This window comes from Solibacillus sp. FSL W8-0474, assembly GCF_038004065.1.
Taxonomy (GTDB): Bacteria; Bacillota; Bacilli; order Bacillales_A; family Planococcaceae; genus Solibacillus; species Solibacillus faecavium.
Genome location: NZ_JBBOQJ010000001.1, coordinates 3,569,083 through 3,626,753, shown reverse-complemented (window position 1 = coordinate 3,626,753; position 57,671 = coordinate 3,569,083). Strand labels below are relative to the sequence as shown.

Here is a 57,671-nt window from a genome sequence, read left to right as displayed (position 1 = left end):
GTTGAAGATGGACAAGTTGTGACGAAATTACCGCTACAATTATCTGGTGCTGTGTATGATGGCGCAGTGGAAGACTTGATTCCGCTTGAGCTTGCATTAAAAAGCGCATTAAAAAAACGCGGTTATAGTCATTCAGATGCGATTTATACGTTACTATTTTTACAATCAACGCATTTACCATATATTCGAATTACAACGCGTGGCATTTTTGATGTCATGAAAAATACGGTCATGTTACCAGCTGTGATGAGATAGATAAAATGAGGGGAGTTTGCAGGATGAAGCGCAGTATATTGATATTAGCGATGTTAAGTATGACCGTGATTACAGGGTGTTCCAATAAAGAACAGGCGGAGGAAGAACCGGTAGTTGAAATAGAAGAGCAGCAGGTGGAGGAAAAGGAAGATATTATTGTGGCCGGTGCAGAAGTACTGCCTTTTGTAACACCATTTACGGGTGAGAGAGTAGCGGAAGAAGTGACAATGCGCCCCATTCTTGCAACGATTAATAACCATCCGCAGGCACGTCCACAATCAGGCTTAGCGCAGGCAGATGTTGTGTACGAGATGTTGGCAGAAGGGGATGTGACACGTTTTTTAGCGCTTTATCAATCCGAAATCCCTGAATCGATCGGACCAATCCGTAGTGCCCGTTCGTACTTCATTGATATTGCCAATGGATTAGATGCCTTTTATATTGCGCATGGTTACAGTCCAGAAGCAAAATCAATGCTTGAACGTAAGGTTGTAGAAAATATTAACGGAATGCATTATGATGGGACTTATTTTAAACGTTCTTCTGCACGCAAAGCACCTCACAACTCTTATATATCCGGTGAAAACGTTCGTGCAGGAGCAGAAAAAGTAGGCGCTTCATTACTTTATCAGAAAAAAGTATCATATCCATTCTATGAAGCTGAAGATAATGTTAAAATAGGAACAACGGCTAATGAAGTATGGATGAAGTATAATAATAGTGGTTCATTTAATAGTCAGTATGTATATAATGCAGACTCAAATCGGTATACGAGATATTCAGCAAATACGGAAACAATCGATTATGAAACAAATGAATCTATCGAATTAGCTAATATATTATTTTTTGAAATGCCGCACCGCATTATTGATAATGCAGGAAGACGTGATATTACAATTACTGGTGGAGGCAACGCGTACGTAGCCCAAGCGGGAGTGGTACGGGAAGTTAAGTGGAAAAACGCAGATGGTTTGTTAATCGCTATTGAGGAAGATGGCTCTGAAGTAAAGTTAGTACAAGGGAAGACATGGGTACATTTCGTACCATCATCTCCAGGATTAGCAACATCTGTTATATATTCAGAGTAGAAAGGAAATGATGGGCTAAATGCAAATTGAAAAAATTCGCGGTCATCAAACAGAACAGCTATTTAAAGCGGTCCTGGAATTAAAAGATATCGAGGAATGCTATAAGTTTTTTGATGATTTATGCACGATCAGTGAAATCCAATCATTAGCACAGCGTTTCGAGGTTGCGCATTTATTACGTTTAAAGAAGACGTATGAAACAATTAAAAAGGAAACAGGTGCTTCGACAGCAACGATTTCCCGTGTACGCCGTTGCTTTGATTATGGAAATGACACTTATGATGAGATGTTGGGACGTCTTTATCCTGATGAAAAACCATTTACACCAAAGTGATTATGCGATTATGCTAAGATGAATGTTTAAATATGAGTAGCTTAAAGACTGAGTAGATTTTCTCACTCAGTCTTTTATTATTTTTTATACATTCGTTATACTATTAGATAGTCGTAAATAATAAGAACTGACTTAAAATATAAATTATAAGAAATTAAAAGAATAGGTGGAAGCGAGAATGGATTACTTAAATTGGCGTCACGTATTTAAATTAGACCCTGCGAAGGAAATTTCAGATGAGGCGTTAGAGCTAATTTGCGAATCAGGTACAGATGTAATTTTGGTAGGCGGTACAGATGGGGTGACCCTTGATGGAGTACTGGACTTATTAGTACGGGTCCGTCGTTTTTCCGTGCCGATTGCGCTTGAAATTTCAAATGTTGATAGTATTAGTCCGGGCTATGACTATTATTTCATCCCGTCTGTTTTAAATAGTCGTGATACAAAATGGGTGAAGGATTTACATCATGAAGCTATTAAAGAATACGGCGATGTTTTAATTTGGGAAGAGCTTGTTGCAGAGGGCTATTGTGTATTAAATCCGGATTGTAAAGTAGCACAAGTGACAAATGCCAAAACGGATTTAACGGTAGAAGATGTAGTGGCTTATGCAAGAATGGCCGAAAACTACTTTAAATTACCTATTTTCTATTTAGAATATAGTGGCGCATATGGCGATATTGAAATGGTAAAAGCTACAGCAGAAGTATTAGATAAAACAAAGCTATTTTATGGCGGTGGTATTACCTCTGTCGAGCAGGCAAAGGAAATGGCTGCACATGCACATACAGTAATTGTAGGCAACATTATTTATGACGACTTAAAAGCTGCATTAAAAACTGTACAAGCAGTGAAAAGCATCGTGAAGTAATATATAATAGGAACAAACGTTCTTTAGATAGGAAGGTGCAAACATGGAGCACATAGCAAAAAATTTAATTGCCGGTATGAATCCGCAGCAAGCAGAAGCGGTCAAAACAACAGAAGGTCCACTCCTTATTATGGCAGGAGCAGGATCAGGAAAAACACGTGTCCTAACACATCGTATCGCGTATTTAGTCGTAGAGCGTGAAGTATATCCGTCAAAAATTTTGGCCATTACATTTACGAATAAAGCAGCCCGTGAAATGCGTGATCGAATCGATGGGATTTTAGGGACAGGTACGACAGAAAGTATGTGGGTATCAACATTCCACTCAATGTGTGTGCGTATTTTGCGTCGTAATATCGACCGTATTGGCTATTCAAAAAGTTTCTCTATTTTAGATAGCTCTGATCAGCTGACAGTAATAAAAAATATATTGAAGCAAGATAATATCGACCCGAAAAAGTACGATCCGCGTGCAATATTAAATACGATTAGTTCGGCAAAAAACGAATGTATTACAGTAGATGGTTTTGAAGCGAATATGAATCCGCATAATCCATTTGAAAAGATTGCTGCACAAGTGTACAAAGGCTATCAAAAACGCTTAAAACAAAATCAAAGCCTCGACTTTGATGATTTAATCATGCTTACGATTCGTTTATTTAAAGAAGCGCCGGATGTACTGGAATTCTATCAAAATAAATTCCAGTACATTCACGTGGATGAGTATCAGGATACCAACAAATCGCAATATTTGTTGGTTCAAATGTTGGCTAAGAAGTTCCGTAACATTTGTGTTGTAGGGGATTCGGATCAATCGATTTATCGCTGGCGCGGTGCGGATATTACAAATATTCTTTCGTTTGAAAAGGATTATAAAGAAGCTAAAGTAATAATGCTTGAGCAAAATTACCGTTCGACGAAGCATATTTTACAAGCTGCAAACAGCGTTATTGAGAAAAATAAAGACCGCTATAAAAAAGTACTGCGAACAGATAATCCTGAAGGTGAAAAAATTCAGCTGTATAAAGCAGGTAATGAGCAGGATGAGGCTCAATATGTTGTACGAACGATTCAAAAGCTCATGAAAGATGAGAATTATAAGCTGGACGATTTTGCGATTTTATACCGAACAAATGCCCAATCACGTGTTATGGAGGATGTACTCGTAAAATCAAATATGAACTATCAAATTGTTGGCGGTACAAAGTTCTATGATCGAAAAGAAATTAAAGATTTACTGGCATACTTACGTTTAATTGCAAACAATGATGATGACTTATCACTGGCAAGAATTATTAATGAACCAAAACGTGCGATTGGTGCGACTTCATTTGATAAAATGCTTGTCTATGCGATGGAACGCGATCGTTCGATTTTCGATGCGATGGGTGAGCTTGTATTTATGGGGCTTTCAGGGAAGGCAGCCACATCTGCTGAAAATTTCTATAATATGATACGTTCGTTAAGTAAACGTCAACAAGAATTATCGGTAACGGAAATTGTAGAAGAAGTGCTTGAAAAATCAGGTTACCGTCAAATGCTGAAGGCTGAAAAATCAATTGAAGCGGAAAGCCGACTGGAAAATATTGAAGAGTTTTTAACCGTAACACAGGCATTCGAGGCGCGCAGCGAAGATCAGTCATTAGTAGCATTTTTAACGGATCTTGCACTTATTGCTGATATTGATTCTTTAGATGAAGAAGAAAAGGCAAAAGGAACGATTATTTTAATGACGATGCATGCCGCAAAAGGGTTGGAATTTCCCGTTGTCTTTATTATTGGGTTGGAGGAAAATATATTCCCGCACTCTCGCTCATTGGAAAGTGAAGATGAAATGGCCGAGGAAAGACGTTTAATGTATGTTGGAGCGACTCGGGCGGAACAGCGCCTTTACTTATCTTGTGCAGGATCCCGTACGATATTCGGCCGTACAGGCTACAATGCACCGTCACGTTTTTTACGCGAAATTGATGAAAATGTGTTAGAGCAAGTTTCAAAAGCAAATACTACATCATATCGTGATGATTCATTACCGTTTAAATCGAACCGTTATGACCGTATGCCGAAGCGTTCATTAGGAAGTGTGCAGGCACCTGCTTCACAAACATCACGCTTAAATTCTACAGGTGGCGATAAGTTTAATTGGCAAGTTGGAGACAAAGCATCCCACGGTAAATGGGGTGTAGGTATGGTCGTTAGCGTAAAAGGTGAGGGAGACAGCATGGAGCTGGATATTGCGTTCCCGGCACCAACTGGCATAAAGCGTTTACTTGCAAAATTTGCGCCGATTACGAAAGCTTAGGAGGAACATTTGATGAATGAAATAGAACAAAGAATTGCGGAATTGAACACGCTTCTTCATGAGTATGGCTATGCGTATTATGTACTGGATAAACCGGTAGTAGAAGATAGTGTATATGATCAGCTTTTACATGAACTTATCGCCTTAGAAGAAGCAAATCCGGAATTTATTTATCCTGATTCTCCTACTCAGCGTGTTGGCGGCATGGTATTGGAAGGCTTTAAAAAGGTAACCCATGAAACAGCAATGCTTAGTTTATCGAATGCTTTCAATGAAGAAGATTTACGTGATTTCGACCGAAAGATTGAGCAGGCAATCGGTAAAAATTATTCTTATGTATGTGAGCTGAAAATAGATGGTTTGGCCATATCTCTGCGCTATGAAAACGGGGTATTTGTACAAGGCGCTACACGTGGTGACGGGACAGTTGGTGAAGATATTACAGCCAACCTAAAAACAATCCGTGCCATTCCTTTACGTTTAAATGAACCAGTAACATTAGAAGTGCGCGGCGAGGCCTATATGCCGAAAAAATCTTTTGAGAAACTAAATGAACGTCGTGCTGAAAAGGGAGAAGAGCTATTTGCAAACCCTCGGAACGCGGCAGCTGGTTCGTTACGTCAATTAGATCCGAAGATTGCCGCTAGCAGAAATTTATCGACGTTTATATATGCAGTTGGCGGGGACGGAGAAAGCTATGGCATCGACGGACATTGGGAAATGCTCAAGTATTTGGAGGAGCTAGGTTTTCCATCAAATAAAGAGCGGGAGTATTGCGAAACTATTGACGACGTTTTAGCGTTTATAGAAAAGTGGACAGAAGCACGCCCGAATTTATCGTATGAAATTGATGGCATCGTCATCAAAGTAAATCGCTATGCCCACCAAGATGAACTTGGCTTTACGGCAAAATCGCCACGCTGGGCAATTGCCTATAAATTCCCGGCAGAAGAAGTGGTAACAAAATTATTGGATATTGAACTAACGGTAGGTCGCACGGGTGTCATTACTCCAACAGCGATTTTAACACCGGTACTTGTTGCAGGAACTACTGTAAGCCGAGCATCATTGCACAATGAAGACCTGATCCGCGAAAAGGACATTAGAATTGATGATACGGTCATTGTACGAAAAGCAGGAGATATCATTCCGCAAATTGTAGGGGTCGTTTTAGAGCAGCGCCCGGATGACGCTGTACCGTATAAAATGCCTACTCATTGCCCTGCGTGTGATGAAGAAGTTGTACGCATTGATACTGATGTAGCATTGCGCTGCGTGAATCCACAATGTCCGGCACAAATCGCGGAAGGCGTGAAGCATTTCGTTTCCCGTAATGCAATGAATATCGACGGGTTAGGCGAAAAAGTTGTAGAACAGCTGCTTCGTGAAGGTTATATCGAGGATGTTGCTGGTTTATATGAATTGACAGTCGAGCAACTAATTCAGCTAGAGCGTATGGGGCAAAAATCTGCAACGAATTTAGTGGAGGCACTACTGCAGTCGAAGGATAATTCCCTGGAGCGATTACTGTTTGGTCTTGGTATACGTCATGTAGGCGAAAAGGCAGCCAAAATTTTAGCTGCACATTTCGAAACGATGGATGCTTTAATGCATGCCAAAGAAGAGGAATTGAAGGATATTCATGAAATTGGTGATAAAATGGCCGAATCCATCGTAGCCTATTTTGCGAATGAGTCCGTGCAACAGCTAATCGAGCGCTTAAAGGAATTTGGACTCAATATGTCCTTTAAAGGTAAGAAGGTTGTTGTAGAAGCAGGGGCAAATCCTTTTGCAGGGAAAACAATTGTGCTGACAGGAAAACTTCAACAATTGACACGTAACGAAGCAAAGGTGAAAATAGAACAGTTAGGTGGAACGGTTGCAGGGAGTGTAAGTAAAAAAACAGACCTTGTAATCGTTGGTGAAGATGCTGGCTCAAAGCTCGAAAAGGCTCAAAGCTTAGGCATAGAAATTTGGGATGAAGTGCGCCTAATCGAACAATTAATATAGTAAAGGGGACTTGTTCTCATGAAACGATATCGCTGGATACCTGCGATAATTGCAACTGTACTGTTATCAGCGTGTGCGCCAAACCTTACACCTGATACAGAGCTGACACAAGAATCAGACTCGGATCAAGCTGTTGAAACAACGATTATCCCGAATATGCAAATTACCGATAAATTTTATCGTATATTAATTCCTTATAAGGAAAGCGCAAGTCGAGGATTGGTCGTTTCAAATATTTATACGAAATATGATATGAAAGAAGTCGAAACAGGCTTAATGCGTATTTCACAAAATCACTTTGATACGGAAAAATACTATTTTCAAGAAGGACAATACTTAGACGAAACAACGTTGAAATACTGGTTGGCACGACCAAACCAAACGGAGGATAAAGGGCCTGAATACCAAGGGTTAAATCCTTCAAGTATTGATGAAAAAACTGGTGAGGAGATGGATCCTACTGTTAAAGCGACAGAAGCACCAGTGTATTTAGCACATATTATCGAACAGAATTATTTAACAAAAACAGATGACAATAAAGTGAAATTGGGCGGTGTATCGATTGGTTTAGCGCTCAATTCAATTTACTATTATCAAAAGGAACAGTACGGTGAGTATTTCGAGCAGAAGATTCCGGATGATGAGTTGGAAGCAGCAGGTAAAAAGATTGCACAGGAAGTAGTCAATCGTTTGCGTGCACGTACAGAACTAGCCGATGTACCGATTGTGATTGCCTTATTTAAACAGGCAGAGCGAAATGCGATTGTACCAGGCACATACACAGACTATAATTTTGTCGACAAAGGTACAACTGCTCTGGGGGATTGGGAAGGAATCGATGAAAGATATGTAACGTTCCCGATGAGTTCACCAGAGGATATTTACCGTGATCTTAATAAAAAATTCCAAGACTTTAAACAGGATGTCGATAAATACTTCTCTAATTTCACGAGTGTATTTGCAACCGGCTTTTATCAGAACAAAAAAATCCAGAAGCTTGATATCGAAATTCCGATTCAGTTTTACGGCACAGCCGAAATTACTGGTTTTACCCAATATTTATCCGGCCTAATGCTCACTCACTTACCACTTGATCTGTATATTTCTGTAAGTATAACGTCAGTTAATGGTCCAGAAGTGTTAATTATTAAAGAACCGAATAATGATGAGCCATTTATTCATATTTATGAGTAAAATTCAACGAAGAATACCATACTTTTAAAAGTGTGGTATTTTCATTTTTGTATAAAAAATCCACTTTGTTACTTTAATGCGTTAATTTGGCGGAAAATCGTCCAAAGGAATGGATTGTTTGCTCGATTTTTTCGCAAAGCTGTGATTTTTATTAGGAAAAATGGTATCATTATGGGCATGGTTTATGTAGAATCAGCGGGTGTCCGAAACAATCACTGACTCCACATATAGCCCCGGCAGATAATCAAGATTTTTAGTTTTTCGAACGTATTCAAAAACTCTGACACATATGCCGAGGCATATTTGATTCGATACTTTGGAGGTGTAATAAATGGCAAAAATATCAAAAGAAGAAGTAAAACACGTAGCGCACTTAGCTCGCCTTGCAATCACAGAAGAGGAAGCAGAGAAATTTGCTGAACAACTTGGAAAGATCACTGATTTTGCAGAGCAGTTAAATGAATTAGATACAACAAATGTAGAGCCGACTTCACATGTTTTACCTTTAGTGAACGTACTTCGTGAGGACGTAGCAAAAGAAGGCTTACCTCTTGAAAAAGTAATGCTAAACGTAAAAGAACAAGAAGCAGGTCAAATTAAAGTACCATCAATTATGGAGTAATAGGAGGAACCACTCGCATGACAGTATTTGAGCGCACATCAGCACAATTACAAGAAAGCTTAAAGTCGGGTGAACTTACAATTGCGGAATTAACAAAAGAAGCATTTGACCGCATTGAAAAGTTAGACGGCGATGTACAAGCATTCTTAGCATTAAATAAAGAACAAGCAACTGCTAAAGCGGCAGAATTAGATAAAGTTCCTTTTGAGGAGCGCGGACCATTATTCGGTATGCCTATCGGAGTTAAGGATAATATCGTGACAGAAGGTTTAGAGACAACTTGTGCTTCTAAAATCCTGGAAGGTTTTATGCCAATTTACGATGCAACAATCGTGAAAAAATTACGCGATGCCGGTATGGTAACAGTCGGTAAATTAAACATGGACGAATTCGCAATGGGTTCTTCAAACGAAAACTCGGCGTATAAAACAACAAAAAACCCATGGAATCTTTCGCACGTACCAGGTGGTTCTTCAGGTGCATCTGCAGCAGCAGTAGCAGCAGGCGAAGTCCCATTCTCACTTGGTTCTGATACAGGTGGATCAATCCGTCAACCAGCAGCCTACTGTGGTGTTGTAGGAATGAAACCTACATATGGTCGTGTATCACGCTTTGGTTTAGTTGCATTCGCATCTTCATTAGATCAAATCGGACCAATTACACGTAATGTAACAGACAACGCATTATTACTTGAAGCAATCTCAGGTGTAGATGAAATGGATTCTACTTCTGCAGATGTGCCAGTACCGAATTATGCAGCAAGTTTAGATGGTAACATTAAAGGTTTAAAAATCGCTGTACCAAAAGAATTCCTTGGAGAAGGCGTTGGCGAAGCAGCAAAACAATCAGTTCTTGATGCACTGGAAGTATTAAAAGGTCTAGGCGCAACAGTAGAAGAGGTATCTTTACCGCACTCTAAATACGCGTTAGCAGCTTACTACATTCTTTCATCATCTGAAGCTTCTTCTAACCTTTCACGTTTTGATGGTATTCGTTACGGTTACCGTTCAGAAAACGCTAAAAACTTATTAGAGCTATATAAACAATCTCGTGCTGAAGGTTTCGGCGACGAAGTAAAACGTCGTATCATGCTTGGTACGTATTCATTATCAGCAGGTACGTATGATGCATACTACAAAAAAGCACAACAAGCACGTACATTAATTAAAGCAGATTACGACAAAGTATTCGAAAACTATGACGTAATTATTGGACCTACAGCGCCAACACCTGCATTCGCAATCGGTGCTAACATAGATGATCCGATGACAATGTACGCAAACGATATCTTAACAATTCCAATTAACTTAGCGGGTGTACCAGCAATTTCAATCCCATGTGGTTTTGAAAATGACTTACCACTAGGGTTACAAATTATCGGTAAACACTTCGATGAAGAAACACTTTACCGCGTAGCATATGCTTACGAGCAAAATACAGACTTTAACACAAAAACTCCAGCACTATGGGAGGTAAAATAAGATGAACTTTGAAACAGTCATTGGTTTAGAAATTCACGTTGAATTAAAAACGAATTCTAAAATTTTCTCGGCTTCCCCAAACCATTTCGGTGCAGAGCCAAACACAAATACGTCGGTAATTGATCTTGGGTACCCAGGTGTTTTGCCAGTATTAAATAAACAAGTAGTGGACTATGCAATTCGTGCTTCTTTAGCATTAAACATGGAGATCGAACAAGAAACTAAATTCGACCGCAAAAACTACTTCTATCCGGATAATCCGAAAGCTTACCAAATTTCACAATTTGATAAGCCAATCGGTAAAAACGGGTGGGTTGAAATCGAAATTCCTGCTAAAGGCGATACGCCGGGCTACAAAAAGAAAATCGGTATTACACGTCTTCACATGGAAGAAGATGCAGGTAAATTAACACACGCTGATGGTTATTCTTTAGTAGACTTAAATCGTCAAGGAACACCTCTTGTTGAGATTGTTTCTGAGCCAGATATCCGCACTCCGGATGAAGCATATGCATACCTTGAAAAAGTGAAGTCAATTATTCAATATTCAGGTGTATCAGATGTACGTATGGAAGAAGGTTCATTACGTTGTGATGCGAACATTTCGATCCGTCCATATGGTCAGGAAGAGTTCGGTACAAAAACAGAGCTTAAAAACTTAAACTCATTTAACTTCGTACGTCGTGGTTTAGAGCACGAGGAAGTTCGTCAGGCAGAAGTACTAATGGCTGGTGGCATTATTGAACAAGAGACGCGCCGCTTCGATGAAAAGACAGGTAAAACGATTTTAATGCGTGTAAAAGAAGGTACGGATGATTACCGTTACTTCCCGGAACCAGACTTAGTACGTCTTTCTATTTCTGATGAGTGGGTAGAGCGTATCCGTCAGTCAATTCCTGAATTACCGGATGCTCGTAAATCACGTTACGTTTCTGAATTAGGCTTAACAGATTATGATGCAAACGTACTTGTTGTTAATAAAGAGATTTCTGATTTCTTTGATGCAACTGTAACAGCAGGAGCAGATGCAAAATTAGCAGCCAATTGGTTAATGGGTGACGTTTCTGCATACTTAAACTCAGAGCAAAAAGAGCTGAAAGATACTGCTTTAACACCAGAAAACTTAGCTGGTATGGTGAAATTAATTACGGACGGCACAATTTCTTCTAAAATCGCGAAAAAAGTATTCACTGAATTAGTTACTAACGGTGGCGATGCAGCGAAAATCGTAAAGGAAAAAGGCTTAGTTCAAATTTCTGATCCAGAAGTAATTCGAGGCTTCGTAACAACTGTTCTTGATAATGATGCAAAATCCGTAGCTGATTTCTTAGGCGGCAACGAACGTGCGATTAAAGCACTTTTAGGCCAAATTATGAAAGCTTCTAAAGGTCAGGCAAATCCTCAATTAACAAATCAAATTTTAATGGAAGAAATTAATAAACGATAATTTCTTCGTGTGAACGACAGTCTATTATAAATAGACTGTCGTTTTTTTATAGGAATTCACTTGATAAATTATAATCATAAGCTAATAATTGGAAATATAAAAAGTGAGGAAGAGGGAGGGATTTATCATGGAAAAGATCTGGTGTGTTGGACCAATTCAAATTGTACGAGAACATCAAATAGAACTGGAACATTATGCGGTTGTTGAAGGAAGAAAAATTGTCCGGTTTTGTAAAAAAAACGACTTACCTGAACAGATTGAACTTGTGGAAACAAAGGCTACTTATAAATTAATGCCAGGGATGATTGACCAGCATATCCACGGAATGTCCGGTGCAGATGTAATGGACGGAACGAAAAGTAGTCTTAATACGATTAGTAAAGCACTTGCCAAGCATGGTGTGACTAGTTTTTTGGCAACTACAATGACAGCCGCAGTAAATCAAATTGAACATGCTTTACGAACGATTGCCGATACGGGAAGTTCAGTAGAGGGTGCCAAAATCGCAGGAATTCATCTAGAAGGTCCATTTATTAATCCGATTCAAAAGGGAGCACAGTCTGATCAATATATTATAAAGCCCTCTGCTGAAATTTTTGAAAAACTAAATACAACTTCACAAAAACAAATAAAGCTCATAACCTTTGCAGCGGAACTGGATGAAGGGGAAAAGCTAGCATCATACTTGAAAAATAATGACATTGTAGCATCCATCGGACACTCTAATGCGAAGTATGCTGAAACAAAGGTCTTATTGGAGCAACAGCTAATTCAAAATGCTACTCATTTTTGCAATGGAATGAGGCCAATCCATCACCGTGAGCCAGGTCTGCAAGTCGCTTTATTGCAAAGTGACAGTAAGCTAGAGATTATTGCGGACGGAATACATATTGATCCAGATATGATCCGCTTTATTTTTGATACGATTGGTGAAGACCGGATGATATTAATATCAGATAGTATGAGGGCGACTGAATTAGCAGATGGCATTTATGATCTAGGTGGACAGCAAGTTCGTGTAGAGAATGGATTGTGTAAACTCGTCGAAAGTGATGCGCTTGCAGGAAGTACACTTAATTTAAATAAGGCAAGAAAAAACATGAAAGAATGGTTGCAACTATCAGACTTGACGCTGGCTAAACTGACGGCAACAAATAGTGCAAAACTGTTAGGGTTATATGAACATAAAGGTTCAATCGAAATTGGAAAAGATGCTGATTTTTATATAATAAATGAACAAGAGGATGTTGTAATGACGGTTTCAGAAGGAAAAGTAATTTTTGAGAATCTAAAGGGGGAGTCCGAGTGAATTTTATTAAAGGGGATGCTATACGTAATGACTTACAGCTAAAAAGGAGCTTTTTTAATTTGGCTGATGAAACGTTTGGTCTTAAATTTGAACAATGGGATGAGCTTGGTTATTGGAACGATACATATTGTCCCTATGCCTTTGAAGTGGATGGTGAAATAGCTTCAAATGTATCAACAAGTATGGGATTGATGGTTTTAGATGGCAAACAGTATAAAGCTGTTCAAATAGGGACTGTCATGACAAATCCAAAATTCCAAGGGAAGGGATTATCACGGCGGCTAATGGAAAAGGTAATGGAGGATCATGCAAATGCCAATATACTTTACTTATTTGCAAATAAGTCAGTATTAGGTTTTTATCCGAAGTTTGGATTTGAAATGCGTACCCAATCTACTTTTACATTGGATAAAAAAGATCTTGTATCCAATGAAACGGAAATAAAAAAAATTAACATGGATGATAATATCGAAAGAAAGTTATTTTACAATACGACGATGAACCGTGTACCAATTAGCCAAAAAATGAGTATGGTTCAAAATGAAAGTATTGTTATGTTCCATGCGTTGACACAATATCGGGAATATATCTACTATGTTCCAAAGTTCCAGGTATATGTCATTTTAAAAGAATCAGCTCAGCATGTTGAGGTAATTGATGTAATTTCTAAAGAACCTTTTGATTTGTTGGAATTGTTGGAAAGCCTACCGATTAAAACCTCTAAAATTAAACTGTGCTTTACGCCGGATGATTTAAAAATTCCTGTTGTACAGGAATTGTTCATAGATGAGGGAGCCATGTTTGTAAAAAATCAAATTGATGTCGACTATCCGAATAATTTACTGTATCCATATAGTGGTTTAGCATAATAAATGGAGGTTCGGAAATGTTATCCGGACCTCCATTTTGGTGTGCCGGGCATGTTTGTCAACTAGGTGATGAAAGTTCACTGTGGGCGTCAGGATATGCGAACCACTAGCTGAAGACAAGGGTGTCCGTGGCGACGCGGAATCTGAAGGAAGTCGTAGGCAAAATCTTGGTCTGAGGAATACGAATCGCATGAGGTTGATTTTTCTGGATAAGGTTGCCAAACAAACTGAAGTCCCAAATATCCTCGGAAGATGAATCAATAGATGCGGCAGATAGATGAGAGGAAAGTGGGCAGACTTACCCCGGGAGATCTGATGAATACCCGAAGAGGAACCTGTGCAGTGATGTACAACTGAATCGTCAGAAGTCAGCAGAAGCCATAGTACCAGTAATGGGAAGGGCTGAACGAAAGGAGTGAACGTGTATAAGGGTATTACATGCGAATGAAGACACAGAACTGAAAAGTCTATCCTAAGAAAAGGTACGGAATACCCTAAGAATAGGAATAGCGTGGAATTTTGCATGTGCATTCCTTACCCACACGCGAACATATGGAAGGATTAATCAACGTTATAGTAAATAGAGATAATTTAAACAAAGCTTTTGAGAAGGTGCGTAAAAATAAAGGTGCAGCCGGTGTCGATGCGAAAGATATAGAGGCAACCCGCCAATACTTAAAAGAGAACAATACTCAGATTATCGAAATGATTAAAATAGGTAAGTATAAACCGCAACCGGTTAGAAGAGTCGAAATTCCCAAACCAGATGGAGGGAAAAGACTTTTAGGAATTCCTACGGTCACAGACCGTGTCATTCAACAAGCGGTTGTACAAGTGTTAACCCCAATACTAGACCCAATGTTTAGTAATTATAGTTATGGGTTTCGCCCAAATAAAAGTGCTCATCAAGCTATTGAACAAGCAAGAAGTTACATTGAGGACGGTTATAAGTTTGTCGTAGACATAGACTTAGAGAAATTCTTCGATAGAGTTCAGCATGATAAGCTGATGTCACTCATGGCGAAATATATTTTATGTAAACCCACATTAAAGCTAATAAGAAGTTTCTTAAACGCTGGTACCATGATAGATGGAACTTTTATTTACTCTAAAGAAGGTACACCGCAAGGTGGACCCTTAAGTCCATTATTGAGTAACGTTATTCTTCATGAACTTGATAAAGAACTGGAGAAACGTAATCATAAATTCGTTCGTTACGCAGATGACTGCAACATCTATGTCAAAAGCGAAAAAGCAGGAGAACGAGTTAAAGAAGGCGTTACAGCATTTATCGAAAAGAAACTAAAATTAAAAGTGAATGAAGAGAAATCAGCAGTGGGAAAGCCGATAGCACGTGTATTTTTAGGTGTGAGCTTCTATAACGCCAGAGGTGTAATCAGGGTATACGTGCCAAAGAAATCCAAGAAGCGATTCGAAGAAAAGCTTAAGTATATTACAAATCGTAATTATTCAATTGATATGGAATCGCGCATTCAGAAAATCAACTACTTAATTCAAGGATGGGGAAACTATTTCAAAGTTGCCGACATACAGTCCTACGCAAAGGAAATAGATGGCCATATTCGAAGAAGATTAAGGGCATGTCGATGGAAAGAATGGAAAAGAACCATCTCAAAATATAGAAACCTCAAAAGATTAGGAATCAGCCATAATGATGCCTATAAAATGGCCAATACCCGCAAAGGGTACTGGCGCTCCTCGAACAATCCAATCGTCAATCGAGCATTAAACAATAAATATTGGTTAAAACTCAAGTTGAAGAACCTCGCTACAATCATAAATCCAACATAAAACTTTTGAACCGCCGTATACGGAACCGTACGTACGGTGGTGTGAGAGGTCGACTAGCCAATTAATGGCTAGTCTCCTACTCGATCGGTCTATTTAAGAAGTTTAGTCGGGCAAATCGCCAAAATTAGTATGTACGTCTAATAATTTTGCGGTGACGTGTAGAAGGCGCTTTTTTGCTTCATGGGCGATTGGTATATCCTCTAAATCAAATCCATGAATGCAGCCTCTATAAATATCCAGTTGAACTTCTATATGCGCTTCACGTAATTTATCAACAAACTCACAAACTTCCTCATAAAAAAGATCATGGGTACCTATAAAAGTATAGATTGGTGGAAGTCTTTCTACATTGGCATAAAAAGGTGAGGCATATGAGGGAACGGTTTTCATATTGCCTAAATATGCATTCCAACTGTATCTGTTTTTATCATCATTCCAAATAGCAGGTGAAGTAAACTGCTTATGAAACGATCGTTCTTTCGCATCAAGCATCGGATATAATGGCAAAATCGCTGCTATTTGCGGTCCTTTTTCATCTCGTGCCTTTAATGCTACAGCCAATGCTAAGTTACCCCCTGCACTGCCTCCGCTTACTATTATTTTGCCAGGATCTATATTTAGAGCGTTCGCATGTTTACTAATCCATGTTAAAGTTTCATAACCATCCTCCAGAGCAGCAGGATAAGGATGTTCTGGAGCAAGGCGATATTGTGGGATGAATACAACTGCTTGGAAACTATGGACAAATTCGATGACGTAAGGAATACTATCATCCGGATTGCCAAATACCATTCCACCACCATGAAACCAAACGAAACATGGCATATTTTGTAACGCTTGCTTCGGTTTTAAACAAATAACGCGTACATTATTAATCATCATTTCTTCCACTATGCAATTTTCTGTCCGGAAATATTGCTTGGAAAAATGGGTGAATGCTCGATTAGTTATGAGTTGATGAAATGTACGTGCATTTTTTAACTTACTATTAAAAATTTCAACCAGCTCAGGGTGCAGCCCATTCATACTGAGACAGCCTCCGATAACTTCCTTTGTTCGATTTTTTTAAAGGAACGAAGCGAAAACTTCATGATTAATAGACTAAGAACACTTCCGATAAATAGTGGTATTGCACCCGGCATAATATTAAAAACAAAATATATAAAAATAATACTTAACGCATTCAATACAACAGTAAAAGGCGAAGTAATAGTGAATAAAAACGCCTGTTTAATCATTGCAAAAAATGCTAAATCAAAATGTACATACACTGGAAAGAAGAAAAACAAAGTGCCAAAAATAATGAACGCAATAATAAAAGTTGGTATAAGTAGAATTGATAAAGATTCAAAAGTATAAATTGCATAAAAATCGATAGCTAAAATGAATAGAATGATATAACTAATGACTGCATAGCCATTTCCTTTAAGCCACTCATTTTTATAGACTTCCCAAAAAGTCTGCGTAATCGGCTTCTCAATATCCAGCAACAGTTGTCGTGTAATCGTAAATAAAGCAATCGTTGCCGGAAACAGTCCGAAAACAAAAAGTCCAATCGCAGAAAAAAATAACCATAAAAAGTTCAAGTATATTATTTTTAATAGTTTTACACCAAAACTATAAAAGCCGTCCCAAAATGACATGAAAATACCCCCTTAGCCTTATTATAAGATAAAAAGTCAGAAAAATCGTTCAATTTAAATTAAGGACTTTTAATGGACTTGAGTTAATTCGATTTTTTTTGTAGTCTGAGAAAAATAGCGAATTTGCTATTTTATACAAATGAGAAAGAAAAAGGGGGATGGGGTATGAGTATTTCAATTTTTAAAAAGTTCGGGCTATTATTTCTAGTATTGGTACTTTCTGCTGTAATGGTTGCTTGTGGTGATGATGAAACTAATTCAACTGATACTAACACGACTACCGATAATGGAAGCGCTAACAGTGAGACAGAGGAATCTACAGGATTATCTGGAGAAATCACAGTGTGGGCACATCCATATACAGACGGTACGACAGGTGAAGGTGACATGTGGAAGACTTTCGCAGCTGACTTTGAGAGTGAAACAGGGGTAAAAGTAAACTTCGAACAAATTCCATGGGCTAACCGTGACCAAAAAATCCTGACAGCTTTAGCAGCAGGTCAAGGTCCGGATGTATTCTATGTAATCCCTGACCAAATGCCTCAATATGCAGAGCAACAGTTAATTTTAGATATTTCACAATATGTGACAGATGAAGAATTAAGCGGATTTGTACCAACAGCGATCGAAGCAACAAGCTGGAAGGGTAAACAGTATGGTATGCCAATTCTTCAAACGGCTGAGTCTTTAGTTTATAATAAAGAAATTTTAGCTGAGTTGGGCGTTGATGAAAACAGCCTTCCAACAACTTGGGATGAATTTAAAGCTTTAGCAGAAAAAGCAAAAGCAGCGGGCTACTATGCATTCTCATATGCAGGTGGCGGTTCGTTAAATAACACACTTTATCCATTCTTATGGCAAGCTGGCGGTAACGTAATTGATGAGAGTAATAATATTTTAATTAACAAGCCGGAAGCAGTTAAGTCATTTGAATTAATTAATGAAATGTATACAAAAGGTTGGATCCCTCAAGATTCAATTACAGCACTTGATCATGACTCATTATACTTTGGCGGTAAGTTACTTGCAGTAAACGGTTCAGGTATTTCTGTTAACCGTCTATTAGCTGAGAAACCATTTGAATTTGTTATTGCACCGCCATTAAAAGATGCTGAGCAGTTAACTTACGGTACTGTTGGAATGTTCGTAGGTTCTGCAATTTCCAAAAATCCGGAAGCGGCAGCAGAGTTCATGAAATATGTAACAAACACTGAAAATCAACGTACGTTTAACAATATTACACAATATATCCCTACACGCGACGATGCAAAGGATATTTTTGATTCACAACCATACATGGCTCAATTAGCAGGCTACACTCAATATGCTAAGCCGGGTATTATCCATCCGGAAGGCCGTAACATTATGCCTTTAGTTCAAGCTGAAATTCAAGCAATGCTAGAAGGAAAACAATCTCCTCAAGAAGCTGCGGATAAGTCAGCTGAAGCGATTGATAAATTGATCAACAAATAGTTTAAAGGAGAGTTTGGTCTTAATGATCAAACTCTCTCATTACTTCAAGTACAGAAAGGGTGAGGCATGTGACCTCTACAACTTCTAAACAATCACTTAGTGCACGAATAAAGAGAGAATTAAATAAAAATTTATTAGTCTATATCGTGCTCATTCCAGTTCTCATTCACTTTATCATATTTCAAGTTTATCCATTTGCTCTTAGCTTCTATTTAACTTTTCATGATTGGAAAATAATTGGCGACCCTGAATTTGTGGGATTAAAGCATTGGAAAAATCTATTTGATGATGAAATCGCATGGAAAGCAATATGGAATACTGTTAAGTTTTCCGTCTACTATATACTGCCGACAATGGCGCTTGGCCTAGTTTTGGCACTGATTATTAATTCGGGTATTAAGTTTTCAGGCTTCTTTAAAGGGCTATTTTTCTTGCCGGTTGTTACATCATTCGTAATTATTGCAGGAATTTGGGGATGGTTATTCCGTGGGACAGAAGATGGCTTTATTAACTATTTAATCGGTTTTGTCGGCATTGACCCACAGCTGTTTTTATCTAGTTCATCACAGGCACTTCTTGTTTTGGCAGGATTAAGTATTTTTAAAGTAGCTGGTACTACGATGATTTATTACTATGCGGGCTTACAATCCATCGACCGTCAATTATATGAAGCAGCACGAATTGATGGTGCAAATTCATGGAAAATGTTCTGGAAAGTGACCTTTCCAATGTTAAAGCCGATACACTTTTACGTTGCGATTACAACAACGATTGGTTCGTTTCAAATTTTTGATTCAGCCTTCCTATTAACAAATGGTGGACCAAACTATTCAACGACTACAATTGTGTATTACCTATATCATCAAGGGTTTACAAGCCTAAATTTGAGCTATGCAGCAGTTTTATCGTATGTGTTGTTCTTTATTATTTTAATTATCTCGTTAATTCAACGTAAATACATTGGGAAAGACCCAAATTATTATTAAGCTGGTGCGGGGAGGAGCAAATAAATGAAAAAAGTAATCTCTTATACAGCATTGGCAATATTAGCAATCGTTTTTATTATGCCATTTATTATCATGGTGTTCGGATCGTTAAAAGAAGTAAAGCAAGCACAAATTGATCCACTGTTTTGGCTACCGACCAATCCATCAATTCAAAACTATATTACGATTTTTTCAAACGGCATTTTTTTACGATGGATTTGGAACTCTATCGTTATTACCGTAATTCCGGTTATGACTCAAATGCTTTTTGCAGCACTATTAGGTTATATATTTGCCAAAAAGCAATTTTGGGGAAAAGAAGCGATTTTTTGGACTTTTATGGCGGTTATCATGATTCCTCAACAGCTATTTATAATTCCCAAATATATTATGTTCGCTGATTTCGGTTGGATAAATACATATTGGGCATTAATTGTACCTGAATTATGGGCAATCATGGGGGTATTTTTAGTAAGGCAATTTCTACAAGGTATACCGAAGGATTTGGAGGAGGCAGCCTATATTGATGGGGCAAATGACTGGCAAATTTTCTTCAAAATTATTTTACCACTCTCATTTCCGGTTGTTGCGACAGTCGGTACCTTTGCCTTTATTTCAAACTGGAATGACTTATTCCAGCCATTGATTTATTTGACTAATGAGAAGATGTTCCCTGTTACAGTTGGTCTTGCCTCAATGCTCGGAAAAGAAGGCAACTTCGGTGTCGAAATGGCAGGGGCAACAATTTCATTTATACCGACGTTTTTAATATTTATCTTTTTCCAGCGTTATTTTACGGAAGGAATTACGATGTCAGGTATTAAGTAGGGGGCTGCCATGAAGATAGGAATTATTGGAACAGACTCATCTCATGCGATTGCCTTTAGTGAACGATTAATGAATAAAGGTCATGAAATATTTGCTTATCGAGGTGGATCTTCAATTGAATTAAGCAGTACAAGGATTGTAAGAATCTCGGGACAAATATGTGAAAACGGTATTCCATTTATCGATTCTTTACAAGAAATGATGCAGATTTGTGATGCGTTTATCATTACATCAGTTGATGCATCACAGCACTTTGAACAATTTGAAGAGTTGTCAGCTGCAAAAAAGCCTGTTTTCATAGATAAACCATTGGCACAAAATTATGAGCAGGCTTTGGCTATTATAGAACTTGCCAACAAACATGGGATTCCTATAATGAGTTGTTCAGCTTTACGGTTTGCAGAAGAAATCCAAATAGCCAAATCCCAGAGGTACATTAAGGCAGTGGATATAATAACCCCACTGCCAATGTTAGGTGATGTAGATTATTTCTACTATGGTATACATGCAGTCGAAATGATTAGTGCATTAAAGGGAATGGGGATCGAAGACATAGCTGTAACGTCCAATGAACAGCAACACTTTATCACACTTACATTTATGGATGGTACAGTGTCTACAATTCGTGGTTACTTACAAGGTCGTCAAAGTTTTCAATTTGTAACCCACACTCATCAACAGAGTGAATGGTTTGAAATTGGTGAAGGTAATTTTCAGTTTTACGATTACTTAATTGATGCAATTGAACAGTTTTTTAGATTACGGGAAAGTCCAATAAATCAGGTAGAGAGTTTGGAGACTATTAGAATATTGGAGCAGATGACTATGACGGCGTTCAAAAATCATTGATTTTTTATATCCTCCAAAAACTGAATATAATAGATGCGCCTAGGACGACCGCGATGGGCTACCTTTTCCTCACCAATAATATCAACTAATCCAGCATCCAACCATTTAAGTAAAATCCGGTTGGCGCTGCGCAGAGTAATATTTAGTGTTTGTGCAAGTTCGTCCGCAGTATAAACAAGTTTTTGGTGCTTCATTATACGACCCATTAATTTGGAAATATAAGAAGCAGACATCCCAGCTTTTTCAGCCCGTTCCAGTAAATTTAAGTCTGTAATTACTAGAGGGTACTGTTCGTAGTTAATGAAAACGGTTGTGTCTATTGGTCCAATGACACTATTATCTTCGCGCACAATATAGCAGAGATTTGGTCCATTTTCATTTGCCTGGTATAGTGCCTGTTTTGCATGACGACCGGAGTCATAGGCATTAATACCAAATCCAATTCCGATTGTGCAATTGATTTGCAGCTCTTCTTTAAATCGAGATAGTAATGGTAGATGTTTGTAGCCGAGTGTTTCACGTTCAAACTGTCCCCTAGTTGTAATAAAACTATATTGCAGTGGGTTCAGCATAATTAAATGACCATCCAACTGCTGTGTAAAATAGTGCAATATTTGTTCTACTTTGGATTGCACTTGATTAGTGATTGATTCAAATTGAATAATGCCATATACAATCTGGCTTTCTTTATTTTGTCGTCCTTTGGAGGCTAAAAGCACGCGTTCAAAAGCAACGATCATTTCTTGCTTTGTCGGGATTAAATAACGGCACTCTATATTACGTTCACATAAGGATGTATAGACAGAGGCAATGGTAGTAATAGGGAACGCACCTTGCTCAGCATGTTTTGTATGTGCATCCACTATTTCATCGATCGTTTCGCCTATTGAGTAAACAAAATCAATTTCTTGCTGTAATTGATGTGTAATCGATAATATGTCACTTTGCTGCATTAAGTCGAAACAATATTGCTTTTGTACATTTTGTAATTGATGGGTTAATAGTAATTCGTATAGACGAAGTGCTCTACTATTAATTTGATAAAGAGGCAGTGATGAGTCATAAATCTTTAGCTGCTGAAAAATATAAGGATCGGCGACGACCAGCATTTCATATTCATATATAAATCGCTGTAAATCGTTCGTCATTGAAAAATCATGAATTATAAAATAATGAGGTTGGATATTTGGAAATCCACGTAATGTTTCTTTTATAGTTTCCAACAAAATTTCAGGAACGATAATGCCTATTAAACTTTGTGAGGTATACGGTGTGTGATTATTCATTATGTCTAGGCCTCCAAAAATCCATAGTATAATAATTTTACAGAAATTTGTTAGAATATTCAAATTAAAAAGAGGTGATCTTATGCAAACGGTTCAACAATTGGAAGAATTTATGACAAAACCATCTGCAGCATTGGTAGAGGATATTAAAAAAATTGATGGGGATATACTGATTTTAGGAATAGCAGGAAAGATGGGCCCAACCTTAGCTAAAATGGCTAAGCGCGCGGCTGAAGAGGCCGGTATTGAGAAGCGAATTATCGGCGTCGCTAGATTCTCAAATAAAGAGATGAAAGAGGAGCTGGAAGCGGCAGGAATTGAAACGATTACTTGCGATTTATTGGATGAAGCGCAACTGGCTCAGCTACCGGAAATTCCTAATGTTATTTTCATGGCAGGCAATAAGTTTGGAACAGTAAATAATGAACACTTCACATGGGCAATGAATACATACGTACCAGGTCGTGTTGCAGATAAATATAAGGATTCTAATATTGTTGTATTTTCTTCCGGAAACATCTATCCGTTTACTCCTGTTGCAGCAGGCAACTGTGGAGAGGATGTGACGCCAGTGCCGGTTGGGGAATATGCAATGTCCACTTTGGGAAGAGAACGTATTTTCACGAACTTTTCCAACCGCTTCGAGACGAAAATGTTAATGTTCCGTCTAAATTATGCCATTGATTTAAGATACGGTGTTCTATTGGAAATTGCAAAATCGGTTTACAATAACGAGCCAGTCGATGTCACGATGGGTAGTGTCAATGTAATTTGGCAAGGAGACGCCAACGAATATGCCATCCGTTCACTACTGCATTGTGAATCTCCTGTAAAAATACTGAATGTTACAGGACCAGAAACATTATCTGTACGTTGGTTAGCAAAAGAATTTGCAGCACGCTTTAATAAGGAAGCTTTAATAATTGGTGTTGAGCAGGAGACAGCACTATTAAACACAGCTGCCCATGCCCATAAATTATTCGGCTATCCAAAAGTATCTATAGAGCAAATGCTAGACCTAGTTGCGAATTGGGTAAAATTAGATGGAACAACATTAAATAAACCAACGCATTTCCAAGAGAGAAAAGGGGCGTTTTAAATGAATGAGGCAGTAAGAAAAGCATTGTTTGATGGTGCCTTTATTCCAGCGCACCCATTAGCTTTAAACGAGGACAAATCATTAGATGAAGTAAGTCAGCGTGCTTTGACGAAATATTATATTGCAGCAGGTGTGGGCGGCTTGGCTGTAGGAGTGCATACCACACAATTTGAAATTCGCGATCCACAATTCAACTTATATGAGCGCGTACTTTCCTTAGCGATAGACGAGATAAATAAAGCGAATGTATCTGAATGTTTCATTAAAATAGGCGGTGTTTGTGGTCCTATAGAACAGGCTTTGAATGAAGCAGCTATATTAAAAAAACTTGGCTATGACTTAGCATTGTTAAGTATGGGAGGGTTGCAGGATCAGTCGGAAGAGCAACTATTGGAGCGAACGAGAGAAGTGGCCAAAATTATACCTGTAGTGGGCTTCTATTTACAACCATCAGTTGGAGGACGTTTATTGACGTATGATTTTTGGCGGGAACTAGCAAATATTGAAAATGTCTATGCAATTAAGATGGCACCTTTTAATCGTTATCAAACGCTCGATGTTGTTCGTGCAGTATGCAATAGTAGTCGTCGAAATGAGATCGCGCTCTATACAGGTAATGATGATAATATCATCGTCGATTTGTTAACAGAATACGAATTTAATATAAATGGAGAAAACGTTAAAAAACGAATTGTTGGTGGTCTATTAGGGCATTGGTCGGTATGGGCAAAAACAGCTGTCCAATATTTTGAAGATATAAAAGCAATTAGGGACAACGCACAAATAGATGCAAGCTGGTTATCTAAGGCAATAGAGGTGACAGATGCAAATGCAGCATTCTTTGATCCGGCACATGCCTTTAAAGGGAGCATTGCAGGGATTAATGAAGTATTAACTAGACAAGGTTTGCTGAAAGGTAATTGGTGTTTGGCAGATCATGAAGTGCTAAGTGAAGGGCAGGCTGAAGAAATTACGCGTGTTTATGAAATGTATCCGCATTTACACGATGATTCATTTATTAAACAAAATTTACCAGAGTGGAAATCAGGTGAGCAACGTGAAAGCTTTACAAGCACATAATGGGGTAGCAAAGTTGGTGGAAATACAATCACCCGAGCTTTTTGCAACAGGAGTTTTAGTTGAAACCATCTATACCGCTGTTTCTCCAGGAACGGAGCGACTATTAATTGAAGGAAGCAAGGATGGCGTTCGTCAACTCGGCTATAGCGCGGTTGGGAAAGTAAAGCAAATTGGCCAAAGTGTCAAAGGTATTCAAGTAGGGGATGTTGTTGCTTGCTACGGTGCACCTTATGTTGGGCATATGGAGCAACTTGTAGTTCCGGAAACATTGGTTGCTAAGTGCTCTGCAGATGTAGTACCGCAGCATGCAGCATTTGCGGCACACGGTACAATTGCTATACACGCAATACGACAAGGGCAGCTGCAATTTGGTGAATCGGTTGTAGTTATTGGATTAGGTGTACTTGGGCAAATGATTGCAAAAATTTGTGCAGCAGCAAGCTATGATGTGATTTGCTATGAGCCAAATGAAAAACGAGCAGAAATGTTAAAGCATACACCAGGTATCGAGGTTTTTTCTGATTTAATAAAGATGGAGCAACATATTACAACCTTTACAAACGGACATGGGGTTGATGCTGTACTCTTATGCGCGGGTGGTAAGCATTCCGAAACAACTTCACGTAGTCTTGAGTGGGTTCGAAAGCAGGGGAGGATTGTAATTGTTGGAGATGTCGAACCGCAATTCAACCGAGAACAATTGTTTATAAAAGAAGCAATAATAACGATTTCACGAGCTGGCGGACCAGGTCGTTATGATGCTCGCTATGAAAAAGAAGCAATGGACTACCCATATCATTATGTTCGTTGGACAGAAGGACGTAATTTAGCAGCGTATATTCGTTTACTGGAACGAAAGGCGATAGATGTTTCTGACTTTGTACAAATGCAAATCCCTTTTAAAAATTCAGCGGATGTATATAACATGTTGGAAAATAGTGAGGCATTAACAGCCATTATTGAATATTTAGGAGGGAATTAAAATGTTAAAGGTTGGTGTAATTGGCGGTGGCTCGATTTCGGAGTTTCATTTAAGACCTTACTTTGAGAATCCCAATGTAGAGATTATTGCAATCTGTGATACGAATGAAGTAAGACTGCATGGCTTAGGAAAAAAATATTTAGTAGAAAATTTATATACAGAAGTAGGCGAATTTCTAGCAAATGAACAAATTGATGCAGTGAGTATTTGCACATGGAATAATTCACATGCAGATATTGCCATACAGGCGCTTCAAAATAACAAGCATGTGCTGCTTGAAAAACCATTGAGTCTCAATCTAGAAGAGGCTTATGCAGTGGAAGCTGCAGTAAAAGAATCGAAAAAGATTCTACAAGTCGGCAATGTACGCCGCTTTGGAACGAATGTAGGAGTACTGAAAAAATTTATCGATGCAGGCGAACTCGGCGAAATATATTATGCAAAAGCTTCATGCCTGCGCCGCTTAGGAAATCCGGGTGGCTGGTTCAGTGATATATCAAAATCAGGTGGCGGACCTTTAATCGATTTAGGGACACATATGATTGATTTATGCTGGTATTTAATGGGTAAACCGAAGCCGGTGTCCGTATCAGGAAATACGTATAAGAAACTGGGGAATCGCTCCCATATCGAAAATTTATCCTTTTATAAGGCCGCTGACTATAATGCGGAGCACAATGACGTTGAAGATTTAGCTAATGGACTCATTCGCTTTGAAAATGGTGCCTCTCTATTTATTGATGTGAGTTTTACATTGCATGCCAAACAGGATGAAATATCAGTAAAGCTGTACGGTGAGAATGGCGGTGCGGAAGTAGAGCCGGAGTTGGCAATTATAAAGGAGCAACATGAAACGATTTTAAATATTACCCCACAAATTGATTTGCTAAGCTTTGATTTTGCTGGCTCTTTCGTAAATGAAATTAATCACTTTGTTGATTGCTGTATTAATAATGTGCAGCCAATTTCGCCAGTTAGGGATGGGGTTGAAGTAACGAAAATGTTGTTGGCAATTTATGAATCAGCAGCAACAAACCAAGAAATCAAATTGTAGGTGATAATAATGGTCAAGATAGTATTAGAGAAAGATCAGCAGCTACTAACACATTCTCCGCTGTATCGCTTTACAACCGAGAATAGTGAAGAACCAAATGTCGTAACAATTTTGCAGCAGCCTTCAGCAGAAGCATATCAACCGTTCTCAATATCGGAAAAACAAGGTAACATCTATTTTGATTTATGGTCTTATTCATTTGCCATTCAACTAAAGCAAGTACTGCAAGCGCACGATACTATAAAAGGTGTACTACGATTGCGGAGAACGACTAATAATTTCTCATATATAAAAGAAGATATCCTTGCCTTGTCAGAATGGTTTGGGGATGTTCGAAATGTGACAGTTCGTTCTAATAAAGGCGGCGAAATGCATTATACAATCGTTCTATGTGAATTTGGGGATTCCATTATGGCTCATTTGGAATATCAATCAGGTAGGGACCGTATTGAATTTGAGTGGAGCAGTCATCTGCATATTGTAGAGTTTGATAGTTTGCAAATGAGTAGTGACAAGGATAATAATCGAAACCTCTTTAAAAATATTGATGCAGTTGTTCAGTTTGCTATCCATTGGAATGAATCGTACGAAGAAAAGCTTAGTACTATACAACAATTCCTACAAAGAGGTGAAAAATAATGAACATTGGCATTATGAGTTTTGCGCATATCCATGCAACGAGCTATGCATCGGCAATTCAACGTATTCCAGATACGAAGTTAACGGCTATTTTTGATACGGATATAAAAAGAGGTGAAGAAGCAAGTAAGCAATATGAAGTTCCTTTTTTTGACGATATGGAATTATTTTTGGCAGAAAATCTAGATGTAGTTCTTATTTGCAGTGAAAATGTGCTTCATAAAGAGATGGTAATTGCTGCTGCAAAGGCAAAAAAGCATATTTTATGCGAGAAACCAATTGCTACGAATGTTGAAGATGCAAAAGAGATGATCAAGGCTTGCGAGGAAAACGGTGTGCATCTTTCAATAGCCTATCCAGTTCGTTACAGTGCACCGATCCGTGATTTAAAAGCTGCTATTGAAGCTGGTGAGCTTGGCGAAATTATAGCAATAAGGTCTACTAACAGAGGGCAAAATCCTGGTGGTTGGTTTGTAGATGAGAAGTTGGCAGGCGGTGGTGCAGTACTGGATCATACTGTGCATATGGTTGATATTATGCGCTGGTATATGAATTGTGAAGCAAAAGAAATAACGGCATTTGCGAACAACTATTTTACCGAGCTTAAAACAGATGATGCAGGGATTATGACGATTGTATTCGATAATGGTGTGATCGCTTCACATGATGCTAGCTGGTCAAGGTTCCCGGAATTTCCGACATGGGGTGACGTGATGATTGAAATCATCGGTACGAAAGCAACACGTAAAGTGGATGTGTTTAATGAGAAGCTCCAACTTTATGGGAAGGGCAATAAGTCACTTACACATTTGTATAGCGGAAATGATACTGATTTTGATTTGATAGTAGATTTCCTAAAAGCAATTAGGCATGGAGAAAAGCCACTTATCTCCGGTTATGATGGCTTGAAATCGCTAGAAATCGCATTAGCTGCATATGAATCCAATAATAGAAAGCAAGCTGTAATACTATAAAAACCTCAAAGGATACTCGCACTGGGTATCCTTTTCGTTCAACCAATAAGTAATTGATGAAGGGATCGATGCAAATGAATCAGCAACTGACGTATAAAAATGAAATTGAACAATTTGCATTTGAGGAACTAAAGCGCTTTTATACAGGTGAAACTCCGGTTAATTTTGAATACTTTGATATACCGAAAAATGGGATTGAATTTGAAATTACTCAGACTAAGGAAAGTTATGTTATTCGTGGGAATACCCCCCGCTCCTTATTGTACGGAGTGTATAAATTTATCGAAAAAGTAGAAGGCATTGTATTTTTTGATTTACATCAACCCAAAAAAATAGTTGCCGAAGGGATTTCAAGTACTTATGAAGGGACTCCGAAGTTTGCTCGCCGAGGAAATGTATTCGAAACAATTGATGATATCCCGTTTTTAAAAAGTATGCTGGATGTGGGGACTAAAAATGGTTTAAATGAAGCCTTCTTTACATTTTTCCTATGGGATGAGGTTAAGGAAGCGTTATTGCCTGAAATAAAAAAGCGCGGTATTGATGTCACATTGGGCGGGCACAGTTTACGCTATCTAGTAGCAAAGGCTAATGGTGTTACTGTATCAAGTAAGTCAGCGGCAGATGGAGCGGTAAATGATTTAATTGGTGAGGAAACGGAATTTACAGCAGCCAATGCGCTTAAAAACCATGACTTTTTACAAGATGAAAAAGCACAGCAGGCAGTTATACAAATTATTGTGTCTTATTGCAAGACTGAGCCTGTTATACGAAGGATTTCATTATGGCCGGAAGATGTAGGGGCAAAAGGTGAAGAGGCAAAACTATTTTTAACACAATATATCGCATTTACTGAAAAACTTCAGCAAGCTTTAGCAACGGCAAATCTACAAGTAGAAGTAGAGCATATTGTCTATAATGCCGGTCTAAGCTGGGAAATGCTTGAGCGAAAAGAGCATCAGGTAAGTTCTGCAAATGTTCTATATGCGTATTGGGGACGTAATTATGCACAAAGCTTTAAGTCACAGCGAGATCAGCGTGCATGGGATAGCCTACTGGACTGGCGGAAGGCAACAGACAAACAAGTTACCATTTTTGAATATTACAGTGATCATTTTATGTTAAGTGAGCTCTTCCCATTATTATTTAACCGAATAAAAACAGATACAGAGCGTTATAAGGAAATTGGCTGTGAAGGAATGGTCAATTTAGTCGTTCCACTGCATAAAGTAGCAAAGGCACAACCACATATGGAGGAGTATGATTACCAACAGTATCAGCAATTGAATAATATCGTATTTGCACGTTCTCTATGGGAAGGGGTAGAAACAGTTCCTCATTTGCTGTCTTCATCAATGCAGGAGCTTGCCGCGAAAATTGAAGCGCTTTTTTCCCAAAATAGTCAGTATAATGCCAGTTTCTTTCCTAATCGAGTCGTTGAGGCAAAAAATCCAAACTCGAAAACTGAAGTATTGGATTTACTGAACGCAATGGAACAATTGCTGCAACAGGAACAAATTGAAGAACCGCTTCAAAAATATGTTGAAGCATTACAGCAAGTGGTAAATGCTACAAAGTTACGTTGGGAGGCTTTATAAATGTGGGAATCGGTTTACTATTACCGCAAAAAAGAAAAGAGAGAACAACACTTTAAGCAGGATGTGCTAATATACGGTGCTACACCAGCCGGGATAACAGCAGCAATCACATTAAGAAAGAACGGGTATAGTGTGCGTATTGCCGAATGCAGCCGCTTTATTGGGGGTATTACGACAAGCGGATTAGGGGCAACTGATTTAGGAGCGGAACAGGCAATTGGTGGTTTAGCAAAGCAATTTTATAATGAGATAGCCAACTATTATGGGATGGATAAATGTGTACGTTTTGAACCGCATGTAGCAGAGCATATTTTTAGTACATGGCTACAAGAGCAGGAGATTGATGTTCAAACAGAACAATTTATTGAGTCGGCTGTATTGGAAAATCAAAGTATTCAGCAAGTCCGAATGACAGATGGAACTACCTATGAAGCAAAGCAGTTTATTGATGCAAGCTATGAAGGGGATTTGTTGGCACACGCAGGTGTTGAATACATTGTCGGAAGAGAAGCAGGCACAGTGTATAAGGAAATTTACAATGGTGTTCAATTTGGTACACAACACCATAAGTTTGAAAGCTTTATTGATCCATACAAAGAAGAGGGGAATCCATCAAGCGGACTACTCTACGGGATTTCAGAAGAAAATGTGACAGAGCATAATGGGTCAGGCGATCATCGCATTCAAGCTTATAATTTCAGAATTTGTTTAACGAAGGATCAAAAAGTAGCTTTCCCAAAACCTAATGGATATGAGCGCGATCATTATGCACTACTGTTACGCTATATAAAGGCAGGACATTGGGATGCAATGAAGTTACATACACCTTTGATGAATGGAAAGACGGATTTAAACAATCACGGGGCATTTTCAACGGATTTTATCGGAATGAATTATGCATTTCCCGATGCAAATTATGAAACAAGGGAAGAGCTGTATCAGAAACATGTCACATATGTAGCGGGGTTACTGTACTTCCTGGCGAATGATGAAGAGGTGCCGTCTGTTATTCAAGAAGAAGTAAGGCAGTGGGGATTGGCAGCAGATGAATTCCCCGATACAGGCAACTGGCCGCGGCAACTTTATATTCGTGAAGCACGGCGAATGATAGGCGAATATGTAATGACTGAACACCATGCGTTACAGCGTGAAATTTGCGAACAACCAATTGCAGTAGCGTCATTTCATATGGATTCACACCATTGTCGACGCGTCGTTGTTAATGGTCGTGTAATGAATGAAGGGGACATACAAGTACCGGTAAAGCCGTTTATGATTGATTTACGAGCACTTTTACCGAAAAAAGAACACTGTACTAACTTAGTTGTTCCAGTATGCCTTAGTGCTTCTCATATTGCGTATGGTTCGATTCGTATGGAACCGATATTTATGATGCTCGGGCAAGTGGCAGGTACTGCAGTAGCTACTGCAATACGAGAAAGTAAGCCGGTACAGGACATTTCGTATGAACATTTAAAACAACAGCTAATTGAGCAAGGCCACATTGTGGAATGGGACGAAAGCTTTGTTGACGACCCACTGCGTCGAATGGAAGAAACATTTGGGGGGAAGTAAAATGCTAAAGCCAGTAACACAGGAATTTCACGAGGATATTATAAATTTATGGAATATGTGCTTACCTGATTTTAAGCTGACAGATCGACTGCTTGAACAAAATACATGGCAATCTCCGTATGTTTTACAGGAAGGAAGCGCAATAAAGAAACTGGATGGAAAAATTGTTGGTGTAGTCATTGCAAAAATGTGGCATGAAACACATGGGATTGCTTTAAATAAGGAACATGGTTGGATTCAAATGTTGCTCGTGCATCCAGACTACCGTCAGCAGAAAATTGGAACAGAGCTTTACAAATTTGCAGAACAAGCACTTTTGAAAAACGGTGTAAAAAAAGTACAAATCGGTGGGGATTTAGGACATCTATTATGCGGAGTCCCACTTGCACAGCAGGCAGGTGTGGCGTTTGCAGAAATGTTTGGCTTTAAACAAGTTGTTGAAAGTGTAGATTTCACAAAGTCAATTACTAAACCACTATCCCCTCCGCAAAAAGATAATGTCGAATTTGTACTATTAGAGAAGGATGAGCAACAGCAGTTATTAGAATTCATGGCACAATCGTTTCCGGGGAGATGGACATTTGAAGCACATGATTATTTTGTCCAGGGAGGTACTGGCAGAGATTATGTCGTTGTGAAATGGGAAGGTAAGATCGTTGGCTTCTGTCGTATAAATGACGAATATAGTGCCTGGAAGGGACCGAACTATAACTGGGCAGAGCAGTTTGACCAATTAGGTGGTATTGGTCCATTAGGCGTAAATGAGGATTACAGAAAGTATGGACTAGGAAGAGCTGTAATCGAAGCAGCAGAATTTTATTTACAACAGCGCGGTAAAAAGACATTATTTATTGACTGGACAGATTTAATCGCCTTTTATGAAAAACTAGGCTATACCGTTTGGAAAAACTATGGAATTTTTGTAAAGCAGGTGGGTTGAATGTGGATTTTAAGTGCTGATATCGGTGGAACAAAATTAGCACTTGCTTTATCAAAGCAAGAACAGCCTGAGTACTTAATAAAGCAACTGGAAGTGAAAAGTCCTCAGCAATCCGATACTTTATTTGAAGCTATGATCTCAGGTTTTAATAAGCTATTGGAAGGGGAAGAGGGCGACGTTGTCAAAGTTGCAGTTGGATTACCAGGAATATTAGATTTAAAGCAGGGACTTGTAGTACATCAGCAAAATTTACCTTGGCGTAACTTTCCGCTTGTTCAAAAACTTCAAGAGGCGTATCCACAAGCGCAAGTTTTTATGGAAACAGACATGATGACTGCAGCTAACGGTGAATATAAAATTCGCGGTTTTGAAAAAGAAACATTTATTTACGTAACAGTGAGTACAGGAATTGCCTGCTGTATGATACATGATGGACAATTTATGAGAGGTGCGGGAGTTCCAGGCGAAATCGGCTTTTCGCTATCAAGCTCGGGGGACTTTTTTGAAGATGTATGTGCTGGACCAGGATTATTGAAGATTTTACAGCGTCATACTAAAGAAGAAGGGACATTGTCGGAATTTTTTGTCCGTTATTACAAGCAGGATGAACTTATTGTGCCACTAATTCACGAATGGCAACGGGAAATTGCCCAAAAGATTCATAGTTTCATCCTTTTAGTAGATCCCCATGTCATTGTACTCGGCGGCGGTATTATGAATCATCATCCGCAAATTGTGGAGGAAATTTCTCATTTGGTCGATCAGTACTTTAGTTTGCCGTTTTTTGAACATAAAAAGGGTAGGGTAGAAGCCAGTTTAAATAAAGGCAATGCGGGATTGATTGGTGCAGCATTGCTTTAAACTATAGAAGAAGCATTCAGAAAATCCGAATGCTTCTTTTTGGTGATGCTGTTATTTAACGAATACGCATTTCTGTCGCTGGGTCGAAGAAGTGGGCTTTTGCCAAGTTGAAGTTAAGTGGAAGCTCCTGCCCCATAGCAACATCCGCATCTGCATGAATTTTACCGACAAATTGCTGATCGGCGATTGTTGCATAAACAATCATTTCCGCACCGGTTAATTCACTAACTTGTACTTTAGTTGTTACAAGGGTACTTGAATCCTGTTTATTGCCATCGTTAATATCCTCTGGTCGAATACCGAGTATAATTTCGCGGTTTACATAGTTTTGCTCTTTCAGTATTTTCAGCTTTTCGTCCGGAATTCGGACTTTCTCATTAGCGATTTCGAAGTAGTCGCCTACTACATTACCACGGAGGAAGTTCATAGCTGGAGAGCCAATAAATCCACCGACAAATACGTTTTCAGGTGTATCATATACTTCACGCGGAGTACCGATTTGCTGAATGACGCCATCCTTCATGACAACAATACGTGAGGCCATCGTCATCGCTTCTGTCTGGTCATGGGTTACATATATTGTTGTTGTGTTTAAACGGTAGTGGAGTTTCGTAATTTCAGAACGCATTTGAACACGTAGTTTTGCATCGAGATTCGACAATGGCTCGTCCATTAAAAACAGCTTCGCATCACGAACAATGGCACGTCCTAATGCAACACGCTGTCGTTGACCACCCGAAAGAGATTTTGGCTTTTTATCCAATAAGTCAGATAACCCTAAAATAGCAGCAGCTTCGCGTACTTTAACATCGATTTGCTCTTTTGAAAATTTACGCAGCTTTAAGCCGAACGCCATATTGTCGTATACATTCATATGGGGGTATAGCGCATAGTTTTGGAAAACCATCGCAATATCACGATCTTTCGGTTCTACCTCATTGACTCGTTTGCCGTCTATACGTAACTCACCATCTGATATGGATTCAAGACCAGCAACCATACGCAATGTTGTAGATTTCCCGCATCCTGATGGACCGACAAGAACAAGAAATTCACCCGGCTCAACCTTTAAATGAAAATTTTCAACGGCAACATAGCCATCCGGATAACGCTTTACAAGATGATCAAAATCTAACATAAAAAACCAGTCCCCCTTTTTTCATATTATAAAAGATTAAAAGGGGACTGCCTTTGTGCAATGTGCTTAATGTTTTCAGGAATATTTCGTCAATTTATGCAACTGTGCCGCTAAATAGGCTAATAGCAAGTCTTCATTGCGCCTTAAATCCAAAGCAGTTTCCTCCGAATAACGCTGTACTCGATATAATAATGTATTGCGGTGGATATGTAATTCTTTAGCAGCCGAGGACATGTTTCCATTATGGATAAATAATGTTGTAATTGTAGTAATCATTTCTTCGTGCAAATTATTGTGCAATGTATGCTTTAAATATTGCTGTATCGACATGTTCAGATGAATTGGTAGCAAGCTTTGGAAGCTTTCCGTAAATGTATAAATCGTTTGGTATTGCAGACTTTGAATGGATTGGAACATTGTTTGTTCCGATTTAAATGATGTATGAAGCATTTCGGAAACCGGAAGTATTTGCCCGATAAAAAGTTGTCCATGCAAATAAAAATCATTTTCCAATATTGCTAGAAATCCTTCTAGTTCTTCCAAAGAATAATCTTTAAATAAAATAATCCAAAATGTATCAGAAGAAACTTCAAGTAAATAAGCATCGTGCATAAAGTACAACTCAACCACATCTCTTAATTGATGCGCATCTTTCTTTGCATGATATTGTAAAATGCGAACGGAAGAATAGGGGGTCTCCTTAGGAACTATTCCTTGCATCAATAAAAGTAGCCAAGGGTCAACTTGCTCAGTACATTCAGTGTAAAAATGTTTTAGGAATAGGGAATCTCGTACTGTTATTTCACTTTTAGCGATTTCATACCAACATGTATTCGTAGCATCATAAAAGATTGACGTTGCAAAATTTTTTTGTTGTTCCGGATATATGTGATGTATTTTTAGGGAAGGAAATAGTTGTGCAAGTTGCATAGTAAAGCCTCCTTTTATACAAAATTAAGCATAGAAAAAGCGAATTTAGTAGAGAATATAACTAAATACGCTTATATTGTATCACTTTATCATCAATAATTATCGAATCGTTACCGCGGTACCTGTAGCGACACACATCATCATGCCTTCACGCAGTGTTTCAAAATCAAGATCTACAGCTATGATAGCATTAGCACCCATACTACGTGCACGATCCGTCATTTCTTGAATGGCAATTTTACGACCTTCCGCCAATTTGTCTTCATAAGAGGCACTACGACCACCAACGATATCTGTAACAGATGCGAAAATATCCCGTACAATGTTTGCCCCCATAATTGCTTCACCTGATACAATGCCATGATAAGTTTCAATAGTTTTACCTTCGATTGTGTTTGTTGTAACGACTAACATAAAAAGCACTCCTTTAATTGTAATAGTTACATATACGAGGAAAATCATAAAAGGTTTCGTTGATTTCAGTAAATTAAAAACGGCATGCATCTTACAAAGTGCATACCGTTCTATTGTTATTTTTGTTCTTCTTTTAAAATACGTTGAGTTTCATTGAATTCTTCTTCAATTTCTGAATTTGGCTTATAAGTTAGTAAACTTACAACTACCGCTACCACAAGACATGCAATAAATCCTGGAACGATTTCATACAGCATGCTCTTTAAGCTTTCTGTTCGCCCCCAAACAAATGCTACAGCTGCACCGGCAACCATCCCGGCAAGTGCACCATAATTTGTAAGCCTGCGCCAGAATAATGAAAGTAAAATGATCGGACCGAATGCAGCACCGAAGCCTGCCCATGCAAATGAAACTAAGTCTAAAATTGTGCGATCCGGATTCCATGCTACAATTGCAGCAAAAATTGATACGAAAAGTACAGCAACACGTCCTAAAAATACGTAATGTTTATCTGTCGCAGTTTTGTTAAATAGAGCTTTATAAATATCCTCAATAAGTGCTGAAGAAGTTACGATCAGTTGCGAAGAAATTGTACTCATAACTGCTGCTAAAATTGCTGCAAGAACAATACCGGCAATGAACGGGTGGAATAAAATTTGCCCTAATACGATAAATACCGTTTCAGCATCTTTTAATTCTGTACCTTGTTGCTGGAAGTATGCAACACCGACTAATGCTGTTGCAAGCGCACCTAGTAAACTGAAAATCATCCAGCCAATCCCGATACGGCGGGCGCTTTTCGTTTCTTTTACAGAGGTAATCGCCATAAAGCGCACAATAATATGTGGTTGTCCAAAATAACCAAGTCCCCAGGCAAGTGATGAAATTATAGCTGCTGCCGTTGCAGTGGATGGAAGGAGACTAAGCATTTCCGGATCTACCGCTTTAATGGATTCAATTGTTTCACCAAGACCACCTGTTAAGAAAATACCGAATGCAGGAACCGCGATTAATGTGATAACCATAATAATTCCTTGGATAACATCTGTATAACTAACCGCTAAAAATCCGCCAAATAAAGTATAGGCAACTACTACTGCCGAGACGAAAATAAGTCCTGTATGATAATCCATTCCAAACGAACTTTCGAAAAACTTACCGCCAGAAACCATTCCTGATGATACGTAAAATGTAAAGAATACTAAAATAATAATACCTGAAGCAATACGCAATAGTTTTGTATTATCGCGTAAACGGTTATCAAGATAACTTGGTATTGTAATAGAATCCTTAGTTACTTGTGTATAAACACGCAAGCGAGGTGCTACGAGTAACCAGTTTAAATAAGCACCAATTGTTAAACCGATAGCAATCCAGGCCTCTACTAATCCTGATAAATAAATTGCACCAGGAAGACCCATTAATAGCCAGCCGGACATATCAGCAGCACCAGCACTTAATGCAGTTACAGCCGCACCAAGTCCACGACCACCTAACATATAATCCGTTAAGTTGCTCGTTTTACGGAACGCATACCATCCAATTCCGATCATGGCTACCATGTAAATAATAATGGCTAATAATTGATAACTGTAATCAGACATAAAAGCAGCTCCTCTATAGATAAATTTTTAATAATTTCAGCATACAACACTAGGAAATACCGTCAATGCATTATAATTTGGCGTCTCCGCTAACTATTTCTTCCTTTTTGTTAAGCGACCTGCTAAAAAAGCACCAGTAGCGACTGCTAAAATAGTATTTGTCTTTTTAGTGAATACTTGCTTTGTAACTAGTGAAAGGTTTTGAGGGCGCTCAGCTAAACGGCGCATAAAATAGCCATACCAGTCATTTCCAAAAGGAACGTATGTACAGAAGTTATACCCTTCTTTAGCTAGACTTAGTTGCATCTCTTTGCGGAAACCGTACAGCATTTGGAATTCAAACTTTTCATAAGGTATATTATGTTGTGCAACAAATTGTCTGACGTGATTAATAACATTATGATCATGCGTTGCAATAGAAGTGAATTTACCATGTAGTAAATGATACTCAATTTGCTCGATAAATTTGCGGTCAATATCGGTTTTATTTTGGTATGCCACCGAATCATCTTCTTTATAGGCACCTTTTACAAGACGTAAACGGTAATCCTTATAGCGTTCTACATTTTCATCTGATTCAAAGAAGTATGCCTGAATAACTGTTCCTACATTGTCATATTCAGCATGAATTTTTTCCAAAAGTTCAAATGATGGATGTAGGCGTGCATAGTTCTCCATATCGAAGTTAACAAATATTTGATATTTGTTTGCCAGTGAAACAATTTCCATTAAGTTTTCATAGCAGAATTCATAATCAATATCCAATCCGAGTTGTGATGGTTTTAACGAAATATGTGCATCTAAATTTTCACTATGGATACGCTCTATTACGGCTGAAATTTGTTCTTTAGCAGCTAATGCAGCCGATCTTTCAAAAACAAATTCTCCAAGATTATCCACTGTGCAGGAAATTCCCTGAGCATTTAACTGCTTAATGCTCGCAACTACCTCATCGATATTTGTACCTGCAACGACACTTTGCGCCCCAAACTTAAAACCATACTTTTGGGCAGCGGAATTTAATGTCTGATTCTCGGAAAGTGCGATAAAAAAGTCCTTTAATGACATTTTGATTAATCCTCCTAAGTGAAAAAATTATTTTATTGTTATTGAGGTGAGTATAAAACAAAATATTCAAAAAAGGAAATAGAATTTGAGTAAATAAATGTTTGTAAGAAGAAAAAATGAGGAATATCAAGGAGTTTTATACAAAAAAACTTTCGTGGAATATCTTTATCAGACGTAATTATGCTATAAAATACATAAATTTAATTTGGTGCATTTTAATATTGCACCCCCAAATCAAAAAAGAAAGACCTAGTAAATAAGGCCTTCCTACTGGTAAAAAATATAAAATTTTTCCATGTATAATAACTACTTGCGTTTCAGCCGATACTGAAGACCTTGCCGGTGTATGCCTAACGCTTTTGCTGTTTGTGATATATTGCCGTTATTCAGCTGTAAGGCATGGGCAATATAATGGTCTTCTACTTTGCGCATATATTCATCAAGTGGCTGTATATTTTTTTGGGAAAAATCGAACAATGTTTGCTGCTCTGATGTAACAGGCTCGGCTTGTTTAAGTTTCCACTTGAAATATGCCGGAATATGTATAAGCTCAACATATTCTTCCGTTGTGAGTAAAGCACTAATATCATCAAGTAATACTTCAAGCTCTTTTAAATTTCCTGGCCAATCATAATTCATGAAAATCTTCTCGACTTCAGGGGCTAACCCTTTCACAGAAATCCCGTATGCAACCCGTCTGCGAGCAAAGTAATCATCAACAAACGGTTTAATATCTTCACGACGCTCTCGCAATGCCGGCACTTGAATCGTTAAATTTGAAAATAAATAATATAAATTTTTGGAGAGGCTCCCTTGGTGAATTAAATCAATCGGGTCTTCTCCTATGCTTGCGATAAAAACATGATTGCGATCGGTATGCTGTTCAAGCAATTCCACAATACGGTTTTGAGCTTCGTCCGATAAAAACTCAATTCGTTCAGCAAAAAAAGTGTAATTTTTTTCTAACGCAATATATTTTTCGATTTGCGCCAACAATGTTTCTTCATTGCGTCGGCAAATAAGTGTTATGAAACGTTCATTTTTTTCGGAAAGTTCATGGTGTATGCCTTCTGCAATCATATCCTTACCTGTCCCGGATTCCCCGACAAGCATGACTGGAATGCGACCATAAGCCGCAATTTTAGCCTGCTGAATCACCTGCTTCATCGATTTTGAAACGGCGGTAATAATATCAAAAGTTAAAGGAGCCCCATAACGACTTAATGGACGATCCATTAAAAACTCCTGTTGTGTAATGTCATGGGAAAATTGAATGGCGATTTTTGTGCCATCATTTAGGGTATATGGATAATAGTCATTCATCATCGTGACTTCTTCACCGCGAGCATTCCAGAATGTTTGCTTAATGTGTTTATACCCTTGACCCGAGGCTAACACTTTTTGCAGCATATTTTCCTCCAAATTAAAATCGAGTGATTGGGATAAAAAGCGTTGCGTAATTTGGTCGAGCGATTCACCAGTTAGTTCGCGCATCTTTTTGTTATAAACGATGACACGTCCACTTTCGTCAATGGCACAAAGGCCGGTTTCTATTTTTTCAATCATAAATTCAAAGACACTAGTAAGGTCTGCCTGGTTCATATGTTGAAACCTCCTTGTATATATTTTAACATGGTCTATCATTGTAAGATAATTTGTGTAATTTCGAAAAAATAATTGATTTAAGCAATATTATATTGCATAATTCAAATTAAGTAACACAATACGATGCAATTTAATATTGCACTTAATATCGGAGGTAATGATAAATGATTGAATACAAACACGAACCATTTACAGATTTCTCGGTAGAAGAAAACAAGCAAGCGTATTTAGAAGCTTTAAATAAAGTAGAGTCACAACTTGGTGCAGAGTATCCACTAATTATCGGTGGCGAACGCATTACTACAGAAGATAAAATTGTCTCATATAACCCAGCAAAGAAAATGGAAGTTATTGGTTCGGTTTCTAAGGCTTCCAAGGATTTAGCTGAAAAAGCTATGCAAGAAGCAGATAAAGCTTTTAAATCTTGGAAAAAAGTAAAACCAGAAATTCGCGCAGACGTATTATTTAAAGCGGCAACAATTATTCGTCGACGCAAGCACGAATTTTCTGCATGGTTAACAAAAGAAGCGGGTAAGCCTTGGAATGAGGCAGATGCAGATACTGCAGAAGCAATCGATTTCCTAGAATACTATGGTCGCCAAATGTTGGAAATGAAAGACGGCCGCAAAGTAGAAAGCCGTCCAAATGAATACAACCGTTACGACTATATTCCACTAGGTATCGGAATCGTCATTTCACCATGGAACTTCCCGTTCGCAATTATGGCAGGTACAACGGTGGCTGCTGTAGTAACAGGAAACACAGTATTATTAAAACCAGCTTCAACTACACCGGTCGTTGCGTATAAATTTATTGAAGTGCTTGAAGAAGCAGGCTTGCCAAAAGGTGTCGTAAACTTCGTACCTGGCAGCGGTGCAGAAGTGGGCGACTATTTAGTGGACCATCCGAAAACACGTTTCATTAGTTTCACCGGTTCACGTGATGTCGGCTTACGCATTAACGAGCGTGCATCAAAATTAAGCCCAGGTCAAATCTGGATTAAACGTGTTATCGCCGAAATGGGCGGTAAAGATACGATCGTTGTCGACAAAGATGCAGATTTGGAATTAGCAGCGCAATCAATTGTAAAATCAGCATTCGGCTTCTCGGGCCAAAAATGTTCTGCATGTTCACGCGTTGTCATAGTAAAGGATGTATATGATCAAGTTGTAAACCGTGTAGAAGAATTAACGAATGCCCTAACAATCGGCGATCCGTCAGATAATGCAAACTTTATGGCGACAGTAATCGATTCAGCAGCATTCAAGAAAATCAGCGAATATATTGAAATCGGGAAAACAGAAGGTCGTTTAGTAGCTGGTGGTACGGCAGACGATTCAGTAGGTTATTTCGTACACCCAACGGTATTTGCAGATGTGGATCCAGAAGCACGAATTATGAAAGAAGAAATTTTTGGACCAGTTGTAGCAATTACAAAAGCAGAAACGTTTGAAGAAGCAATTGATATCGCAAACAATACGGAATACGGTCTAACAGGTGCTGTTATTACAAATGACCGCATGCATTTAGAATATGCCCGTGAAGAGTTCCATGTTGGAAACCTTTACTTTAACCGTGGTTGTACAGGTGCAATCGTTGGGTACCAACCATTTGGCGGTTTCAACATGTCAGGTACTGACTCAAAAGCAGGCGGCCCGGATTATTTAACATTGCATATGCAAGCAAAAACAACATCAGAAGCATTCTAGTTAAATAGGTTAGTTATTGGAAATTTCCTTATAATATAGTAAGAACGCCTTCACAATTGCCTCGTGAAGGCGTTTTTTTCTTTTTTACTGATTCATAAAACTTTCTTTTTATTATAAAAAAAGGCAGAATAAGAGTAATTATTGGAAAGGTGGTTTATTGATGAAAACAGAACAGCAATATTTTGAAGAAAGTATTTCAATGAAAGATTATATGAATGAAATGTCCCAGTTAAAAGAACAGAGCTTTATGATTTATGACAGCTTTGTATTACCAGGAGATACAGATTTTATTGAGCAACTGAAAAATGCTAATCTCCATATTTTAGCGATAACGGAAGACTGGTGCGGAGATGCTATGATTAACAATCCAATCATTCGCAAAGTGGCAGAAGCCGCAAATATAGATATTCGCACAGCTTTACGTGATGCTGATACAGATTTAATTGACCGCTATTTAACAAATGGTGGACGTGCTATTCCAATGTATTTAATTTTAAATGAATCCGGGGAAGTAATAACAACTTGGGGACCACGCGCACCACAATTACAACAGCTTGTAACGGATATGCGTGCAACTTTGCCGGAGAAGGAAGATCCAACATTTGAAGATGCACAAAAAGACTTATACGAAAACATGCGCAAACAATATGTAGAAAACTCACAGCTTTGGAGCTATGTGTACGAAGATTTCAAAAAGAAAGTAAATGCAGTTTTGTAATATTTCTGTGTTAAAAGGGAGTTCTTACTATATAATTATAGTAGGAACTTTTTTCTATTTTAAACGTATTATTGAAGAGATAAGCGAATAACTATGGTTGCTTTTGTAAAACATTGAGAAGTATACTTTGAACAGAATGAAAATTAAACTAATCAGGATGAGATCAAAATGAGAAGAGCAAGAATTATATATAATCCAACTTCTGGTAGAGAGGCATTTAAAAAGCACCTCCCTGAAGTATTAGAAAAATTAGAGATAGCGGGCTACGAAACTTCCTGTCATGCGACAACTTGTGAAGGGGATGCCAGAGAAGCTGCATTAGAAGCAGTACGCCGTGAATTTGACGTAGTAATTGCAGTTGGTGGAGACGGAACATTAAATGAGGTAGTAGCAGGTATTAGCCAATGCGAAAAACGTCCAAAGCTTGGATTAATACCGATGGGGACGACGAATGACTTTGCACGTGCGGTACATATACCGCGGAATGTAGAAGATGCACTTGATATTATAATTGCGGGGGATACGATACCAGTCGATGTCGGTATTTTAAATGAGGACCGCTATTTCATTAATATTGCGGCAGGTGGTCGTATTACCGAACTGACTTATGAAGTACCGAGTAAAATGAAAACATTGCTTGGACAAATGGCTTATTACTTAAAAGCGATTGAAATGATTCCTTCAATTAAGGCTACACATATGAGAATTGAAATGGATGAAGAAGTGTTTGAGGGAAATGCCATGATGTTCTTATGTGGGTTAACGAATTCAGTTGGCGGCTTTGAAAAAATTGCCCCAGATGCATCAATCAATGATGGTCTGTTTACAGTCATGATTTTAAAGGAATGCAATATAGCAGATTTCATACGAATTGCATCACTTGCCTTACGCGGTGAACATTTATCGGATGAACGTCTTATCTACCGGAAGGCAAGCCGGGTTTCCGTAACTTCTGAACAGGAAGTTCACCTGAATTTAGATGGCGAGTACGGCGGAGATGCACCTGCAAAATTCCAAAACTTAAAACGCCATATTGAAGTATTTGCACCAATTGATGAATTACCGGAAATCGATGCACAATAATAAACATTTAGAACTTACGAGGGTTGTGGATACCCTTGTAAGTTTTTTATGTTGAGGAGAGCTTATATCTTTTTATATGTTAAATAAATAGTAATGGTTCTAATATCTAAAAAAATAGCCCTTCTCTTAACGACGTATATGGTTAAGAGAAAGGCTTTTATTATAGTTTAAATTTTTCCATACTCTGCTGCAGCTGTGAGGCTTGTTCAGCTAACTGTTTTGCTAGTTCTTCCATTTGTAAAACGACCTCTGCTTGAAGCTTAGTAGCATTTGCTACTTGTTCAACATTAGCGGTTGTTTTTTCAGTACCGTGTGAAATTTCGATAACAGATGCGGAAACCTCCTCGGAACTTGCAGAAATCTGTTGGGATGTTGCAGAAATATGTTCAACACGTTCTGTCATCGTATGAATGTTATTCGTAATAGAACGGAATGCCTGACCAGCACGATCAATAACGATGACCCCATCATTCGCACAGTGAAGGCTATTTTCTACTGCTTCACTCATATTTTGGGTATTGGATTGTATATTCTCGATTAATACAGCTATGTTACTTGCGGAATTTTTAGACTGCTCTGCAAGCTTTCTTACCTCATCTGCAACGATCGCAAAACCTTTTCCGTGTTCACCTGCTCTTGCTGCTTCAATTGCGGCATTTAGAGCGAGTAAATTTGTTTGGTCAGCAATATTAGTAATCGCGTTCGTAATTGTACTAATTTGTTCGGATTGCTCGATTAGCACATTAGAAAGCTTAGAAATCGATTGAGTAGATTCGTATACAGTTTCCATTTGCTGTGTCGCTTCGTCAATGATTATTACACCATCAGAGGCAGCCTGTGCTAAAGAGACAGAACCGCTATGAAGATCTTGAGTAGCAAAAGCAATGGAATTAATTCCTTGAGTCGTTTCATCAACAGCGAGTGCACTTTCATTTGCTCCAACTGTCATTGTTTCAGCAGTCTTTGCTGTATGTGTAATCAGCTTATTAATTTGTGCTGTTTCCGATGAAATTACATGGCTATTTTTCATTAGTGCATCGGCAGAGTTGCTAAGTTGGTCAGAATTTTTTTGAATGCTGACTAGTAGCTCTTCAAAATTGTGCTGTAACAAAGTAAAGGCTCTAGAAAGCATTCCCAGCTCATCATTTGTTTGAATTGGCTTATGCGTAACTTTTATGTTGCCGTTTGCGATTTCCTCTAAATCATTTGTAATAACTTGAAGAGGCGCTGTAATACCGCGTTTTGTATACATCATGTAAAGTATAATAACTACAATTGTTATAAGTATGAAAATAACTGACAAAATAGTAGAAAGTGAAATCATACTTTGAGTGCTGTCTACCATATTATCTAACTCGGTATTTTCAATTTGCTCGATTCTTTCGGCCAACTCACTTATAAATGAACTTGTATAAGTATAGTCACCACTTACTATTGTAAGTGCGGCGGAAATATTTCTTTCCTGTACGGCAGAAGTAATTTGACTGATTTGTTGTATAAGGGTCTCTGACTGAGTTTTTATGTTACTAATAATAGAAGTCGCTTCTGGTAACGTATTAGCACTTTGTACTTCGTCAATTAATTGAACTAATTGTGAAGAATGATCCGTTACTAACTCTAAGTTTTTTTGAGACGGATCTACTGTATAAGCACGAGCATAAATCTCTTGGGAAAGTAAGTTTTGCTGGATTTCATTAATGCGCTGAACCTGGGCCATTTGTATGTCTACAGCTTTTGAAACTTCATCGCCAATACGATAAAATTGCATAGTAGCAAACCCAATCGATAAAAGCAGTAACAATCCAATTATAATGAAGCCAACATTGAGTTTTTTTCGAACCGACATAATTTTGGTCTCCTTATATGTAATATTTCAAATCTTTCTATGAGCTAAATTATATAGGTAATTATTGTTTATTTCTATACCAAAAGTAATAAAAAGCAATATAAGGAAAAGTAGTCGAAAGTATAATGAGTGCAATTTATGAGGTGCGTGGTACAATAAAGAGATTGAATTGAGAGGAAGAACAGAATATGTCAGCACCAATTAAAAAAAATGATCGTACAACTGTTTATATAGAAGATTTAACGCATGATGGCAATGGCGTCGCGAAAATTGATGGCTATCCATTATTCATTCAAGGGGCACTTCCTGGAGAAACTGCCGAGATTCATGTAATGAAAACATTAAAGAATTATGGCTTTGCAAAAGTAGTAAATATACTAGAAAAGTCATCTGATCGAGTAGAAGCGCCATGTGTCTATTTCTCGCAATGTGGGGGATGTCAATTACAGCATCTTTCATATGAGGGACAATTAAAATGGAAGCAAAATATGGTCGCAAATGTGATGAAGCGTCTTGGTAAAATTGATGCACCTGTCCTTCCGGTAAAAGGGATGGAAGAGCCTTGGCATTACCGCAACAAATCACAAATACCTTTCGCTCAAGACGAAGCGGGGCAGATGGTGGCAGGCTTCTATAAAACGAAGTCACACTCAATCGTTGATATGGAACGTTGTTTAATTCAAACAGGCGAAGCTGATGTTGTCATGGCAGACTTGAAACGTGAATTAGAGATTTTAGGTGTGCGTCCATATGATGAAAAATCCCATCAAGGCATGCTGCGTCATGTTGTCGTTCGTAAAGGGCGGGCAACAGGCGAAGTGATGGTCGTACTAGTTACGAAATCCAAGAAATTCTCTCAGGCGAGCGCGGCAATCGAAAAAATACGAGCGCTTATCCCAAATGTCACGTCCATTGTTCAAAACGTCAACAGTGAAAAAACAAATGTCATTTTCGGCGATGAGACATTTACACTTTGGGGTAAGGATACAATTGAAGATACAATTGGTAATGTCCGCTTTGAAATTTCAGCACGCTCGTTTTATCAGGTGAATCCTGTTCAAACAGAGGTCCTTTATAAGCAGGCACTTGACTATGCGCAATTGACTGGAGAGGAGCGCGTAATTGATGCCTATTGTGGAATAGGCTCAATCTCACTATTTTTAGCACAAAAGGCAGGGCATGTCATGGGTGTTGAAATTGTTGAGCAAGCGATTGAAGATGCAAAACGTAATGCCGCACTAAATGGCTTTACAAACACATATTTCGAAGCAGGTCCGGCAGAGGAAGTCATTCCCCGCTGGTACAAAGAAGGTAAAGAAGCAGATGTTTTAGTAGTCGACCCACCGCGTAAAGGCTGTGATGAGGCGTTACTAAATACAATTATCGAACAAAAGCCAAAGCGTGTTGTGTATGTTTCATGTAACCCTGCAACACTTGCCCGTGATCTCCGCATTTTAGAAGACGGCGGTTATAAAACGCAGGAAGTGCAGCCTGTCGATATGTTCCCGCATACAACGCATTGTGAAGCGGTTGCTTGGTTGGAGTTAGTATAATAACTTACGAAGAACGGATTCCGATTTTGGAATCCGTTTTTTCTTATTGTTTTAAAAAAGAATTTCTTGTCGTATAGTTCATATAATATTATGGATTAAGCGAATTGGAGGAGTTTAAATGAAAGCAATTGTATATACAAAATACGGTTCCCCCGACGTCCTTCAACTGAAAGAAGTAGAAAAACCTGTTCCAAAGGAAAATGAAATTTTGATAAAAGTAAAAGCGACAACTGTAACAGTTGCAGATATTCGGTCACGAAGTTTTACAGTTCCTCCTGCTTTTTGGCTGCCTGCTCGAATCACACTTGGTTTCAAACGACCCAAAAAAGAGATTTTAGGGATGGAGTTAGCTGGAGAAGTTGAAGCAGTAGGAACAGAGGTTAAAAGATTTAAGGAAGGTGATCAGGTTTTCGCGGCATCTCTGTTGGGTTTTGGTGCATATGCGGAATATAAGTGTCTTCCGGAAGATGGACCAGTATCACTTAAACCTAACAATATAACTTTTGAAGAAGCTGCAGCCATTCCAATTGGTGCACGTACAGCCTTGTTTTTTCTTAGAAAAGCGAACATTCAGAGCGGTCAAGAGGTCCTTGTTTATGGTGCTTCAGGAAGTGTAGGAAGCTATGCAGTACAGATTGCAAAGGTATTTGGAGCAAATGTTACAGGGGTATGCAGTACCTCAAATTTAGAAATGGTAAAATCTCTAGGAGCCGACAAGGTAATTGATTACACTGTAGAGGATTTTTCAAGTACAGGAGAAACTTATGATGTAATTTTCGAAGCAGTAAACAAAAGTTCATTCTCAGCTTGTATGAAGTCATTAAGAAAGAGCGGCACATACATAAATATCACTGAAGTATTACCCAGCATTCGAATGCTAAGGACTAAATTGACAAGTAGCAAGAAACTTCTTTTAAGTAAAAATGCCCCTGAAACGCCAGAAGCATTAAACTACCTTAGGGTACTTGTTGAAAATGGAAAGTTGAAAGTTGTAATTGATAGGTCTTATGCGTTTGAAGAAATTGTGGAAGCTCATCGGTATGTTGAAAAAGGGCATAAGAAAGGAAATGTCGTCATCGTCCTAAAAATGAAAGAAAAAAATAAATGAAAAACTACTAATTGAACGCCCCCTATGCAGGCACGATTCCACTAAAATAGGTACCGTACCTATATAATTAAACCCACCAGCACCCATGAGTTGCCACATACACTCCACGCATTGTGAAGCGGTTGCTTGGTTGGAGTTAGTATAATAATTTGGAAAGAGCGGATTCTGTATTTGGAATTCGCTTTTTCTTATTGTTTTAAAAAACGGTAATATTATCAGACCGCGCAAATTGAATAATTTATAAAGGGAATTTATAGATATTGAAAACATAACTTGTTACCGATGGGATTCTATTGGCTCGTTGCTATCACTAGTTATTTCCTTTTTTTGGTTCTAAAGATTTATTTCATAAATAGTAAAATAGGTTGTAAAAATTGTTATTCTAATATATTATTTAGAAAATACATAAAAATCATATTATTAGGAGTTTATTAGATGACTATTGAAACAGCTCAGATGCATAAAGAAAAGGCGCATATTGTAGAACAGTTAAAGCCAGTAAGAATTGAAACAGAAGATTCAAAAATTGAACAAACACCGATTCATAATTTAGATGAAGTAAACAATCTATACTCAGTTAATGGCCATCTTCAAAAGTGGCGTTCTGTGCTTTAAATTTAGTAAATAAAATGACTCTGGAGTTTTGATTGCAGCTTCTACCAGTTTAAGGAGAGCCCAATAGCGCTGATGTACTTGATCATCAGTAGGAAGGGGTTTTTATCAATGAGTATTTCAAAATAAAAAATTCTAAAAAAACAAAAGAGGGCTAGGTCCTACAATTATAGGATCTAGCCAACTACTTAAAACGACCAACACCAATGTCATGCCACACCCCCTGTAAGAAGATGCTTAAACGCAATTTAAGATTAAAGTGATTTTAATAATTTAATTACATCTTCGGCAACTGCGCCACCTGATGCGGGATTTTGTCCTGTAACAATACGATTATCAGTTACAGTGAATACTGACCAATCATCACCTTTCACGTAATTTGCCCCTTTACGAACAAGTTCATCTTCAGCTAAAAATGGAACGACTTTATCTAGTCCAACAGCCATTTCTTCTGTGTTAGTAAAGCCAGTTACTTTAGTATCTTTAATTAGAAGTTCACCGTCATCATTTTTAATGTTTAATAACGCTACAACTCCATGACAAACGGCAGAAACAACGCCACCGTTAGCGTAAATAGTACTTGCAATGTTTTGCAAGTTTTCATCTTCTGCGAAATCCCACATAACTCCATGACCACCTGCATAATAGATAGCAGCATAATCATTTGGGTTAATAGAGTCAGCAGGCAAAGTATTGCTTAGCTTATTTAAGAAATTAGTATTTGTGTAATACTCCCAATCTAATTCGGTCATTTGATCCGGTTGCAAACTGTGCGGGTCAAGTGGTGTATAACCGCCTTTTGGACTCACATAATCAATTTCATACCCTGCTTTTTCTATTTCAGCTGCAAAGTGAACAGCTTCTCCTAACCATAATCCTGTTGCACGTTCTAAATTGGGATACTTAGAGGTATTCGTTACTACTAATAAAATCTTTTTCATTATACAATCTCCTATAAGTTTGATACTATCAAGCTTATAGGTTAAACCATACTTTAAGTCAAGGAGGACACCTCGTGTATACAATTCAACAAGCGAGCCTCTTAATTGAAATTCCTGCAAGTTCAATTCGATACTACGAAAAAGTAAATTTAATTCCACCAATAAAAAGAAATGAACAAGGGCATCGAATTTTTGATGAACAAGCCATTGAACTTTTAAAGTTAATTAAATGTTTTCGAAGTCTAGGCATGTCAATTGAGGATATAAGAGGAAATATATCAACGCTGAATATAGAACAGGAAGAGATTAATACACAAGCAATATTAATTCAGCACAAGAAAAAACTAGAAGAGCAAATTGATATATTAAATTCTTTTATTAGTGAAATTGATCAGAAAATTACTATTAAAATATCAGGGACAGATTAAAAATAATCTTTAATAATTAAGCTGAGTGATTCTACTACATCATTCGGTTTTTTTATTGTTTTAAAAATCTCATTGATTTAGCTCAAATTAAATAAAGATGTGCCAAGAGTTACTTTTATATGAAAGTGAAAAATTAGATAATGCAATGTGTATGTTGGCACACATTATAAAGTAATCACTACCTTACCTTGAGCGTGACCTTCTTGAAAATATTTGAATGCTTCCGTTATTTCGCTTAACTTAAACCGTTTATCAATTATTGGTTTTACTTTTCCAATCTCAAGTAATTCTTTTACAACATTTAAATCATTTTGGTTTGCTCTTTGTAACAGGCTACTTATTTTCTTATTCCCAGTTAATGAAATAAAAGGTCCAAGAAATAATGTTTGATAAAGTTGATACTCGGAACCTCCTACGTGAACAAATTTCCCATTTAGTTTAAGTACATGTCTATATACTGAAATGGAATTAGAGCCGTTCACGCCAAGAACCAAATCATAACGTTCCTTATGTTGGGCAAGATCCTCTTCTGTGTAATCAATGATATAATCTGCTCCTATAGAACGTAATATTTCAACGTTTCGTGTACTACATACCCCAGTTACTTCAGCACCAAATGATTTAGCAATTTGTACCGCAAAAGTACCAACGCCTCCAGATGCGCCATAAATTAATACTTTATCCCCCGATTTAATGTCACCTTTATCACGTAGTCCTTGCAAGGCAGTCACGCCTGCCATAGGAGACGCAGCTGCTTCCTCAAAGGAGATGTTGGTTGGCTTTAAGGCTAAAGCATTTTCAGGAACCGTAACATATTCAGCAAAACCACCCCAGCCACAACCAGATAGGTCACCAAATACTTCATCACCTACTTTAAAATGCTGAATGTTTTCACCAACAGCTTCCACTGTACCAGCTATATCGCCCCCTGGAATTGAGTATTTCGGTTTGGTTAATCCGAAGGCAAATCGTGCTAAGAACGGTTTGCCTTTCAAAAGAACTAAGTTGCCAAAGTTTAAAGATGCTGAATGAATCTTTACCAACACTTGATTCTCGGTAGGGTAAGGCTTTTTCACATCTTTTAATTCAAGGACATCAGGTGAACCATACTTATTACAAACAATTGCTTTCATAAAATCCCTCCAATTAGTCTTTTTGGTAATTAAATAATAACAAGGTGATAAATACCGTTCATTGACTTAAGTTAATTTGCAAAGGATTTTGTAAATTTTTTCAAAGAATAATTTTGGTTAGTTAATCTTCAGTGAATTGTTGTTGCTGATAAAGAGATAATTAAGAAATGAGGAGGGGATCAATTTTAATGATTGCTGTTTTTAATTCGCTTTTTAATTCTGCTTAATGATTCAGGAGTAATCCCAAGATAACTAGCTAATTGATGTTGTGGTACACGGTCAATTAAATGAGGGCATTGCCTTAAAACGGTTTTGTATCGTTCTTCTGGAGAAGAGCTGATAAATTCACCTAATTGATCATGCATTTCACCAAGGTTTATTTCCATCATTTTTCGTATCATCATTTCAAGTTGTGGGTATTTGTTAAACATTGCATTTTCAGAAGTAACATCACCACCTACTAATATACAATCCTCAACACAGATTAATGAATACTTTGACAGCTCATGTTGAGTCTTTTCATTGATAATTGGTATAGCTTGTTCTTCAGTAAAAAAATTTGATGTTACCTCTTTACCTGACTCATCTATAAAAAACTGTCTAACACACCCTATTAATACGAAATAACATTTAATGGTGGAAATATCTCCTTGTCTAAGAAGGTATTTTCCTTTTTTGTATTCCTTAATTTGTAAACTTTCAGAAATTGCTTGCTGTTCATCTTCGCTCATTGAAGTGAAATCAGACATATATTTTTTGAGTATTTCAATCATATATTCGCTCCCTTTTTATTGAGACAATTTTAATATAACTTAATCATTACAACACTTTTATCCATTTCACCTTAAACTTTCGGATTCGAATAACTGATTTTGGGATCCGTTTTTTCTTATTGTTCTACAAAATGATTAGATTATTAGACAGGGAAAATGAACAACTTGTTGAAATTATTGATGATAACAGAAAGCATAATAGCAATTAGATATTAAAATGAAGCAGTTAATGCATTTATTTTTAATGCATTTTATATTATATAGAGGAATTATTTTATAATTTTATGAAGTCTTATACATAGGGATGAGGGTTATATAAATGAAATGGATACTCCTGCTAGCAGTTTTTATTTGGTTTATTTTATTTATACGTAAAAAACGTTCATTTAAATTTGGTTTAGCTCCAAATACAGTAGAGATAAAACCAATTAAAGGATTAAAAAAGCTGTGTGATAACCTAGAGCAATCACTTAGTAATATTTATTTGGCGAATGTAGAAAAACGGATATGGAAAAATAATAGGCTAAAAGAGAATGAGTATGAGTGGCGCCTCCTGGATTTAAAACGTTATTTTATTATGGCGTATCTTTTGAAAACGTCACCAATGTTTAGTGAGAAAGTCGATGATTTGTGGCATGAGATGATCATGTTTACTCGTGAGTATGGTGATTTTTCAAAGCGTTATTTAGGGACAACACTTCATCACACTCCAAATATTAATGAAGAACCTGACTCTGATTTACGCGGGTTTTTTGATTGGGTGTATACTGAGCTTTTTGTCTTAAGAAAGGAGAATATCCATCTTTATAAAGGTTTTTTCAGATATCCCGTACATCCAGATATTATTGATGAGTTTAGAAATTTACCGGAAAGTGAACTAATAGATCTGTATTTTAAAAGTGATATCAAGTATATGACTACTGTCCGGGTGCTTATTTCTTCCATGAAAAAATCAGCAAATGGAATAAAGGATTATGATAAAAATATCATAAGTGAAATGGTTAAAAAAAAGAAATATCAGGAAAGTTACAATTCAATGCTTGTTCCTTTCTTATCTGTTTCTTATTTTCATTACAATGAATTTAAAAGTTATATGAAGGTAAGCAGTAACAGTTCCTCGAGTTGCAATAGTTGCAGTACGGCAAGCTTCTGCAGTTCTTGTTCGTCTGATTCTTCTTGCTCAAGCTGCGGTGGGGGTGGAGATTAATGAAAAGAACCACTATGAATGCCTACGACGAGCATAGACTTTGCACTCCTTCCTTTTGTGAATTATTATCTCTATGTAAATATCGTGTTTGATATTCATATTTCGATATATGAATGACAACGGCAGAATAAAGAAGAATCTACCTTTTAGGAAACCGTATTGGCCCGCCAGTTATATTTATGTAGGTGGTAGCGCTCTTGCTTAGTTAATAGAATCCGACAAATCGTACCAATCACTTAATAATATTGTTGAATTAACTCTATTATTCTGTTTAACTCATTTATTTTATATTTTCGAATATATTTTCACTGTGAGGATTTTACTAAAAGAAAGGGTGAAGAGTTTGACAAAGCAGGTTGTATTGATAACAGGTGGGGCAGGCGGTATCGGGAAGGCGACGGCGGAATTGTTTTTAGAGCAGGGAGCTACAGTTGTATTAGTCGATTTAAAACAGGAGGCGCTTGCTGGTGCAGTGGAATCGCTGCAGGCAGCAGAACATGGCCAACTATACACAATTGTAGCAGATGTGACGAACGAGCATGATGTTGAGCGCTATGTGCAGGAAACAGTTGAACAGTTCGGCTCCATCGACGTGTTCTTTAATAATGCCGGGATTAGTGGCCCTTTCACAATGATCAAGGATTTGGAGCAGGCTCAATTTGATTTATTGCTGAAGATTAATGTAACGGGTGTATTTCTTGGTATGAAGCATGTCATACGCCAAATGGAAAAGCAGGGATATGGTTCGATTATTAATACAGCTTCTAATGCAGCATATATCGGCTCGGCTGGGATGGCTGGCTATATCGCATCTAAACATGCAGTCGCGGGTCTAACGAAAACGGCCGCTTTAGAGGCAGCGGCAAGTGGTATTCGTGTAAATGCCGTGGCACCAGCAGCTATTGACACGCAAATGCTAACTGATATCCAAACAAATATTTCTCCTGATCAGCCTGATGCTGCCGGTGCAGCCATTCGGCAGGGAATTCCGCTTAGGAGATTTGGTTCCCCTCGTGAGGTCGCGCAAATTGTGTCTTTCTTGGCGTCCGACCAAGCTTCATTTGTCACTGGCTCTCTCTATAATATAGACGGTGGGATGCAGGCGGATTAAAGAAACTCCACATTCTACAATGAGAACAACAATCAAAGGTTGGTAATGATGATTTTAGTAAATAAATGAATGATTCAGCTCTCTATCGTGGGATTTTGCGATTGGGGGCTTTTATAGCTTAAAAGGTAGTAAATAATAGATCAAACCAACTCACATGGACATCTACTAGTTGTTATCATTAGAGTAAATTAGTATATACGTTTGTACTATAAAATGGGTTTCATAAATTTGTATGATTATGGAACTTTAATTTTAAAATATGTAAAAATAATGAATAATTTTAAATATATGTTATTCATTTAACTTATGTGCGCTATGATTAAACTTATAATAATTAAGGAGGGAATATTGTGAAAAAAAGCTTTTTATCAGTTATGTTAACGGTAGCATTATTAATTTCGTTACCATTTTCAGCTTTAGCAAACGATTCAACAACTGAGGTAGCTACAAGTCAAGAATCACATGTAACCATTGAAGCTTTTCTTGAAGAAGCTGTCACGGCTCTAACATTTCAGCATGCTTCGGACTATATGAGAGCAGAAGTCATTGAAAATTGGCTTGGTGATTATCAGTTCGAAAATACAAGCGACTACATTACGGAAGAACAAGCGGCATTTATTTTAGTAAAAGTGCTTGGTGCAGAAACTAATGAGGAATCGCTTGCTGATTATAAAAAAACAGCGGAAAAACTAGGCTTATTTAAAGGTATTACAGATTTACAGCAGATAACAAAAACAAAGGTTTTAAAACTGTTTAATAATGCAAAAGACTATCAAAACAAAGATATTGATAACACAGGGGCACAAGAAATCTCTGTCGAAGATTTTATGCGAAATCCTGGTAGTTTAGGTTATCAATTATCTCCAGATGGTCAATATATCGCTTACGCGGCTGAATGGGAAAGTCGCTTAAATGTATTTGTAAAGAAAATGGGTGACGAGAGTGAGCCTGTGCGAGTAACAAGTACAACAGATCGAGATATAGCAGGGCTTTTCTGGAAAGATAATAATATGTATTATTTAAAGGATAATGGGGGAGACGAAAACTATCACATTTACTCGTCTTCATTTAACGGTGCAGAAGAAAAAGATTTAACGCCGTATCCAAATGTTGTTGTACTACCTATCGATTATTTGAAAGATGTTGAAGATGAAATTTTAATCATGATGAACAAAGAAGATGCAACTGTATTTGACGTTTACAAATTAAACGTAAAAACGGGTGAAACGAAATTAGTAGCTAAAAACCCAGGAAATATTTTAAGCTGGATTCCTGATAGCAATGGGCAAATCCGTATGGCTGTAGCATCTGACGGTGTAGTAGGCGTTGTTTTATATCGTGAAACAGAAGAAGATGAGTTCCAGCCGTTTATCTCTATTGATGCTGGTGAAACAGTATCACCATTAGGGTTTTCTCAAGATAATCAATTCATTTATGCAGTATCCGATAAGGGCCGAGATAAAACGGAACTAGTAAAATATGATTTACAAGGTAAAGAAGAAGTTGTTTTCTCAAATCCAAATGTAGATATTGCAGGGGCACTATACAGCTCAACAAAAGATCAACTCCTTTATGCTACGTATATCACAGATAAAGTTCACTATAATTTCTTTGATAACGAGTTTGAAAATCTTTTCAATAAAATGAAAGAACAACTTGGAGTAAGTGCAAGTGAATTTGGGATTAACGATTACAATAAGGAAATGACTAAATTTATTGTAAGTGTTTCAAGTGATACTGTGTATGGAAAGTATTATTATTATGATGCTGAAACAGATACAATGACATTATTAGCAGAGTTAGGTTCATGGTTGGATTCTAGTAATTTAGCGAAGATGCATTCTATTTCCTATGAAGCGAGAGATGGCCTAATAATACATGGTTATTTAACATTACCAAATAACAAAACAGCTAAAGATTTACCGTTAGTTGTTATTCCACATGGGGGTCCATGGGCTCGAGATATGTGGGGCTTTAATAATGAAGTACAGTTATTAGCAAATCAAGGCTATGCAGTACTTCAAGTGAACTTTAGATCATCAACAGGTTACGGTAAAGAATTCCTTGAAGCGGGCAACAAGCAATGGGGATTAAAAATCCAGGATGATATTACAGATGGGGTACAATGGGCAATTGATTTAGGTATTGCTGATGAAGAGAAAATCGGTATTTACGGTGCTTCCTTTGGTGGCTATGCGACATTGGCAGGTATTACATTTACTCCTGACTTATATGCAGCAGCAGTTGACTATGTAGGGGTTTCAAATATCTTTACACTCTTAGAAACAATCCCACCATATTGGGAAACACAACGTAACATGTTCTATGAGCGAGTAGGTCATCCTGAAAAGGATAAGGAATTGTTAGAATCTGTTTCACCGGTATTCCATGTTGATAAAATTAAAACACCTTTATTTGTAGCGCAAGGGGCGAATGATCCTCGTGTGAAAAAACAAGAATCGGACCAAATCGTACAAGCACTTAAAGATAGAGGTGTGGAAGTAGATTATATGGTAAAAGACAATGAAGGTCATGGTTTTGCAAACGAAGAAAATCGTATCGAATTCTATAAGGCAATGGTAGACTTCTTTGCGGAATATTTAAAGTAAACTATAAATAAACGATTAGTATTAATAATTCTACGCTCAGCACTCAAGACATTATAATGCGGTGGCTTGCTGGAGTTTAATACACGAAAAAATAGCTGTGCCAAAAATCCAGATTTGAGTGGATTTAGGCACAGCCTTTCTTATATAGATAAAATTAAAGCTTATCTACATTCTCATTCAAGCGTGTAAGGAATTGCTTAAGTTGCTGTAATTCGCTGTCTGAAAAATCATCGTAAAGATCATTTAAAAATTGATCTTTAAACATTGTACATCCTTCTAATAATGTTCGTCCTTTATCAGAAATTGTTACAAGTACTTCACGGTTGTTTTTTTCATTACGTTTTCGTTCAACATACTGCTGTTCTTCAAGTAGCTTTAAATGACGTGTAATTGCCGATTGATCGATCGCCAGTGATTCTTGTAGTACCTTTTGTGTAACACTACCTTTTTTTACCAAAGAAACTAAAATTTCATATCTCGTCAAACTAACTTCTGTTCTTTTTTCAAAAATTTGTGTTACATGACGATCTAATCTTTTTAACATCATAATCATTTGTTTTTTATCGTCCAAACAAACTTCCATACTAACCCTCCCTACATTGAATACTCTTCGTTTTGCG

General features: G+C 37.8%; 51 protein-coding genes (1 of these 51 running past the window's edge). 37 read left to right on the top strand and 14 right to left on the bottom strand.

The window, feature by feature from the left end; genetic code table 11:
• The 13 genes from NYE67_RS18380 to ltrA form a co-directional block, all read left to right on the top strand.
• A protein-coding gene (locus NYE67_RS18380) for an adenine deaminase C-terminal domain-containing protein (protein WP_340730751.1) crosses the window boundary here: on the top strand, window positions 1-255 show its 3' portion. It extends 1,476 nt beyond the left edge of the window; the window shows 255 of its 1,731 coding nt (coding positions 1,477-1,731); its start codon lies off the left edge, out of view; the stop codon is at window positions 253-255.
• A gap of 23 nt (window positions 256-278) precedes the next feature.
• Window positions 279-1,343: a DUF3048 domain-containing protein gene (locus NYE67_RS18375; protein ID WP_340730750.1), complete on the top strand. Its 1,065-nt coding sequence runs from the start codon at window positions 279-281 to the stop codon at window positions 1,341-1,343.
• A 19-nt stretch (window positions 1,344-1,362) separates the two neighbouring features.
• Window positions 1,363-1,677, top strand: coding sequence for a YerC/YecD family TrpR-related protein (locus tag NYE67_RS18370; RefSeq protein ID WP_191700886.1), 315 nt, complete (start codon window positions 1,363-1,365; stop codon window positions 1,675-1,677).
• 178 nt (window positions 1,678-1,855) lie between these two features.
• Complete coding sequence (locus tag NYE67_RS18365; RefSeq protein WP_340730749.1) at window positions 1,856-2,548, top strand: heptaprenylglyceryl phosphate synthase; 693 nt, start codon at window positions 1,856-1,858, stop codon at window positions 2,546-2,548.
• Window positions 2,549-2,591: 43 nt separating this feature from the next.
• The gene (pcrA, locus tag NYE67_RS18360) at window positions 2,592-4,850 is read left to right on the top strand and encodes a DNA helicase PcrA (RefSeq protein WP_191700888.1); all 2,259 of its coding nucleotides are present in this window, start codon (window positions 2,592-2,594) and stop codon (window positions 4,848-4,850) included.
• Window positions 4,851-4,862: 12 nt separating this feature from the next.
• The gene (gene ligA, locus NYE67_RS18355) at window positions 4,863-6,860 is read left to right on the top strand and encodes an NAD-dependent DNA ligase LigA (RefSeq protein WP_340730748.1); all 1,998 of its coding nucleotides are present in this window, start codon (window positions 4,863-4,865) and stop codon (window positions 6,858-6,860) included.
• 18 nt (window positions 6,861-6,878) lie between these two features.
• Entirely contained in the window at window positions 6,879-8,054 is a 1,176-nt protein-coding gene (locus tag NYE67_RS18350) for a CamS family sex pheromone protein (protein WP_340730747.1), read from the top strand.
• Window positions 8,055-8,385: 331 nt separating this feature from the next.
• Window positions 8,386-8,676, top strand: coding sequence for an Asp-tRNA(Asn)/Glu-tRNA(Gln) amidotransferase subunit GatC (gene gatC / locus NYE67_RS18345; RefSeq protein WP_008408705.1), 291 nt, complete (start codon window positions 8,386-8,388; stop codon window positions 8,674-8,676).
• Window positions 8,677-8,693: 17 nt separating this feature from the next.
• Window positions 8,694-10,157 (top strand): Asp-tRNA(Asn)/Glu-tRNA(Gln) amidotransferase subunit GatA, encoded by a 1,464-nt coding sequence (gatA, locus tag NYE67_RS18340; RefSeq protein ID WP_340726317.1) that lies wholly within the window; start codon window positions 8,694-8,696, stop codon window positions 10,155-10,157.
• A gap of 1 nt (window position 10,158) precedes the next feature.
• A complete protein-coding gene (gene gatB, locus NYE67_RS18335) occupies window positions 10,159-11,604 on the top strand; it encodes an Asp-tRNA(Asn)/Glu-tRNA(Gln) amidotransferase subunit GatB (RefSeq protein ID WP_340726316.1) in 1,446 nt (481 codons plus the stop codon).
• Between the two features lie 127 nt (window positions 11,605-11,731).
• Window positions 11,732-12,913, top strand: coding sequence for an N-acetylglucosamine-6-phosphate deacetylase (gene nagA, locus NYE67_RS18330; RefSeq protein WP_340726315.1), 1,182 nt, complete (start codon window positions 11,732-11,734; stop codon window positions 12,911-12,913).
• Window positions 12,910-13,782, top strand: coding sequence for a GNAT family N-acetyltransferase (locus NYE67_RS18325; protein ID WP_340726314.1), 873 nt, complete (start codon window positions 12,910-12,912; stop codon window positions 13,780-13,782). The genes nagA and NYE67_RS18325 overlap by 4 nt, the downstream gene beginning before the upstream one ends.
• A 552-nt stretch (window positions 13,783-14,334) precedes the next feature.
• Window positions 14,335-15,594, top strand: a complete 1,260-nt coding sequence (ltrA, locus tag NYE67_RS18320) for a group II intron reverse transcriptase/maturase (protein WP_340729179.1) — start codon at window positions 14,335-14,337, stop codon at window positions 15,592-15,594.
• A 102-nt stretch (window positions 15,595-15,696) separates the two neighbouring features.
• Here the strand turns inward: ltrA and NYE67_RS18315 are convergent, their stop codons facing one another.
• Both NYE67_RS18315 and NYE67_RS18310 read right to left on the bottom strand, forming a co-directional pair.
• Window positions 15,697-16,620, bottom strand: a complete 924-nt coding sequence (locus tag NYE67_RS18315; RefSeq protein WP_340730746.1) for an alpha/beta hydrolase — start codon at window positions 16,618-16,620, stop codon at window positions 15,697-15,699.
• Window positions 16,617-17,237, bottom strand: a complete 621-nt coding sequence (locus NYE67_RS18310) for a YesL family protein (RefSeq protein ID WP_340726312.1) — start codon at window positions 17,235-17,237, stop codon at window positions 16,617-16,619. The genes NYE67_RS18315 and NYE67_RS18310 overlap by 4 nt, the downstream gene beginning before the upstream one ends.
• A 165-nt stretch (window positions 17,238-17,402) precedes the next feature.
• Between NYE67_RS18310 and NYE67_RS18305 the strand changes: the two genes are divergently transcribed.
• From NYE67_RS18305 to NYE67_RS18290, 4 genes are all read left to right on the top strand, one after another.
• On the top strand, window positions 17,403-18,710 hold the full coding sequence (locus NYE67_RS18305; RefSeq protein ID WP_340726311.1) for a sugar ABC transporter substrate-binding protein: 1,308 nt from the start codon (window positions 17,403-17,405) through the stop codon (window positions 18,708-18,710).
• A 68-nt stretch (window positions 18,711-18,778) separates the two neighbouring features.
• Entirely contained in the window at window positions 18,779-19,696 is a 918-nt protein-coding gene (locus NYE67_RS18300; protein WP_340726310.1) for a carbohydrate ABC transporter permease, read from the top strand.
• Between the two features lie 24 nt (window positions 19,697-19,720).
• Window positions 19,721-20,524, top strand: coding sequence for a carbohydrate ABC transporter permease (locus NYE67_RS18295; protein ID WP_340726309.1), 804 nt, complete (start codon window positions 19,721-19,723; stop codon window positions 20,522-20,524).
• A 9-nt stretch (window positions 20,525-20,533) separates the two neighbouring features.
• Window positions 20,534-21,373, top strand: a complete 840-nt coding sequence (locus NYE67_RS18290; protein WP_340726308.1) for a Gfo/Idh/MocA family protein — start codon at window positions 20,534-20,536, stop codon at window positions 21,371-21,373.
• On the opposite strand, the gene NYE67_RS18285 is transcribed toward NYE67_RS18290, so the two are convergent.
• Window positions 21,367-22,659 (bottom strand): transcriptional regulator, encoded by a 1,293-nt coding sequence (locus tag NYE67_RS18285; protein ID WP_340726307.1) that lies wholly within the window; start codon window positions 22,657-22,659, stop codon window positions 21,367-21,369. The two genes, NYE67_RS18290 and NYE67_RS18285, sit on opposite strands and share 7 nt — an antisense overlap.
• An 82-nt stretch (window positions 22,660-22,741) precedes the next feature.
• On the opposite strand from NYE67_RS18285, the gene NYE67_RS18280 reads away from it, so the two are divergent.
• The 10 genes from NYE67_RS18280 (at window position 22,742) to NYE67_RS18235 (ending at window position 33,461) form a co-directional block, all read left to right on the top strand.
• Entirely contained in the window at window positions 22,742-23,758 is a 1,017-nt protein-coding gene (locus NYE67_RS18280; protein WP_340726306.1) for an NAD-dependent epimerase/dehydratase family protein, read from the top strand.
• On the top strand, window positions 23,759-24,838 hold the full coding sequence (locus tag NYE67_RS18275; RefSeq protein ID WP_340726305.1) for a dihydrodipicolinate synthase family protein: 1,080 nt from the start codon (window positions 23,759-23,761) through the stop codon (window positions 24,836-24,838).
• Complete coding sequence (locus NYE67_RS18270) at window positions 24,816-25,820, top strand: zinc-dependent alcohol dehydrogenase (RefSeq protein ID WP_340726304.1); 1,005 nt, start codon at window positions 24,816-24,818, stop codon at window positions 25,818-25,820. Before NYE67_RS18275 ends, NYE67_RS18270 begins: the two co-directional genes overlap by 23 nt.
• Before the next feature lies 1 nt (window position 25,821).
• Complete coding sequence (locus NYE67_RS18265; RefSeq protein WP_340726303.1) at window positions 25,822-26,874, top strand: Gfo/Idh/MocA family protein; 1,053 nt, start codon at window positions 25,822-25,824, stop codon at window positions 26,872-26,874.
• A gap of 9 nt (window positions 26,875-26,883) precedes the next feature.
• On the top strand, window positions 26,884-27,513 hold the full coding sequence (locus tag NYE67_RS18260; protein WP_340730745.1) for a peptide ABC transporter substrate-binding protein: 630 nt from the start codon (window positions 26,884-26,886) through the stop codon (window positions 27,511-27,513).
• Window positions 27,513-28,487: a Gfo/Idh/MocA family protein gene (locus NYE67_RS18255; protein WP_340726301.1), complete on the top strand. Its 975-nt coding sequence runs from the start codon at window positions 27,513-27,515 to the stop codon at window positions 28,485-28,487. The genes NYE67_RS18260 and NYE67_RS18255 overlap by 1 nt, the downstream gene beginning before the upstream one ends.
• A gap of 74 nt (window positions 28,488-28,561) precedes the next feature.
• A complete protein-coding gene (locus NYE67_RS18250; protein WP_340726300.1) occupies window positions 28,562-30,085 on the top strand; it encodes a hypothetical protein in 1,524 nt (507 codons plus the stop codon).
• Window positions 30,086-31,660 (top strand): FAD-dependent oxidoreductase, encoded by a 1,575-nt coding sequence (locus tag NYE67_RS18245; protein WP_340726299.1) that lies wholly within the window; start codon window positions 30,086-30,088, stop codon window positions 31,658-31,660.
• 1 nt (window position 31,661) lies between these two features.
• Entirely contained in the window at window positions 31,662-32,600 is a 939-nt protein-coding gene (locus tag NYE67_RS18240; protein WP_340726298.1) for a GNAT family N-acetyltransferase, read from the top strand.
• Window positions 32,601-33,461 (top strand): ROK family protein, encoded by an 861-nt coding sequence (locus NYE67_RS18235; protein WP_340726297.1) that lies wholly within the window; start codon window positions 32,601-32,603, stop codon window positions 33,459-33,461.
• 55 nt (window positions 33,462-33,516) lie between these two features.
• Here the strand turns inward: NYE67_RS18235 and NYE67_RS18230 are convergent, their stop codons facing one another.
• The 6 genes from NYE67_RS18230 to NYE67_RS18205 all read right to left on the bottom strand — a co-directional run bounded on the left by NYE67_RS18230 (window position 33,517) and on the right by NYE67_RS18205 (window position 40,217).
• Window positions 33,517-34,599, bottom strand: a complete 1,083-nt coding sequence (locus NYE67_RS18230) for an ABC transporter ATP-binding protein (protein WP_340726296.1) — start codon at window positions 34,597-34,599, stop codon at window positions 33,517-33,519.
• Window positions 34,600-34,674: 75 nt separating this feature from the next.
• On the bottom strand, window positions 34,675-35,529 hold the full coding sequence (locus tag NYE67_RS18225; RefSeq protein WP_340726295.1) for a PucR family transcriptional regulator: 855 nt from the start codon (window positions 35,527-35,529) through the stop codon (window positions 34,675-34,677).
• 99 nt (window positions 35,530-35,628) lie between these two features.
• The gene (locus NYE67_RS18220) at window positions 35,629-35,943 is read right to left on the bottom strand and encodes a YbjQ family protein (protein ID WP_340726294.1); all 315 of its coding nucleotides are present in this window, start codon (window positions 35,941-35,943) and stop codon (window positions 35,629-35,631) included.
• 116 nt (window positions 35,944-36,059) lie between these two features.
• The gene (putP, locus tag NYE67_RS18215; RefSeq protein WP_340726293.1) at window positions 36,060-37,547 is read right to left on the bottom strand and encodes a sodium/proline symporter PutP; all 1,488 of its coding nucleotides are present in this window, start codon (window positions 37,545-37,547) and stop codon (window positions 36,060-36,062) included.
• A gap of 93 nt (window positions 37,548-37,640) precedes the next feature.
• On the bottom strand, window positions 37,641-38,615 hold the full coding sequence (locus NYE67_RS18210; protein WP_340726292.1) for a proline dehydrogenase family protein: 975 nt from the start codon (window positions 38,613-38,615) through the stop codon (window positions 37,641-37,643).
• Window positions 38,616-38,921: 306 nt separating this feature from the next.
• On the bottom strand, window positions 38,922-40,217 hold the full coding sequence (locus NYE67_RS18205; RefSeq protein WP_340726291.1) for a sigma 54-interacting transcriptional regulator: 1,296 nt from the start codon (window positions 40,215-40,217) through the stop codon (window positions 38,922-38,924).
• 167 nt (window positions 40,218-40,384) lie between these two features.
• On the opposite strand from NYE67_RS18205, the gene pruA reads away from it, so the two are divergent.
• The 3 genes from pruA to NYE67_RS18190 all read left to right on the top strand — a co-directional run bounded on the left by pruA (window position 40,385) and on the right by NYE67_RS18190 (window position 43,730).
• Complete coding sequence (gene pruA, locus NYE67_RS18200) at window positions 40,385-41,929, top strand: L-glutamate gamma-semialdehyde dehydrogenase (RefSeq protein ID WP_340726290.1); 1,545 nt, start codon at window positions 40,385-40,387, stop codon at window positions 41,927-41,929.
• A 160-nt stretch (window positions 41,930-42,089) separates the two neighbouring features.
• Window positions 42,090-42,647 carry a thioredoxin family protein gene (locus tag NYE67_RS18195; RefSeq protein ID WP_340726289.1) on the top strand — a complete coding sequence of 186 codons (558 nt, stop codon included), beginning with the start codon at window positions 42,090-42,092 and terminating at the stop codon, window positions 42,645-42,647.
• Between the two features lie 168 nt (window positions 42,648-42,815).
• A complete protein-coding gene (locus tag NYE67_RS18190; protein ID WP_340726288.1) occupies window positions 42,816-43,730 on the top strand; it encodes a diacylglycerol kinase in 915 nt (304 codons plus the stop codon).
• Window positions 43,731-43,890: 160 nt separating this feature from the next.
• Here the strand turns inward: NYE67_RS18190 and NYE67_RS18185 are convergent, their stop codons facing one another.
• Window positions 43,891-45,576 (bottom strand): methyl-accepting chemotaxis protein, encoded by a 1,686-nt coding sequence (locus NYE67_RS18185; RefSeq protein ID WP_340726287.1) that lies wholly within the window; start codon window positions 45,574-45,576, stop codon window positions 43,891-43,893.
• 188 nt (window positions 45,577-45,764) lie between these two features.
• On the opposite strand from NYE67_RS18185, the gene rlmD reads away from it, so the two are divergent.
• The 3 genes from rlmD to NYE67_RS18170 all read left to right on the top strand — a co-directional run bounded on the left by rlmD (window position 45,765) and on the right by NYE67_RS18170 (window position 48,852).
• A complete protein-coding gene (rlmD, locus tag NYE67_RS18180; protein WP_340726286.1) occupies window positions 45,765-47,129 on the top strand; it encodes a 23S rRNA (uracil(1939)-C(5))-methyltransferase RlmD in 1,365 nt (454 codons plus the stop codon).
• 118 nt (window positions 47,130-47,247) lie between these two features.
• A complete protein-coding gene (locus tag NYE67_RS18175; protein ID WP_340726285.1) occupies window positions 47,248-48,237 on the top strand; it encodes an NAD(P)-dependent alcohol dehydrogenase in 990 nt (329 codons plus the stop codon).
• Between the two features lie 435 nt (window positions 48,238-48,672).
• Window positions 48,673-48,852 (top strand): hypothetical protein, encoded by a 180-nt coding sequence (locus tag NYE67_RS18170; RefSeq protein ID WP_340726284.1) that lies wholly within the window; start codon window positions 48,673-48,675, stop codon window positions 48,850-48,852.
• A gap of 251 nt (window positions 48,853-49,103) precedes the next feature.
• Here the strand turns inward: NYE67_RS18170 and NYE67_RS18165 are convergent, their stop codons facing one another.
• Window positions 49,104-49,790 (bottom strand): type 1 glutamine amidotransferase domain-containing protein, encoded by a 687-nt coding sequence (locus tag NYE67_RS18165; RefSeq protein ID WP_339214251.1) that lies wholly within the window; start codon window positions 49,788-49,790, stop codon window positions 49,104-49,106.
• Window positions 49,791-49,864: 74 nt separating this feature from the next.
• On the opposite strand from NYE67_RS18165, the gene NYE67_RS18160 reads away from it, so the two are divergent.
• Entirely contained in the window at window positions 49,865-50,218 is a 354-nt protein-coding gene (locus NYE67_RS18160) for a MerR family transcriptional regulator (RefSeq protein WP_340726283.1), read from the top strand.
• Window positions 50,219-50,382: 164 nt separating this feature from the next.
• Here the strand turns inward: NYE67_RS18160 and NYE67_RS18155 are convergent, their stop codons facing one another.
• Together NYE67_RS18155 and NYE67_RS18150 are read right to left on the bottom strand one after the other, a co-directional pair.
• Window positions 50,383-51,351 carry an NAD(P)-dependent alcohol dehydrogenase gene (locus tag NYE67_RS18155; RefSeq protein ID WP_340726282.1) on the bottom strand — a complete coding sequence of 323 codons (969 nt, stop codon included), beginning with the start codon at window positions 51,349-51,351 and terminating at the stop codon, window positions 50,383-50,385.
• A gap of 185 nt (window positions 51,352-51,536) precedes the next feature.
• Window positions 51,537-52,124, bottom strand: a complete 588-nt coding sequence (locus tag NYE67_RS18150) for a Crp/Fnr family transcriptional regulator (protein WP_340726281.1) — start codon at window positions 52,122-52,124, stop codon at window positions 51,537-51,539.
• A 319-nt stretch (window positions 52,125-52,443) separates the two neighbouring features.
• On the opposite strand from NYE67_RS18150, the gene NYE67_RS18145 reads away from it, so the two are divergent.
• The 3 genes from NYE67_RS18145 (at window position 52,444) to NYE67_RS18135 (ending at window position 57,051) form a co-directional block, all read left to right on the top strand.
• Window positions 52,444-53,331 carry a hypothetical protein gene (locus NYE67_RS18145; protein WP_340726280.1) on the top strand — a complete coding sequence of 296 codons (888 nt, stop codon included), beginning with the start codon at window positions 52,444-52,446 and terminating at the stop codon, window positions 53,329-53,331.
• 334 nt (window positions 53,332-53,665) lie between these two features.
• A complete protein-coding gene (locus tag NYE67_RS18140; RefSeq protein WP_445682986.1) occupies window positions 53,666-54,442 on the top strand; it encodes an SDR family NAD(P)-dependent oxidoreductase in 777 nt (258 codons plus the stop codon).
• A gap of 350 nt (window positions 54,443-54,792) precedes the next feature.
• Window positions 54,793-57,051 (top strand): S9 family peptidase, encoded by a 2,259-nt coding sequence (locus tag NYE67_RS18135; RefSeq protein WP_340726277.1) that lies wholly within the window; start codon window positions 54,793-54,795, stop codon window positions 57,049-57,051.
• Window positions 57,052-57,205: 154 nt separating this feature from the next.
• Here the strand turns inward: NYE67_RS18135 and NYE67_RS18130 are convergent, their stop codons facing one another.
• The gene (locus NYE67_RS18130; RefSeq protein ID WP_340726276.1) at window positions 57,206-57,634 is read right to left on the bottom strand and encodes a MarR family winged helix-turn-helix transcriptional regulator; all 429 of its coding nucleotides are present in this window, start codon (window positions 57,632-57,634) and stop codon (window positions 57,206-57,208) included.
• Window positions 57,635-57,671 lie beyond the last annotated feature (37 nt).

Bases quoted from the DNA above. Each gene is read 5' to 3' on its own strand.
- NYE67_RS18375 (WP_340730750.1), top strand. From the start codon at position 279: ATGAAGCGCAGTATATTGATATTAGCGATGTTAAGTATGACCGTGATT.
- NYE67_RS18370 (WP_191700886.1), top strand. From the start codon at position 1,363: ATGCAAATTGAAAAAATTCGCGGTCATCAAACAGAACAGCTATTTAAA.
- NYE67_RS18365 (WP_340730749.1), top strand. From the start codon at position 1,856: ATGGATTACTTAAATTGGCGTCACGTATTTAAATTAGACCCTGCGAAG.
- pcrA (WP_191700888.1), top strand. From the start codon at position 2,592: ATGGAGCACATAGCAAAAAATTTAATTGCCGGTATGAATCCGCAGCAA.
- ligA (WP_340730748.1), top strand. From the start codon at position 4,863: ATGAATGAAATAGAACAAAGAATTGCGGAATTGAACACGCTTCTTCAT.
- NYE67_RS18350 (WP_340730747.1), top strand. From the start codon at position 6,879: ATGAAACGATATCGCTGGATACCTGCGATAATTGCAACTGTACTGTTA.
- gatC (WP_008408705.1), top strand. From the start codon at position 8,386: ATGGCAAAAATATCAAAAGAAGAAGTAAAACACGTAGCGCACTTAGCT.
- gatA (WP_340726317.1), top strand. From the start codon at position 8,694: ATGACAGTATTTGAGCGCACATCAGCACAATTACAAGAAAGCTTAAAG.
- gatB (WP_340726316.1), top strand. From the start codon at position 10,159: ATGAACTTTGAAACAGTCATTGGTTTAGAAATTCACGTTGAATTAAAA.
- nagA (WP_340726315.1), top strand. From the start codon at position 11,732: ATGGAAAAGATCTGGTGTGTTGGACCAATTCAAATTGTACGAGAACAT.
- ltrA (WP_340729179.1), top strand. From the start codon at position 14,335: ATGGAAGGATTAATCAACGTTATAGTAAATAGAGATAATTTAAACAAA.
- NYE67_RS18315 (WP_340730746.1), bottom strand. From the start codon at position 16,620: ATGAATGGGCTGCACCCTGAGCTGGTTGAAATTTTTAATAGTAAGTTA.
- NYE67_RS18310 (WP_340726312.1), bottom strand. From the start codon at position 17,237: ATGTCATTTTGGGACGGCTTTTATAGTTTTGGTGTAAAACTATTAAAA.
- NYE67_RS18305 (WP_340726311.1), top strand. From the start codon at position 17,403: ATGAGTATTTCAATTTTTAAAAAGTTCGGGCTATTATTTCTAGTATTG.
- NYE67_RS18295 (WP_340726309.1), top strand. From the start codon at position 19,721: ATGAAAAAAGTAATCTCTTATACAGCATTGGCAATATTAGCAATCGTT.
- NYE67_RS18290 (WP_340726308.1), top strand. From the start codon at position 20,534: ATGAAGATAGGAATTATTGGAACAGACTCATCTCATGCGATTGCCTTT.
- NYE67_RS18285 (WP_340726307.1), bottom strand. From the start codon at position 22,659: ATGAATAATCACACACCGTATACCTCACAAAGTTTAATAGGCATTATC.
- NYE67_RS18280 (WP_340726306.1), top strand. From the start codon at position 22,742: ATGCAAACGGTTCAACAATTGGAAGAATTTATGACAAAACCATCTGCA.
- NYE67_RS18275 (WP_340726305.1), top strand. From the start codon at position 23,759: ATGAATGAGGCAGTAAGAAAAGCATTGTTTGATGGTGCCTTTATTCCA.
- NYE67_RS18265 (WP_340726303.1), top strand. From the start codon at position 25,822: ATGTTAAAGGTTGGTGTAATTGGCGGTGGCTCGATTTCGGAGTTTCAT.
- NYE67_RS18260 (WP_340730745.1), top strand. From the start codon at position 26,884: ATGGTCAAGATAGTATTAGAGAAAGATCAGCAGCTACTAACACATTCT.
- NYE67_RS18255 (WP_340726301.1), top strand. From the start codon at position 27,513: ATGAACATTGGCATTATGAGTTTTGCGCATATCCATGCAACGAGCTAT.
- NYE67_RS18250 (WP_340726300.1), top strand. From the start codon at position 28,562: ATGAATCAGCAACTGACGTATAAAAATGAAATTGAACAATTTGCATTT.
- NYE67_RS18245 (WP_340726299.1), top strand. From the start codon at position 30,086: ATGTGGGAATCGGTTTACTATTACCGCAAAAAAGAAAAGAGAGAACAA.
- NYE67_RS18240 (WP_340726298.1), top strand. From the start codon at position 31,662: ATGCTAAAGCCAGTAACACAGGAATTTCACGAGGATATTATAAATTTA.
- NYE67_RS18235 (WP_340726297.1), top strand. From the start codon at position 32,601: ATGTGGATTTTAAGTGCTGATATCGGTGGAACAAAATTAGCACTTGCT.
- NYE67_RS18230 (WP_340726296.1), bottom strand. From the start codon at position 34,599: ATGTTAGATTTTGATCATCTTGTAAAGCGTTATCCGGATGGCTATGTT.
- NYE67_RS18225 (WP_340726295.1), bottom strand. From the start codon at position 35,529: ATGCAACTTGCACAACTATTTCCTTCCCTAAAAATACATCACATATAT.
- NYE67_RS18220 (WP_340726294.1), bottom strand. From the start codon at position 35,943: ATGTTAGTCGTTACAACAAACACAATCGAAGGTAAAACTATTGAAACT.
- putP (WP_340726293.1), bottom strand. From the start codon at position 37,547: ATGTCTGATTACAGTTATCAATTATTAGCCATTATTATTTACATGGTA.
- NYE67_RS18210 (WP_340726292.1), bottom strand. From the start codon at position 38,615: ATGTCATTAAAGGACTTTTTTATCGCACTTTCCGAGAATCAGACATTA.
- NYE67_RS18205 (WP_340726291.1), bottom strand. From the start codon at position 40,217: ATGAACCAGGCAGACCTTACTAGTGTCTTTGAATTTATGATTGAAAAA.
- pruA (WP_340726290.1), top strand. From the start codon at position 40,385: ATGATTGAATACAAACACGAACCATTTACAGATTTCTCGGTAGAAGAA.
- NYE67_RS18195 (WP_340726289.1), top strand. From the start codon at position 42,090: ATGAAAACAGAACAGCAATATTTTGAAGAAAGTATTTCAATGAAAGAT.
- NYE67_RS18190 (WP_340726288.1), top strand. From the start codon at position 42,816: ATGAGAAGAGCAAGAATTATATATAATCCAACTTCTGGTAGAGAGGCA.
- NYE67_RS18185 (WP_340726287.1), bottom strand. From the start codon at position 45,576: ATGTCGGTTCGAAAAAAACTCAATGTTGGCTTCATTATAATTGGATTG.
- rlmD (WP_340726286.1), top strand. From the start codon at position 45,765: ATGTCAGCACCAATTAAAAAAAATGATCGTACAACTGTTTATATAGAA.
- NYE67_RS18175 (WP_340726285.1), top strand. From the start codon at position 47,248: ATGAAAGCAATTGTATATACAAAATACGGTTCCCCCGACGTCCTTCAA.
- NYE67_RS18170 (WP_340726284.1), top strand. From the start codon at position 48,673: ATGACTATTGAAACAGCTCAGATGCATAAAGAAAAGGCGCATATTGTA.
- NYE67_RS18165 (WP_339214251.1), bottom strand. From the start codon at position 49,790: ATGAAAAAGATTTTATTAGTAGTAACGAATACCTCTAAGTATCCCAAT.
- NYE67_RS18155 (WP_340726282.1), bottom strand. From the start codon at position 51,351: ATGAAAGCAATTGTTTGTAATAAGTATGGTTCACCTGATGTCCTTGAA.
- NYE67_RS18150 (WP_340726281.1), bottom strand. From the start codon at position 52,124: ATGATTGAAATACTCAAAAAATATATGTCTGATTTCACTTCAATGAGC.
- NYE67_RS18145 (WP_340726280.1), top strand. From the start codon at position 52,444: ATGAAATGGATACTCCTGCTAGCAGTTTTTATTTGGTTTATTTTATTT.
- NYE67_RS18130 (WP_340726276.1), bottom strand. From the start codon at position 57,634: ATGGAAGTTTGTTTGGACGATAAAAAACAAATGATTATGATGTTAAAA.